Source organism: Nocardia sp. NPDC019219 (assembly GCF_040632645.1).
Lineage (GTDB): Bacteria > Actinomycetota > Actinomycetes > Mycobacteriales > Mycobacteriaceae > Nocardia > Nocardia sputorum.
The window spans coordinates 1-56625 of the sequence record NZ_JBEYCG010000021.1; the positions used below are offsets into that span (position 1 = coordinate 1).

At 69.6% G+C, this 56625-nt stretch carries 52 protein-coding genes, 1 rRNA gene and 1 riboswitch (1 of these 54 only partly in view); of the genes, 22 read left to right on the top strand and 31 right to left on the bottom strand.

Features of this window, described 5'->3' with window-relative positions; translation table 11 throughout:
• The first annotated feature begins 153 nt into the window (after window positions 1-153).
• Window positions 154-270, top strand: a 5S ribosomal RNA gene (gene rrf, locus ABZ552_RS30040).
• A 100-nt stretch (window positions 271-370) separates the two neighbouring features.
• Here rrf and ABZ552_RS30045 read toward each other — a convergent pair.
• Window positions 371-1252 (bottom strand): helix-turn-helix domain-containing protein, encoded by an 882-nt coding sequence (locus ABZ552_RS30045; RefSeq protein ID WP_357441353.1) that lies wholly within the window; start codon window positions 1250-1252, stop codon window positions 371-373.
• A 100-nt stretch (window positions 1253-1352) separates the two neighbouring features.
• On the opposite strand from ABZ552_RS30045, the gene ABZ552_RS30050 reads away from it, so the two are divergent.
• Together ABZ552_RS30050 and ABZ552_RS30055 are read left to right on the top strand one after the other, a co-directional pair.
• Window positions 1353-2144, top strand: a complete 792-nt coding sequence (locus tag ABZ552_RS30050) for an SDR family oxidoreductase (RefSeq protein ID WP_281873624.1) — start codon at window positions 1353-1355, stop codon at window positions 2142-2144.
• A gap of 1 nt (window position 2145) precedes the next feature.
• A complete protein-coding gene (locus tag ABZ552_RS30055) occupies window positions 2146-3219 on the top strand; it encodes a diacylglycerol kinase (protein ID WP_281918781.1) in 1074 nt (357 codons plus the stop codon).
• A 199-nt stretch (window positions 3220-3418) separates the two neighbouring features.
• On the opposite strand, the gene ABZ552_RS30060 is transcribed toward ABZ552_RS30055, so the two are convergent.
• On the bottom strand, window positions 3419-4471 hold the full coding sequence (locus ABZ552_RS30060; RefSeq protein WP_357441356.1) for an aminotransferase class V-fold PLP-dependent enzyme: 1053 nt from the start codon (window positions 4469-4471) through the stop codon (window positions 3419-3421).
• An 84-nt stretch (window positions 4472-4555) separates the two neighbouring features.
• Window positions 4556-5032, bottom strand: a complete 477-nt coding sequence (locus tag ABZ552_RS30065; protein WP_281873621.1) for a nuclear transport factor 2 family protein — start codon at window positions 5030-5032, stop codon at window positions 4556-4558.
• 216 nt (window positions 5033-5248) lie between these two features.
• Here ABZ552_RS30065 and ABZ552_RS30070 point away from each other — a divergent pair, with 216 nt between their 5' ends.
• The 3 genes from ABZ552_RS30070 (at window position 5249) to ABZ552_RS30080 (ending at window position 7351) form a co-directional block, all read left to right on the top strand.
• Window positions 5249-5509: a three-helix bundle dimerization domain-containing protein gene (locus ABZ552_RS30070; RefSeq protein WP_281873619.1), complete on the top strand. Its 261-nt coding sequence runs from the start codon at window positions 5249-5251 to the stop codon at window positions 5507-5509.
• Window positions 5510-5651: 142 nt separating this feature from the next.
• Complete coding sequence (locus ABZ552_RS30075; protein WP_350356332.1) at window positions 5652-6389, top strand: IclR family transcriptional regulator; 738 nt, start codon at window positions 5652-5654, stop codon at window positions 6387-6389.
• 158 nt (window positions 6390-6547) lie between these two features.
• A complete protein-coding gene (locus ABZ552_RS30080; protein WP_357441359.1) occupies window positions 6548-7351 on the top strand; it encodes an expansin EXLX1 family cellulose-binding protein in 804 nt (267 codons plus the stop codon).
• Between the two features lie 3 nt (window positions 7352-7354).
• Here ABZ552_RS30080 and ABZ552_RS30085 read toward each other — a convergent pair whose 3' ends face one another.
• Window positions 7355-9034, bottom strand: coding sequence for an FAD-binding dehydrogenase (locus ABZ552_RS30085; RefSeq protein ID WP_357441361.1), 1680 nt, complete (start codon window positions 9032-9034; stop codon window positions 7355-7357).
• The gene (locus ABZ552_RS30090; protein ID WP_281873614.1) at window positions 9031-9669 is read right to left on the bottom strand and encodes a TetR/AcrR family transcriptional regulator; all 639 of its coding nucleotides are present in this window, start codon (window positions 9667-9669) and stop codon (window positions 9031-9033) included. The genes ABZ552_RS30085 and ABZ552_RS30090 overlap by 4 nt, the downstream gene beginning before the upstream one ends.
• Window positions 9670-9878: 209 nt before the next feature.
• On the opposite strand from ABZ552_RS30090, the gene ABZ552_RS30095 reads away from it, so the two are divergent.
• Complete coding sequence (locus ABZ552_RS30095; protein WP_281881019.1) at window positions 9879-10883, top strand: zinc-binding alcohol dehydrogenase family protein; 1005 nt, start codon at window positions 9879-9881, stop codon at window positions 10881-10883.
• A 203-nt stretch (window positions 10884-11086) separates the two neighbouring features.
• Complete coding sequence (locus ABZ552_RS30100) at window positions 11087-11686, top strand: cutinase family protein (protein ID WP_281873612.1); 600 nt, start codon at window positions 11087-11089, stop codon at window positions 11684-11686.
• A gap of 63 nt (window positions 11687-11749) precedes the next feature.
• On the opposite strand, the gene ABZ552_RS30105 is transcribed toward ABZ552_RS30100, so the two are convergent.
• The 4 genes from ABZ552_RS30105 to ABZ552_RS30120 form a co-directional block, all read right to left on the bottom strand.
• Entirely contained in the window at window positions 11750-13777 is a 2028-nt protein-coding gene (locus tag ABZ552_RS30105; protein ID WP_281873610.1) for an SDR family oxidoreductase, read from the bottom strand.
• A 299-nt stretch (window positions 13778-14076) separates the two neighbouring features.
• Window positions 14077-15783, bottom strand: a complete 1707-nt coding sequence (locus ABZ552_RS30110; protein ID WP_281873608.1) for a bifunctional metallophosphatase/5'-nucleotidase — start codon at window positions 15781-15783, stop codon at window positions 14077-14079.
• 84 nt (window positions 15784-15867) lie between these two features.
• Window positions 15868-16524: a biliverdin-producing heme oxygenase gene (locus tag ABZ552_RS30115; protein ID WP_281873606.1), complete on the bottom strand. Its 657-nt coding sequence runs from the start codon at window positions 16522-16524 to the stop codon at window positions 15868-15870.
• A gap of 106 nt (window positions 16525-16630) precedes the next feature.
• A complete protein-coding gene (locus ABZ552_RS30120) occupies window positions 16631-18055 on the bottom strand; it encodes a threonine/serine exporter family protein (RefSeq protein ID WP_281881018.1) in 1425 nt (474 codons plus the stop codon).
• Between the two features lie 233 nt (window positions 18056-18288).
• Here ABZ552_RS30120 and ABZ552_RS30125 point away from each other — a divergent pair, with 233 nt between their 5' ends.
• A complete protein-coding gene (locus ABZ552_RS30125) occupies window positions 18289-19143 on the top strand; it encodes an LLM class F420-dependent oxidoreductase (protein ID WP_281881017.1) in 855 nt (284 codons plus the stop codon).
• 141 nt (window positions 19144-19284) lie between these two features.
• Here ABZ552_RS30125 and ABZ552_RS30130 read toward each other — a convergent pair whose 3' ends face one another.
• From ABZ552_RS30130 to ABZ552_RS30140, 3 genes are read right to left on the bottom strand one after another with little or no spacing between them, the layout of a single operon-like run.
• The gene (locus tag ABZ552_RS30130; RefSeq protein ID WP_281873604.1) at window positions 19285-20919 is read right to left on the bottom strand and encodes an ABC transporter permease; all 1635 of its coding nucleotides are present in this window, start codon (window positions 20917-20919) and stop codon (window positions 19285-19287) included.
• A complete protein-coding gene (locus ABZ552_RS30135; RefSeq protein ID WP_281873602.1) occupies window positions 20916-21848 on the bottom strand; it encodes an ABC transporter ATP-binding protein in 933 nt (310 codons plus the stop codon). The genes ABZ552_RS30130 and ABZ552_RS30135 overlap by 4 nt, the downstream gene beginning before the upstream one ends.
• Window positions 21848-22501, bottom strand: a complete 654-nt coding sequence (locus ABZ552_RS30140) for a TetR family transcriptional regulator (protein ID WP_357441365.1) — start codon at window positions 22499-22501, stop codon at window positions 21848-21850. Before ABZ552_RS30140 ends, ABZ552_RS30135 begins: the two co-directional genes overlap by 1 nt.
• 103 nt (window positions 22502-22604) lie before the next feature.
• On the opposite strand from ABZ552_RS30140, the gene ABZ552_RS30145 reads away from it, so the two are divergent.
• Window positions 22605-24557, top strand: a complete 1953-nt coding sequence (locus ABZ552_RS30145; RefSeq protein WP_281873600.1) for an acyl-CoA dehydrogenase — start codon at window positions 22605-22607, stop codon at window positions 24555-24557.
• Between the two features lie 31 nt (window positions 24558-24588).
• Here ABZ552_RS30145 and ABZ552_RS30150 read toward each other — a convergent pair whose 3' ends face one another.
• The 3 genes from ABZ552_RS30150 to ABZ552_RS30160 all read right to left on the bottom strand — a co-directional run bounded on the left by ABZ552_RS30150 (window position 24589) and on the right by ABZ552_RS30160 (window position 28741).
• A complete protein-coding gene (locus ABZ552_RS30150; RefSeq protein ID WP_281873598.1) occupies window positions 24589-25485 on the bottom strand; it encodes an NERD domain-containing protein in 897 nt (298 codons plus the stop codon).
• A 113-nt stretch (window positions 25486-25598) separates the two neighbouring features.
• Window positions 25599-26996, bottom strand: a complete 1398-nt coding sequence (locus tag ABZ552_RS30155) for a DUF2252 domain-containing protein (RefSeq protein ID WP_281873596.1) — start codon at window positions 26994-26996, stop codon at window positions 25599-25601.
• A 50-nt stretch (window positions 26997-27046) separates the two neighbouring features.
• On the bottom strand, window positions 27047-28741 hold the full coding sequence (locus ABZ552_RS30160) for a GMC family oxidoreductase (protein WP_281873594.1): 1695 nt from the start codon (window positions 28739-28741) through the stop codon (window positions 27047-27049).
• Between the two features lie 164 nt (window positions 28742-28905).
• Here ABZ552_RS30160 and ABZ552_RS30165 point away from each other — a divergent pair, with 164 nt between their 5' ends.
• The 8 genes from ABZ552_RS30165 to gcvP all read left to right on the top strand — a co-directional run bounded on the left by ABZ552_RS30165 (window position 28906) and on the right by gcvP (window position 37575).
• The gene (locus tag ABZ552_RS30165) at window positions 28906-29553 is read left to right on the top strand and encodes a CDP-alcohol phosphatidyltransferase family protein (RefSeq protein ID WP_281873592.1); all 648 of its coding nucleotides are present in this window, start codon (window positions 28906-28908) and stop codon (window positions 29551-29553) included.
• 42 nt (window positions 29554-29595) lie between these two features.
• Entirely contained in the window at window positions 29596-29994 is a 399-nt protein-coding gene (gene gcvH, locus ABZ552_RS30170) for a glycine cleavage system protein GcvH (RefSeq protein ID WP_281873591.1), read from the top strand.
• 168 nt (window positions 29995-30162) lie between these two features.
• On the top strand, window positions 30163-30648 hold the full coding sequence (locus tag ABZ552_RS30175) for an FHA domain-containing protein (RefSeq protein WP_043690204.1): 486 nt from the start codon (window positions 30163-30165) through the stop codon (window positions 30646-30648).
• Window positions 30649-30743: 95 nt separating this feature from the next.
• Window positions 30744-31547 (top strand): MerR family transcriptional regulator, encoded by an 804-nt coding sequence (locus ABZ552_RS30180; protein WP_281873589.1) that lies wholly within the window; start codon window positions 30744-30746, stop codon window positions 31545-31547.
• A 159-nt stretch (window positions 31548-31706) separates the two neighbouring features.
• Complete coding sequence (locus tag ABZ552_RS30185) at window positions 31707-32180, top strand: bifunctional nuclease family protein (RefSeq protein WP_040866482.1); 474 nt, start codon at window positions 31707-31709, stop codon at window positions 32178-32180.
• Between the two features lie 187 nt (window positions 32181-32367).
• Window positions 32368-32925, top strand: a complete 558-nt coding sequence (locus ABZ552_RS30190) for a MerR family transcriptional regulator (RefSeq protein WP_039797830.1) — start codon at window positions 32368-32370, stop codon at window positions 32923-32925.
• Window positions 32926-33061: 136 nt separating this feature from the next.
• The gene (locus ABZ552_RS30195; protein WP_281873585.1) at window positions 33062-34414 is read left to right on the top strand and encodes a M14 family zinc carboxypeptidase; all 1353 of its coding nucleotides are present in this window, start codon (window positions 33062-33064) and stop codon (window positions 34412-34414) included.
• 93 nt (window positions 34415-34507) lie between these two features.
• Window positions 34508-34607, top strand: a riboswitch (glycine riboswitch).
• Between the two features lie 157 nt (window positions 34608-34764).
• Complete coding sequence (gene gcvP / locus ABZ552_RS30200; RefSeq protein WP_357441369.1) at window positions 34765-37575, top strand: aminomethyl-transferring glycine dehydrogenase; 2811 nt, start codon at window positions 34765-34767, stop codon at window positions 37573-37575.
• A 27-nt stretch (window positions 37576-37602) separates the two neighbouring features.
• Here gcvP and ABZ552_RS30205 read toward each other — a convergent pair whose 3' ends face one another.
• The 8 genes from ABZ552_RS30205 to ABZ552_RS30240 all read right to left on the bottom strand — a co-directional run bounded on the left by ABZ552_RS30205 (window position 37603) and on the right by ABZ552_RS30240 (window position 43234).
• On the bottom strand, window positions 37603-38085 hold the full coding sequence (locus ABZ552_RS30205) for an SRPBCC family protein (protein WP_281873582.1): 483 nt from the start codon (window positions 38083-38085) through the stop codon (window positions 37603-37605).
• Window positions 38082-38423, bottom strand: coding sequence for a metalloregulator ArsR/SmtB family transcription factor (locus ABZ552_RS30210; protein WP_281873580.1), 342 nt, complete (start codon window positions 38421-38423; stop codon window positions 38082-38084). Before ABZ552_RS30210 ends, ABZ552_RS30205 begins: the two co-directional genes overlap by 4 nt.
• Window positions 38424-38517: 94 nt before the next feature.
• Complete coding sequence (locus ABZ552_RS30215) at window positions 38518-40122, bottom strand: VWA domain-containing protein (protein ID WP_281873579.1); 1605 nt, start codon at window positions 40120-40122, stop codon at window positions 38518-38520.
• 180 nt (window positions 40123-40302) lie between these two features.
• On the bottom strand, window positions 40303-40575 hold the full coding sequence (locus tag ABZ552_RS30220; protein ID WP_063019924.1) for a WhiB family transcriptional regulator: 273 nt from the start codon (window positions 40573-40575) through the stop codon (window positions 40303-40305).
• A 28-nt stretch (window positions 40576-40603) separates the two neighbouring features.
• On the bottom strand, window positions 40604-41149 hold the full coding sequence (locus tag ABZ552_RS30225; RefSeq protein WP_281873577.1) for an HNH endonuclease: 546 nt from the start codon (window positions 41147-41149) through the stop codon (window positions 40604-40606).
• Between the two features lie 53 nt (window positions 41150-41202).
• On the bottom strand, window positions 41203-41334 hold the full coding sequence (locus ABZ552_RS30230) for a hypothetical protein (RefSeq protein WP_281873576.1): 132 nt from the start codon (window positions 41332-41334) through the stop codon (window positions 41203-41205).
• Between the two features lie 126 nt (window positions 41335-41460).
• Window positions 41461-41997 (bottom strand): DM13 domain-containing protein, encoded by a 537-nt coding sequence (locus ABZ552_RS30235; protein WP_281873575.1) that lies wholly within the window; start codon window positions 41995-41997, stop codon window positions 41461-41463.
• 94 nt (window positions 41998-42091) lie between these two features.
• Window positions 42092-43234 carry an acyl-CoA dehydrogenase family protein gene (locus ABZ552_RS30240; RefSeq protein WP_357441373.1) on the bottom strand — a complete coding sequence of 381 codons (1143 nt, stop codon included), beginning with the start codon at window positions 43232-43234 and terminating at the stop codon, window positions 42092-42094.
• 89 nt (window positions 43235-43323) lie between these two features.
• Here ABZ552_RS30240 and ABZ552_RS30245 point away from each other — a divergent pair, with 89 nt between their 5' ends.
• The gene (locus ABZ552_RS30245) at window positions 43324-44022 is read left to right on the top strand and encodes a helix-turn-helix domain-containing protein (protein ID WP_357441375.1); all 699 of its coding nucleotides are present in this window, start codon (window positions 43324-43326) and stop codon (window positions 44020-44022) included.
• 15 nt (window positions 44023-44037) lie between these two features.
• Here ABZ552_RS30245 and ABZ552_RS30250 read toward each other — a convergent pair whose 3' ends face one another.
• From ABZ552_RS30250 to ABZ552_RS30265, 4 genes are read right to left on the bottom strand one after another with little or no spacing between them, the layout of a single operon-like run.
• A complete protein-coding gene (locus tag ABZ552_RS30250) occupies window positions 44038-45327 on the bottom strand; it encodes an acyl-CoA dehydrogenase family protein (protein WP_281873571.1) in 1290 nt (429 codons plus the stop codon).
• A gap of 2 nt (window positions 45328-45329) precedes the next feature.
• On the bottom strand, window positions 45330-45968 hold the full coding sequence (locus ABZ552_RS30255; protein WP_357441377.1) for a TetR/AcrR family transcriptional regulator: 639 nt from the start codon (window positions 45966-45968) through the stop codon (window positions 45330-45332).
• Window positions 45965-47014 carry an alcohol dehydrogenase catalytic domain-containing protein gene (locus tag ABZ552_RS30260; RefSeq protein ID WP_357441379.1) on the bottom strand — a complete coding sequence of 350 codons (1050 nt, stop codon included), beginning with the start codon at window positions 47012-47014 and terminating at the stop codon, window positions 45965-45967. Before ABZ552_RS30260 ends, ABZ552_RS30255 begins: the two co-directional genes overlap by 4 nt.
• Window positions 47011-47751, bottom strand: a complete 741-nt coding sequence (locus tag ABZ552_RS30265; RefSeq protein ID WP_357441381.1) for an SDR family oxidoreductase — start codon at window positions 47749-47751, stop codon at window positions 47011-47013. Before ABZ552_RS30265 ends, ABZ552_RS30260 begins: the two co-directional genes overlap by 4 nt.
• A 244-nt stretch (window positions 47752-47995) precedes the next feature.
• Between ABZ552_RS30265 and ABZ552_RS30270 the strand changes: the two genes are divergently transcribed.
• Together ABZ552_RS30270 and ABZ552_RS30275 are read left to right on the top strand one after the other, a co-directional pair.
• Window positions 47996-50176: a malate synthase G gene (locus tag ABZ552_RS30270; RefSeq protein WP_357441383.1), complete on the top strand. Its 2181-nt coding sequence runs from the start codon at window positions 47996-47998 to the stop codon at window positions 50174-50176.
• Window positions 50177-50837: 661 nt separating this feature from the next.
• Entirely contained in the window at window positions 50838-51344 is a 507-nt protein-coding gene (locus ABZ552_RS30275; RefSeq protein ID WP_357441384.1) for a hypothetical protein, read from the top strand.
• A 152-nt stretch (window positions 51345-51496) separates the two neighbouring features.
• Here ABZ552_RS30275 and ABZ552_RS30280 read toward each other — a convergent pair whose 3' ends face one another.
• Window positions 51497-52231 (bottom strand): hypothetical protein, encoded by a 735-nt coding sequence (locus tag ABZ552_RS30280; RefSeq protein ID WP_357441386.1) that lies wholly within the window; start codon window positions 52229-52231, stop codon window positions 51497-51499.
• 433 nt (window positions 52232-52664) lie between these two features.
• Here ABZ552_RS30280 and ABZ552_RS30285 point away from each other — a divergent pair, with 433 nt between their 5' ends.
• Window positions 52665-53480 (top strand): NAD(P)H-dependent oxidoreductase, encoded by an 816-nt coding sequence (locus ABZ552_RS30285; protein ID WP_350356331.1) that lies wholly within the window; start codon window positions 52665-52667, stop codon window positions 53478-53480.
• Between the two features lie 8 nt (window positions 53481-53488).
• Here ABZ552_RS30285 and ABZ552_RS30290 read toward each other — a convergent pair whose 3' ends face one another.
• The 3 genes from ABZ552_RS30290 to ABZ552_RS30300 form a co-directional block, all read right to left on the bottom strand.
• The gene (locus ABZ552_RS30290) at window positions 53489-54115 is read right to left on the bottom strand and encodes a DUF305 domain-containing protein (protein WP_357441388.1); all 627 of its coding nucleotides are present in this window, start codon (window positions 54113-54115) and stop codon (window positions 53489-53491) included.
• A gap of 14 nt (window positions 54116-54129) precedes the next feature.
• A complete protein-coding gene (locus ABZ552_RS30295) occupies window positions 54130-55704 on the bottom strand; it encodes a hypothetical protein (protein ID WP_357441390.1) in 1575 nt (524 codons plus the stop codon).
• Between the two features lie 142 nt (window positions 55705-55846).
• Window positions 55847-56625: the 3' portion of a 3-methyladenine DNA glycosylase gene (locus tag ABZ552_RS30300; RefSeq protein WP_281919383.1), read on the bottom strand. Its footprint extends 154 nt past the window's final position; only the last 779 of its 933 coding nucleotides appear in the window; its start codon lies beyond the right edge, outside the window; its stop codon occupies window positions 55847-55849.

The window sequence follows — 56625 nt, forward strand, 5'->3', positions numbered from 1 at the left end:
TACTAATCGGCCGAGGACTTACCAACAAAGGTTGCTACGCGTCCACTGTGCGGTATCTGAAACAACACACAGAGACTGCTGATGATCGACGGCATGATCCCGTGTTCGGGGTGGTGTGGTCGGGAGTTGGTGGTGTGGATAGTTTCATAGAGTTACGGCGGCCATAGCGGTGGGGAAACGCCCGGTCCCATTCCGAACCCGGAAGCTAAGCCTGCCAGCGCCGATGGTACTGCACTCGACAGGGTGTGGGAGAGTAGGACACCGCCGGAACATCCTTTCCGATAGGGGACCCAGTTACTGGGTCCCCTATCGGCATTTGAGCACCTGCTCGACAATTATCGTCGATGGCTGACGCCGTTCATTCGGACAATTACATGCCGTGCCGGCCCGCGGTGAGCGCGGTCGTCAATTCACGCGCCGCACTACGCGTCGCATCTACGAATTCCTCGCGTTCCACGCGCGTCGTCGCGGCGCGCAACGGTCCCAGCTGAATTTCGTAGGCCGCGGTGCCGCTCGCGTCGAAAACCGGTGCCGCCAGATAACTCAGCGGCAATATCTCGTCCGAATCCAGCTCCGCCCGGGTGAAAGGCCGGGACGTGAGCGCGGCGAGCTGGCGAAGCGCGCGCGTACGCAGATGCGGTCGCAGCAGTTCGGATCCGACCGCACCGAGCAGATCGGCGAGCAGATCGACCATGCCCGCGTCGTCGGCCCGTGGACGGAAAACCGCGACCCCCCGCTCCCGCACCAGCGCCAGCAGCGCACCGGCGATGCGCTGGTCCGCGTCGGTCGCGGTAGCCAGCCAAGTGTTCTGCTCCTGCGCGGACCGCCACGGCATCACGCTCGCACCGGCGGGGAACTGCAGCGGAATGCGATGCCCCACCGGGATTCCGGGCACGACCCGGTCGACGCCGTGCCGGACGTCGAGCACGGTGAGCCGGTCCGGCTCGATGCGGCTGAAGGTGGCGCCGTACCCGGTCCGCGCGGCCAGGCCGACGAGGAGCTCGCCCACCCCTTGGGGAAGCGCGGCGCCGTGCAGTCCGGCGAGCGCAGGCCCGATGCCGTAGCCACGAGCCGAATCACGGACGACCCACCCCGCCCCGTCCAGTTCGGCGAGGATGGCGGTCGCGGTCGCGCGGGCGATGCCGAGCCGCTCGGCGATGCCGGCGACGCTGATCGGCTCCCCTGACGTCGCCAGCAGCGACACGATGTCGACGACGCGCCGCGTGGGCGGCGACACGGATCGGTCCGGCATGGCGGCAACCCCTTGTCCCGGCTCGGGTGAGCGACTTACGATGACGAATATTACATCAGACACTGTCGAATATTCGACGGTCGACGGGTAGGGAGCCCGAATGATTCTGGATCGGTTCCGGATAGACGATCAGGTCGCGATAGTCACCGGCGCAGGGCGCGGCCTCGGCGCGGCCATCGCCGTCGCGTTCGCGGAGGCGGGCGCGGACGTCGTGATCGCCGCACGGACCAAGAGTCAGCTCGACGAGGTCGCCGAGCGCGTCGCCGCCGCCGGACGCCAGGCGCACGTGGTGCCTGCCGACCTGAGCGACGCCGAGGCGACGGCGGCGCTGGCCGCGGCGGCGGTCGACCGCTTCGGGCGACTCGACATCGTGGTCAACAACGTAGGCGGAGCGCTGCCGTGCCCGTTGCTGGACACGACGCCGCAGGCGCTGCGGGACGCGTTCGACTTCAATGTCACCAACGCGCACGCCCTCGTCCGGGCCGCGGTGCCGCGCATGCTCGAGACCGCCGGTGGCGGTTCGATTCTGAACATCACGTCCACGATGGGGCGGCTGCCGGGGCGCGCGTTCGCGGCATACGGCACCGCCAAGGCTGCGCTGGCCCACTACACCAAACTCGCCGCTCTCGACCTGAATCCGCGTATCCGGGTGAACGCGATCGCGCCCGGCTCCATCCTGACCTCCGCTCTGGAGATCGTCGCCGGAAATGACGCCATGCGTGCCGAATTGGAGTCGAAGACGCCGCTGCACCACATCGGAGAACCCGAGGACATCGCCGCGGCCGCGCTCTACCTGGTGTCGCCCGCGGGCAAATACCTCACCGGCAAGATTCTCGAGCCCGACGGCGGCTTGATCATCCCGAATCTCGACCTCCCGATCCCGGATCTGTGACATGACATATCGCGTAGTGCACTGGGGCACCGGCAATGTGGGCAGGCATGCCTTGGCCGGCGTCATCGCCCATCCCGAATTGGAGCTGACCGGCGTGTGGGTCTCGGGCCCAGCCAAAGACGGAAAGGACGCGGGAACCCTCGCAGGACTCGATCCGGTCGGGGTCACCGCGACGACCGACGCCGACGCGTTGCTCGCGGCGCGCCCGGACTGCGTCGTCTATTGCTCGATGACCGACAACCGGCTCTTCGAGGCCGTGCAGGACCTCCAGCGCATCCTGGCCGCCGGAATCAATGTCGTCGCCTGCGCGCCGGTGTTCTTCCAGTACCCCTACGGCGTGCTGCCCGACGACCTGCTGAAGCCGGTGCAGGAGGCGGCCGCGCAAGGGAATTCGTCGCTGTGGGTGAACGGCATCGACCCGGGTTTCGCCAACGACCTGCTGCCGCTCGCACTCGCGGGGACGTGTCTGCGCATCGACGAAGTGCGCTGCCTGGAGATCGTGGACTACGCCAGCTACGACAACCGGGAGGTCATGTTCGACATCATGGGCTTCGGCAAGCCCCTCGACGAGATCCCCATGTTGTTGCAGCCCGGGGTGCTCTCCCTCGCCTGGGGCGGCACGGTCCGCCAGCTCGCGGCGGGGATCGGGGTCACCCTGGATGCGGTCACCGAGACCTACGAGCGGGTCCCGGCGCCGGAGTCGTTCGACATCGCGACCGGGCACATCGCCGAGGGAACCGCGGCGGCATTGCGTTTCGAAGTGCGGGGCATGGTCGGCGATGTGCCCGTCACGGTGCTCGAGCACGTGACGCGGTTGCGCCAGGACCTGTGCCCGGAGTGGCCGCAGCCCGCGCACCCCGAGGGGTCCTACCGGGTCGAGATCACCGGCGAGCCCAGCTACGCGATGGACCTGGTGACGTCGAGCCGCAACGGAGACCACAACCACGCGACCCTGCTGGCGACCGGTATGCGCATCGTCAACGCGGTCCCCGCGGTGGTCGCCGCTCCCGCCGGAATTCTCACCGCGCTCGATCTGCCGCTGATCACCGCACCCGCGCAACGGCCCGGTCGGTGAACCGACCGCGCCCCGATGGCGTGGGTACCAGATCGGCGCTCATCAGCGACCGATTCGTGTGGGTACACGTTCCGAACGATCCGCGGCCCGTGCGGGGGGCCGGAGGGGAGTCGGCTCGGTGTGCTGACAGTGCGTGCTCGGCGTTCCGGTGGTCGTCACGCCCCCGCCCTGTTCTGGCCGGGCGTGCGGCCGCGACGGACTATCCGGACCGCAGCGCCGACAACGCCCGTTCGACGTCCTCGGCGCTGTTGTAGAGGTGGAAGGCGAAGCGCAGACCGCCGCCGCGCGCCGAGGCGATCACCTCGGCTTGCTCGAGGCGGGGCGCCAGGTCCGCCGCGCCCGGGACGGAGACGATCGGGGAGCGCGCCGAGACGGGTTCGAAACCCAATTCGCGCAGTCCGTCGCGGAATCGGTCGGCGAGTTCGAGGTCGTGCGCGCCGATCTTGTCGACCGTCAGTTCCTCGATCAGCGACAGTCCTCGCAGCGCCGCCACGACGCCGAGCCAATCGGGTGTGGTGTCGAAGCGGCGGGCTGTGGTGGGCAACGCGGTGGGGTGGTACAGCTCGGCCCAGCGGTCCTCGGCGGCGTACCAGCTGGACCCGATCGGACGCAGCAGTGGAACGAACTCGCGCGGCGTGGCGAGGAACGCGACACTGCGCGCGCCGATGAGCCATTTGAAGGTGGCGCAGACCCAATAGTCCGCGTCGGCGAAGCGCAGGGGCAGCCAGCCCGCGGCCTGGGTGGCGTCCACGAGCAGGCGCGCGCCGTTGGCCCGGGTGACCGCGCGTAGTTCGGCCAGATCGGTGACGCGGCCGTCCGCGGATTGGACCACGCTCACCGCTACCAGCGCCGTCTCCGGGCGCACCTGCGCGGCCAGTTCCGCCAACGGAACGAAGCGCACGACGAGGTCGTCCCGGTAGACGAAAGGCATGGAGACCGAGGCGAATTCGCCTTCCGGCAACAGGACCTCCGCGCCGGACGGCAATGCGTTGGCCACGGGGGCGATCAGGCCCGCCACGCCGCTTCCGAGCGCGATGTCGTCGGCGGTCGCGCCATCGAGCAGGCGGGCGAATCCGGCGCGGAGGGCCGGTGCCAGTCGATCCACCTCGGATGTCGGCGCGCCGCGGCCGGACGCCCAGCTCGCACTCGCGTCGCGCACCGCGGCCAGGGCCCGGGCGGACGGCAGGCCGAAGGAAGCGGTGTTCAGGTAGGTGGTCTCGGGCGTGAATTCGTCAGGCGCTAGGGAGGGCATGGTCGCAGCATCCGCCGGGCCGCGCCGGATCGTCCAGCGCCACCGGGCCGATAGTGGACCGATTTCGGGCCCGACGCCCCGCGATCACGTCTCCGGCGTCCACATGTTCGACAGCAATTTGAAGCTGGGGGTGTCCGCCAGCGACTGCATGGACTCGTAGATGCGGCGGTACCCGGTGGACGCGATACGCCAATCGCCGTCGGCGTCACGGCGGTAGGTGTCGGTGTAGTATCCGGCCCCACGAATCAGCACCCCGTATTCGGTCGCGAGCACGGTGTCCTCGAAGGCCCACGACCCCGTGGCCGTGTCGCCCTCGACGCGTATCTCCGGGTGGTTGGCGATGTGGACCGTGACGAGTGTGGGACCGAGATTCTCCCGCATGAACGCGGTGATGGCGTCGCGCCCGTCCAGGTGCAGCGGCTCGCCCATGGCGTGGGTGCCGTAGCGTCCCCGAGCGTCGACGGCGAGGGTGTCGGCGAACTCGTCCCACGCTTTGAGGTCGAGTGTCCGGAAGTACCGGTACTTGAGCTGGCGGACGGCTTCGATGGCGTCGAGATCCATTGATAGAGCCTGGCACGCCCGGCGGCGACATACAAGAACGTGTTCTACTTTCGGCCTGGCCCGGTGATCCGAGCGGGTGGCGGGCAGGCGCGGCTGTCCGACCGGAGCCCTCGGTGAGTGTCGAACCGGCTCGACCGGGTACCCGGAGGACGGGCGCCGACGTGCGGCCACGACGGCGCCCGGGTACCGATCTCGTCACGACCAGGGGAATCTGCGATGACCGACCGTCCCGCCACCCACGAGCCGAATCAGGAAACAGCACTCGACCAGGAACTCGCCTTGAAAGCGGCGGCCCAGCGCTTGGAGAACGAATTCGACGGCGTGGCAAGCGAAGCCGCGATCGAGGACCATCTGCAGTCGTCGTACGACCATGTCGCCGACAACGCCACCATCGCGAACTTCTTGCCGCTGCTGGCCGAGCGGTACACCCGCGAGTGGCTGGCCGGCCTCGCGGATTCCGCGCACGGGTCCGCGTAGCGACCTCTAAGCTCTACGCGAGCAAGCGTGGAGGTTGGAATTGACGGTCGAGGTGATGACCGATCCCGAGCCGGGGGAGTTATCCACCGGATCCGGACAGGCAACACGGCCGGGCCGGCCCCCGGCGTCGATGATCGAGCGGATGACGCTGATCCTGGAGGCGTTCGACGGCGCGACGCCTGCGCTCACCCTCATCGAACTGTCCGAGCGCACCGGGCTGCCGCGCTCCACCGTGCACCGCATCCTCGACCAGCTGATCCGGCTGCGCTGGCTGGCGCACGCCCCCGGCGGCTACCGGCTCGGCCTGCGCACGCTGGAGCTGGGTGGGCTCGCCGCCGACCACAACGAGATCCGGGACGCGGTGAGCCCGCTCCTGCACGACGTGTGCCAGCAGACCGGAATGGTCGGCCATCTCGGCGTGCTGGATGGGCGCGACGTGCTGTATCTGGACAAGGTGGGCGGCCGGGTCGCCGCGAGCGTGCCCACGCGGCTCGGCGGCCGGATGCCCGCGCACAGCACGGCGCTCGGCAAAGCGCTGCTGGCCACGTTGGACCCGAGCGTCGTGGAGGCGTCCTTCCGGGATCGCCTGCCGCAGCTGACCGCGCGCACGCTCGCCGACCGGGCCGAACTGCATCGCGAACTCGGCCGCATCCGTAACCGCCAAGGCGTCGCCGTCGACAACGAGGAGTCCGTGCCCGGTCTCGCGTGCGTGGCCGTGCCGATCCGCGGACGTGGCGTGGCGGTCGCCGCGGTGTCGCTGTCGGGCCGGGCCGGTGCCGATCGTGTGGTGCCGGACACCGCGCGGCTGGCCCGCGCGCTGGCCGAGGTCGCTCAGGAGGCGGGACGAAACCTCTTCCCTCGGCAGGCGCGCCGACGTTGACGTGAAGAATTTCCGTTCGCGCTGCGCGCGAGCGGCCGGGCTGCTTTCCTGATGAGGTCAGGATGGACAGTCGGCGAGCCGGAGTCGGGGAAGCGATGCACCGGGTACCGATCCGAGAGCGGCCATTCCGTTCCGAATGGCTATGGTTTGCGGCAGGCGTGCTGGCCACCGTCGCGGTGGTCGTCTGGCTGGTGCGGCCGTCCGCGCCTACCTGCGGTGCGGCCAACCCGCTTCCCCAGGCGCCCGCGCCGTCCCGATTACCGGTTTCCGTCGTGACTTTCGCGCCTCTCGGGCCGGACACGTCGGCCGAGGCACGTTATTTCGTGTTCGGCGCCCAGGTGTCGTGTTCCTTCCGCGAGCTGGCGGCGGATGGCTACTACGCGGGGCTGTCGACTCCCGACTACGGCCGCGCCGACCTCTGCGGCGCGTATCTGGACATCACGGGTCCGCGCGGGACGGTCCGGGCGCTGGTGGTCGAACACTGCCCGGCCTGCGCTCCGGGACAACTGGCTCTGAGCGCGGCGGCGTTCGAGCGGATCGCCGATCCGCACGACGGGGTGGCGCGGGTCGGTTACCGCCTGGTCCGCGATCCGCAGCCGGCGCAGGAGCTGACTTACGAGGTGCAGCCGGATTCGTCCGCGTCCTGGTTCGGCATCCTGTTCGGCGGCACGGGCAATCCGTTGCGCGAGGCGGCTGTCCGCCCCGCGGGGGGTGGGCCATGGCGACCGCTCGCCCGACGGGCCGACAACTACTGGACCCTCTCCGGCGTCGGGCGGGGCCCGTTCACCGCGCGGGTGACGGATGTCTTCGGCAACGAGGCCGAGATCACCGGGGTGCAGGTCGAGCCGGGCCGGTACGCGGCGGGTACCCGGCTCTACTCCGGCGCTCCGTCGTTCACGTCGTCGCCGTCGCTCGTCACCGCGACGGAGCCCGCCACCGTCGCGTCGGGGTGCAGGCGGTAGCGATCAGCTCCGTTTCGCGGCCAGCGCACGCCCGGCCGCCCGGCCGGAGAAGATACACCCGCCGAGGAAGGTGCCCTCCAGCGCGTTGTACCCGTGCACGCCGCCGCCACCGAATCCGGCGACCTCGCCCGCGGCGTACAGGCCGGGGAACGGCGTGCCGTCCGGCCGGATGACTTGGGAGTTCAGGTCGGTCTGCAAGCCGCCCAGCGTCTTGCGGGTGAGGATGTTGAGTCGCACGGCGATGAGCGGGCCCGCGTCCGGATCGAGGATCCGGTGCGGTTTGGCGACCCGGCCCGCCTTGTCGCCGAAATACCGGCGCGCGTTGTCGATCGCCATCAGCTGGCTGTCCTTGCTGTACTTGTTCGCGAGTTCCCGGTCGCGCGCGACGATCTGGCGTTCCAGGTCGTCGTAGTCCAGCTCCGGCCCGCGCGCGATCTTGTTCATGCCCGCGACGAGTTCCCGCAGCGTGTCCGCCACCACGAAATCGACGCCGTGCTGTTTGAACGCTTCGACCGGCCCCGGCGCGCCCTTGGCGACGCGGCTTTTCAGGGTGAGCTTGAGGTCCTTGCCGGTGATGTCCGGGTTCTGCTCGGAGCCCGACAGCGCGAATTCCTTCTCGATGATCGACTGCGTGAGCACGAACCAGGAGTAGTCGTAGCCGGTCTTCAGGATCTCCTTCATCGTCGTGTTGGTGTCGAATCCGGGGAAACACGGTGCGGGCAGGCGCTTTCCGTTCGCGTCGAACCACATCGAGGACGGCCCGGGGATGATCCGGATGGCATGGTCGGGCCAGATCGGATCCCAGTTGACGATGCCCTCGGTGTAGTGCCACATGCGGTCCCGGTTGACGATGGCGCCGCCCGCGGCCTCGGTGATGGCGAGCATCCGGCCGTCGACGTGCGCGGGCACGCCGGAGATCATGGTCTGCGGGCACGGACCGAGCCGTTCGGTGGGCCAGTTGCGGCGGATCAGCTCGTGGTTGTGGCCGATGCCGCCGGAGGCCACGATGACGGCCTGGGCACGGTATTCGAACTCGCCGACGACGGTCCGGGACGACGTGCGTCCACGGTCGAGGTCGGTGTCCTCGAGCACGACGCCGCGCACGCCGACCACCGCGTCGTCTTCCACGATCAGTTCGTCCACCCGGTGGCGGAACCCGAAATGGACCAGTCCGCGCCGTTCACCTTCCAGAACCGGCTCGGCGAAGACCCGGACCACTTCGGGTCCGGTGCCCCAGGTGAGGTGGAAACGCGGCACCGAGTTGCCGTGTCCGTCGGCGCGGTCGCCGCCGCGTTCGGCCCAACCGACCAGCGGCGTCACCCGCAAGCCGAGCTCGCGCAGGTACTCGCGCTTCTCGGTGGCCGCGAACCGCACATATGCCTGCGCCCACTGCCGGGCCCACTTGTCCTCGTCGTCGCGGTCGAACCCGGCCGAGCCGAGCCAGTCCTGCAGGGCCAGTTCGTAGGAGTCCTTGATGCCCAGGCGCCGCTGCTCCGGGCTGTCGACGAAGAAGAGGCCGCCCAGCGACCAGAACGCCTGGCCGCCCAGATTGTTGCGGTTCTCCTGGTCCAGTACGTGCACGGTGCGGCCGGCCTTGACCAGTTCGTGCGTGGCGACCAGGCCGGCCAGCCCGGCGCCGACGACGAGGACGTCCGCCTCGGGGCTGCTGTGGGACATGTTCATCCTTCGGTTGCGGTGCTGTAGGCCAGCACGACGTGGTGGAAGAGTTCGGTGCGGCGCTCGCGCACGGCGGGGCTGTCCGGCTCCATGAGGACCTGCACGCTGGTGCCGTCGTGGACGGCGATGAGCGCTTGGCCGAACGCCTCCGGGTCCGGCACGGTGCGGCCGCCGCGCGCGAGCGCCGCGACGATGGTGGGCATGAGCGCCGCGACGATGGCCTCCTCGCGGGCGGCCATCACCCGGCGCAGCGCGGGGGTGCGCAGCGCGTGGGCGGTGAATTCGGCGGTGATCCGGTACCAGCCCTCGTCGACCGGGACCGCCCGTTCCAGTCGCCGGACCGCGCTGCGGACGTCCTCGGCGCCGTCGGCCGCGATGTCGTCGAGGATGGCGCTCGCCTGGGTGAGCATCGCCGTCGAACGCTGCTCCCACATGGCCAGGAACAGCTCGTCCAGCGAGCTGAAGTTCGAGTAGAACGCCCCGCGGGTGAATCCGGCGCGCTCGCACACCCGCTCCACGGTGGCGCGCCCGAAGCCTTCTTCGGCGAACGCCTCGTAGGCGGCGGTCAGCAGCCGGTTCCTGGTCTCGGCACGACGGCGGGTGACCCGGGCGGGCGCGGCCTGCGCGGCATCGTGTGCCAAGGGGCGCCTCCTCGGTTCGCCTCGATCATTTCCGGATACAGAAATGTACTGGATACAGAAACGTATCAGAACGCGGTGCGCGGCGTGGCCGAAATGACCGAGTAGGGTGATCCCGGCACACACGACGCGATCGGGATGCCCGGTGCGTGTCGATCCGACCGGTGCGAGGTGATCCGACGATGAGCGAGATCCGCGGCGGTGGTAATTCGATGCGGTGCTGGCGGGTGCGCAGGCCGGGCCCGATCGACGGCGGGCCGCTGGACGCGGAGCGCGCACCGGTCCCGGAACCCGGCCCCGGCGAGTTGACCGTGCGTGTCCTCGCCTGCGGCGTGTGCCGGACCGACTTGCACGTGGCCGAAGGCGATCTTCCGGTGCATCGCGCCGGGGTGGTGCCGGGACACGAGGTCGTCGGTGCGGTCGTCGCGATCGGCCAGGGTGCGGAGGGGGCGGGTTTCGGGGTAGGGGACCGGGTGGGCATCGCCTGGCTCCGGCACACGTGCGGGCAGTGCAAGTTCTGCCTGCGCGGAGCGGAGAACCTCTGCCCGTACTCGGCCTACACCGGTTGGGACGCCGACGGCGGCTACGCCGAATTCGCCTGTGTGCCAGCGGCGTACGCGCTACGCCTGCCCACCGGTTACGCCGATGCCGACACCGCTCCGCTGCTGTGCGCGGGCATCATCGGGTACCGGGCGCTGCTGCGGGCTTCCGTGCCGCCGGGCGGGCGGCTGGGGATCTACGGCTTCGGCGGCAGCGCCCACATCGCCGCCCAGGTAGCCGCAGCCCGCGGAGCGGAAGTCCACGTGATGACCCGGGATCCGGCGGCGCGCGAACTCGCGACCGCGCTCGGTGCCGCCTCGGTGCAGGGCGCGGTGGATCCGCCTCCGGTACTGCTGGATTCGGCGATCCTGTTCGCACCGGTCGGTGACCTCGTGCCGCCCGCCCTGGCGGCCCTCGATCGCGGCGGAATCCTGGCCGTCGCCGGTATTCATCTCAGCGACATTCCCGCGCTGAACTACCAGCGGCACCTGTTCCAGGAGCGGGAGATTCGCTCGGTGACCGCCAATACCCGCGCGGACGCCCGCGAATTCCTGGCTTTCGCCGGGGAGCACCGAATACATCTGACCACGCACGGGTATTCCCTGGACATGGCCGATCGTGCGCTGGCCGATCTCGCGCACGGACGATTTGCCGGCGCGGCGGTTCTCCTGCCGTAGAACACGATTCGGCGCTGACTCCGTATCGGTCGGATGGAGTTCCTTGACGGCCCTCGGAGCCGTTCTTACCTTCGCGGATATAGCCGAGAATTGTCACTGACAAGTGTCGCTCGGCTGTCTCACAACGGCGTGAGTAGGTGAGTACGATGGCCAACCGGAAGGTAATTCACTTCGAAAAGTGGCGTGTAGTAAGGGCATTCGCCGTGCTACTGCTCGTCGCGGGATTCGGGGCGGCGACGGGGTTGAACGCATGGGCGACGTCCTGTGCGGCAGTCGACGTCGTCGTCGCCAGAGGCACCCATGAACCCGGGTACCTGGGTTCGGTGGTGGGCGATCCGCTGTACGACGCGCTGTGGCAGGCGCTTCCGGTCGATTCGCAGGCCTACCGGGTGGACTATCCGGCCGATCTGCTCGATCCGTCCTCGATCAGCCGCGGCACCCAGGACATGACCGCTCATGTGCTGTGGCAAGCGGCGAGGTGCCCGGACCAGCGGTTCATCCTGGTCGGCTTTTCGCAGGGAGCCATCGTGACGCACGGGGTGCTCGGCACCGGCATCGTCACCGCGCTCGGTGGCATGTACACCTTGCCCGCCGATCTGTCCTCCCGGGTGGCCGCGGTGCTGTTGTTCGGTGACCCGATCCGGCTGATCGGCTGGAATGTGCCGGACCATTACGCCTGGCGAACCGGAAACTACTGCGCGAGCGGCGATCCCGTCTGCGAAGGCGGCATCCGACCGGCCGCGCACACGGACTACCGGTGGGCCATGTGGCCCGCGGTGGAGTTCACGGTGAACCGGGTGTGAGGTCGCGAGACCGGGAAACCCAGGGGTGGGCCGACAGTTCGGCCCACCCCTGGTCGTGCGCAGCTACCACTGCAAGCCCGGGACGACGCGGGCGATGCGCGCTGCGGGCGTGGGCAGCGCCATGAGCGGCATGATCACCGGGGCCAGAACGGACAACGGGCCGCCCGGCGCCGGAGCCGGGGCGGGCGACGAATCGGCCGGACGACGCTCCGAATCGGCGCGCGCCGCGTGCGACTCCCCGAACAGCCGGAAGCCCTGGTGCATGATCTGACGCTTCACCGACGGCATCAGCAGTTCCACCGCCTGGGCGAAGGTGCCGACCGGCGTGTCGATGCGATGCGGCCGGTCTTCGAGCGCGCGCACCACGATCGCGGCGGCCTGCTCCGGATCGGGCACCGGAAGCGAGCGGTACAGGTCGGTCGGGGCGATCATCGGGGTCCGCACCAGCGGCATCCGCACCGAGGTGAAGGTGATTCCGGCATCCCGGTTCTCCACCGCCGCGATCTCGCTGAAGTTGTCCAGCGCCGACTTGCTGGCCACATACGCCGCGAACCGGGGCACCTTCGTCTGCACCGCGATCGAGGAGATGTTGACCACGTGGCCGAATCGGTTCGCCCGCATCGACGGCAGCAATCCGAGGATGAGCCGCACGGCGCCGAAGTAGTTGACCGCCATGGTGCGCTCGAAATCGTGCATGCGGTCGGTCGAGTTGAGCACGGAGCGACGGATCGAACGGCCGGCGTTGTTCACCAGGTAGTCGACGCGACCGTGGTCGTCGAGGACGCACTGCACGAGCTTCTCGACCGCTTCGGAGTCGGTGATGTCGCACGGATAGGTATGCGCGACACCGCCTTCCGCGCGCACGGCCTCGGCGGCGGCCGCCAGGTCGTCGTGACCGCGGGCCACCATCAGAACGGTGGCGCCGCGCCGGGCGACGGCGTGCGCGGTGGCCAGCCCGATGCCGGAGGACGCTCCGGTGATCAGCACGACCCGGCCGGCGAGCGGGTCGCCGGTGACGGACACTCGTCCGCGCTGCGGGTCGAGGTGGTCGCGCCAGTACTGCCACAGCCGCTCGGCGTAGCTGTCGAACGACGGCACGGTCAGCCCGGTGCCGCGCAGCTGGGCGCGGGTGGAGTCGCTGATGAACTCTGCGGAGAACGAGGTGTGCGGAGCGACCTCGGCCGGGATGCCCACCTGTTCGAGCAGGAAATCGCGCACGGAGGTCACCCCAGGCAGGTGCGCGAGGCCGCTGAGCGCGAGCCCGCTGCCGGGCACCGTGCCCACGCCGGTCGGCGCGCCCGCCGCGGCGGCGAGCGCGCGGTACACCTCGCCGAACGGCTGTGGCTCCGGGTTGACCAGGTGGAAAGTGCGTCCGTTCAGGCCGGGTCGGCGGATGAGTTCCACCATGGCGGCCGAAACATAGTCGACGGGAACGATATTCGTGGCGCCGAGATCGGGCAGCGGCAAGGGCAGATCCGACGGCAGCGCGGCGAGCTTCGCGATCGCACCGAAGAAGTAGTACGGCCCGTCGACCTTGTCCATCTCGCCGGTGCGGGAATCGCCCACGATGATCGCGGGCCGGTACACCCGCCAGCGCACGCCGCGCGACTCGCGGACGAGCTTCTCGGCGGCGAACTTGGTGCGGTGATACGGCGAGGTCAGCCGCTGCCCGAGGTCGAAGTCCTCCTCGAAGAACTTGCCTTTGTGGTCGCCCGCCACCGCCACGGAGGAGACGTGGTGCAGCACCGCGCCGACCTCGCGGGCCAGGGCCAGCACCGAGCGGGTGCCGCTGACGTTCGCCGCGTGCGCGGTGTCCTCGTCGGCCGTCATGTCGTAGACGGCGCCCAGATGGACGATGTGGTCGGCCTGCGGCGGCTCGCACGCCAGCCCGAGGCCCTCGGCGGTGAGATCGCCGATCAGCGCGAAGACCCGTTCGGCGCCGCGCCAGCCCGCCGCGATGTCGGTGAATTTCGCCAGCGACGTCTCGCGCACCAGCACATGGACGATCGCGTCCGCGTCGCGATCCAGCAGGTCCTGCACGACCCGCCTGCCCAAGAATCCGGTTCCGCCCGTCACGATGTAAGTGGCCATCGCATACTCCTGCTGTTCACTCGAACCTGTTGTCGCACAAGTCATCCGGCATGCGGCAATGGATGCGGACAGCGTGATTCGGCCCCCAGCGACAGACGTCGGGCCGAAAGTAGGAACACCTTCGTCCTGACTTATTACTGAACAGTAACCGACCGTGCGTGGGCCCGGCAAGCGATCATGACCCGTTCGGGCTGTGGGGCTGGTCACCGTCTGTGCAGGTCAAACGGTATGTGTTACAAAGATTTCCAGTTACCCGCGTTCTGGTCGGGTGTCCAGCAACTTGGCAGCGTCCGGTCTCGCTACTTCTTCTCGACCCGGGCGGGCGGCGCCTGCAGCGGGGGCTTGTCGCGCAAGAACGCCTCGAAGGCGTCCAGGTCGGTCGGGCCCACCGCAGTATCGGCGCCCTCGGTGAACACGGTGAATCCGTCGCCGCCCGAAGCCAGGAAGTTGTTGGTCGTCACGCGATACGTGGCGACCGGATTCAGCGGCTGACCTGCGATGCGGACGCTGTCGGCGATCACCTTCGCGCCCGTGGGGGCGGTGTCGGAGTAGGCGTAGCTGATGCCCGCGAGAGACAGGATCGTCGGTTTGCCCGCGGCGATGGTCCACTGCTGTTCCAGCAGGCGCAGGATCTGGCTGCCGGTCAGGGTGAGCGTGACGACCTGGTTGCCGAACGGTTGAACGGTGAACAGGTCGCCGTAGGTGATCGGCCCCTGTTTCAGATCGGCGCGCACGCCGCCGGGGTTCATGAAGGCGGCGACGGCGGCGGCCGGGCCCGCGGTGACCGACAGCATGGAATCGGCGATCACGTCTCCCAGCGGTGAGGTGCCCGCCGGGCCGGGATCGTGCGGCAGGGCGTTCGCGGTCGCGCCGACGACGCGGCCCGCGCGCGGCCGCGATTGCTCGGTGTAGAAGTCGATCAGCGCGGTCGTCGGGGCGTCCGGCGTCACCTCGCGGGTCACGACGCGATTGACCGCCGACGCCTGCACGCCGTCGCCACCGAAACGCAGCGTGACGTCGGTGATGAGCCGTCCATACGAGGATGCCTGGGTGATCACCTTGCCCGCGACGGTGCACACATAGGGCTGATGGCTGTGCGCGGTGAACACCGCCCGGACGGCGGGGTCGATCCGCTCGGCCAGCCCCGTCACGTTCGGCGTGACGTTCGCGCATCCGTTGTAGTCCACCGGCGCGCCCCGCTCGGGCCGCTGGGAGCCGCCGTCGTGCACCAGTGCCACGATCGCTTCCGCGCCGGCCGCCTTCAATTCCGGCACATGGCGATTGATCGCGGCGGCTTGGTCACCGAAGAGATAGCCCCGGATGCCTTCGGGCAGCACGATATTCGCGGTGTCGGGCGTGACCGTGCCGACCACGCCGATCCGGTGCCCGCCCACTTCCAGCATCGTCCACGGGCGCAGCGCGGGCGGCAAGTTGCCCTGCGCGTCGGTGACGTTGGCCGCCAGATAGGGGAATTTCGCGCCGGCGAACGGGGCGCCGGGCGAACATCCGTCGACCGCGCATCCGCCTTGTTGCAGGCGTGCCAATTCCACTACGCCGTCGTCGAATTCGTGATTGCCGACCGCGGATGCGGCGACTCCGACATTATCGAGAAAGGTGATCGTCGGCTCGTCGTGGAACAGGCTGGAGATCAACGGGCTGGCCCCGATGTTGTCCCCCGCCGCGAGCACGGCGCTGGCGGGATAGGCGGCCTTCAGTCGTGCCAGATGAGTGGCGAGATACGCGGCTCCGCCCGCGTCGTAATTGGCGATCTTGCCGTTGGACCCGCTCGGCGGCTGCAGGTTTCCGTGCAGATCGTTGAAGCCGAACAGGTGCACTTCGTCCGGTTGCGCCGGACGCAGGTCGTTCGTCGAGATCAAGGGCACGATCCGGGCCGCGGTCGATGAGCCGGGTCCGGTGCCGGGATCGGACGTCGTGCCGCAACCTCCCACCAGCCCGGCACCGACGAGACCGGCAAGAACCACGGCGATGCGACGGCGCGCTCTCATACCATGACTGTCCCATGTCCGCGGCGCTCGCGCACGACGGCCGAAATGCCGCGTGCGGCAGGCGATGCGTGGTGTTCGATCCGGCTATTGCGCGGCGGGGAATTCCTCGGCCAGTTCCTCGAAGACCGCGGTGTTCATCGTGAAGGCGCGCTTGCCTTCGTCGAGCACGCGGCGGCGCTCCAGATCGTCGAGCGGCAGCCGATCGAGCAGGCCGCGGTATTCCCGCTTGAAAGCCGCGGGGTTGCCGACGCCGTCGAAGACGTAGAAGCGGACGCCGTCGCCGCGATGCGGCAGGTTCCACAGCTTCTCGGCGGTGCCGCGGATGACCTGCCCGCCGGAGAGGTCTCCGAGGTAGCGGGTGTAGTGGTGGGCGATGTACCCGGCCGGCCAGTCGCGCGCGCACTCGTCGATGCGGTCGGCGTAGGCCGCGGTGGCTGGCAGCGGTTCCAGTCCGGCGCGCCAGTCCGGACCGAGCAGATGCGCGAGATCGCGCTCGAGTTCGGCGGTGCGGGCGAGTTCGGGCCGGATGAACGGCCCGGCGACCGGGTCGTCGGACAACGTTTCCCAGCGCTGTTCGAGAGCGCGGTAGATGAACCACAGCTGACCGGTGTAGCGGTGATACGAGTCGACGCCGAGGGACCCGCCGAGCATCTCACTCATGAAGCGGGAGTTCTCCGCCTCCGCATGCTGTTGCGCGGTGGCGCTGCGGATCTGCGTCGAGAACGGCACTGCTTCCGACATGTCCGAACCACCTCACCTCACACCGGGGCCGCCACCGAGCGCGGCGCCCTGACCAGTCCGATAAGAGGTTACCGGGCGGCCGTGCGGCGCGCATGCGCCTCGCGGCTCAGTGGGCGGGCGACGATCGGCGGCGACGCCGGACGATCGGGCGGCGCAGGGATCCGAACCGGCGCAGGATCCGCGGCCTGCGCACGGTGCGGTCGCACCACTCGCCGAGGGTCACTCCGGCCGCCAGCGCGCAGCCGATGCCGAACGCCGACAGCAACTGGTTGCCTCCGATCAGCAGTTCGTCGTTGAGCAAGGCGTACAGCCCGCGATAGACCTTGAGCCCCGGCAGCAGCGGGGTGATGCCCGCGACGGCGACGACCAGCGGGGGAGTCAGCGCGCGGCGAGCCATGAGGCCACCGGCCAGGCCGACCAGCGTCGCGGCGGCGCCGGAGGAGATCACCGGGCCGAAACCCGCCTCCTGGACCAGGAGGAAGCAGATGATGCCCGCGGCGCCGCTGCCCGCGGCGGCGGCCAGCGCCCGGCGTTCGGCGTAGCAGGCGAGCGCGAACGCCAGGGCCGCCACCGCACCGGCCAGGATCTGCACCGGCAGGTCGGTGATGTCGCGGGCGGAGGTCAGATAGACCGGCGGCACCGTGGCGTCGAGGAGGTCGGCGATGCGCAGGGTGAGCGCGATGCCCGCGATGATGCCGCCGGTCATCATCATCACCTCGAGCATGCGGGCCGTGGCGGTGATGGGGGCGCCGGTGATCGCGTCCTGCACCGAGCCGACCAGTTGCAAGCCGCTGAGCAGGACGGTGATTCCGGCCGCGATGATCAGCGTGGGGTCGGCGTCGATCCCCAGGCGCGCGGCCAGGCTCGCCAGCACGATGGCCGGGATCGCCGCGATGGCGCCGCCCACCATGTGCTGGAAGAAGAACGGCAGCCCGTAGCGATTGAGGATGCGATTGGTGCGGTCGATCGCCGCGGTGGTCGCGAAACTGACCGCGGCCACCAGAGCGCCCGCGCCGAGCAGCGCGGCGATCGCCGCCGCCATCAGTGACCACGCGGCGGTGGCGGTCCACCGGTGATACGGGTGCGGCGCCGAGGTGATCGCGTCCAGTGCGGCGCGGGCCTGGTCCGGCGGGACCACCTCGTTGCGGATCCGGCGGGTCAGCCGGTCCACGGCGGCGAGCCGGGTGAAGTCCAGGGCGCGGTAGTGCACGATCCGCATGGTGCTGGCGGGCGGCAGCGCGGGTCCGCGGTCGGCCCAGATGCGAATGGCGTCGTAGGTGACGTCGATGCTGCAGCGGGACAGTCCGTAGGTGGCGGCGATGAAGCGCACCGTCGTGGTGGTGTCCACCACGCCGGTGCCGGAGGCGAGCACCACCTCGCCGACGCGCACCGCGAGCTCGAGGACTTCGGCGACCCTGGCGTCGTCGGTGAGGTCGATCGGCTGCAACGGCGTCGGCGCGGTGACGATGGTGTCCGCGGTCGCCTGCCGGTCGGCCACCAGCAGGCCGACGGCCTGGGTGACGACGGGAATGGGCCGGGCGCGCCGCAGGCGAAGCCCGCGACGCCAGCCGAGGTGGTCCACCCGTGCGGTGGTGACATCTCGAACGGAAGTTGCGTCAGGACTCATGGACGCGAACCTAGTCATCCGATGACTGCTCGGCATCCGCGCGGGTCGCGACGGGCGTGCCGGCTGCGCCGCGCCCTTGGTGGCGCGAAGGAATCGTGATAGAACTTGTTCTAATTTTGGCGATGGGAGCGCGTGCGGTGCGGTACGGAATCGTGTTGTTCACCAGCGATCGGGGCATCACCCCCGCGGATGCGGCGCTGGCCGCCGAACGTGCCGGATTCGACACGTTCTACGTGCCAGAGCACACTCACATCCCGGTGGTGCGGGCCGCGGCGCACCCGCGCACCGGCGATGCGAGCCTGCCCGACGACCGGTACCTGCGGACGCTCGACCCGTGGGTCGCGCTCGGGACCGCGGCGTCCGTGACCGAGCGCATCGGGTTGTCCACCGCGGTGGCACTGCCCGCCGAACACCATCCGATCACCTTGGCCAAGACCATCGCCTCGCTGGACCACCTGTCCGGCGGCCGGGTGAGTCTCGGTGTCGGATTCGGCTGGAACACCGACGAACTGGCCCACCACGGCGTGCCCGCGGGAAAGCGCAGGACGGTGCTGCGCGAGCATCTGGAGGCCATGCGGGTGCTGTGGACCGAAGAGGAAGCCGGTTTCGACGGCGAGTTCGTCACCTTCGGCGCCAGCTGGTCGTGGCCGAAGCCGGTGCAGAAACGCATTCCGGTGCTGCTCGGCGCGGCGGGCACCGAGAAGAATTTCATCTGGCTGGCGAAGCACGCCGACGGATGGATCACCACGCCGACCGAGGACGGCCTCGACGAGAAGCTCGCGCTGCTGCGCCGGATCTGGCGCGAGCACGGGCGCGCGGACAGTCCCGAGGTCGTCGCCCTCGCCGGTCGGCACGACGCGGCACAGCTGGCGCGCTGGGCCGAAGCCGGTGTCACCGAGGCGGTCTTCGGATTGCCCGATCGTCCCACCGAGGACGTGCGGGCCTACCTCGCGCGATTGGCCGGGAAGCTCGGGATCGAGCACAGCGGCTGACCCGTTCGGCGCGCCATCGGGTGCGGCGACGAATCGGGTGACCAGCGGACGCGCGAGCATGCCTGCTACGACCGGGCCGAGCTGCCCTCCGAACGAGAAGCGGCCCGCGCGAAGCGGATTCGCGCGGGCCGGAGGGCGGTGTCAGCGCAGGTCGCGTCTGCGGAAGGCGGTGACGCCGATGGCGAGCAGCAGTGCGGCGATCGCGAGCAGCCACAGCAGGGGCTGTGCCTGGAATTCGGCGCCGGGCACCTTCGGCGGGTGCACGAACGGCACCAGATCGACCACCCCCTGCGGCAGCCCGTCCAGGGAACCTACGAAGAAGATCACCACCATGGCGCTGAGCACGCCCCACGCGACCGGGGCGAACCGCGGTGCGACACCGTAGAGGGCGACCGCGATGCCCGTGACGACCCAGATCGCGGGCACCTGGACGGCGGCGGCGCCGATCGACTGGCCGAGTCTCGTGCCGACGTCGCCGCCGGTGGCGCCGTACACGATGCCGATCGCCACACCGGAGATCAGCAGTGCCGCGGCGGGGCCGAGCAGCGCGAAGCCGATGTGGCTGAGCGCGTAGCGGACGCGGCCGACAGCGCCGGACAGCGTGGCCTCGACCCGGGCGCTGGTCTCCTCGTCGTGCAGCCGCAGGGCGGCGGAGATCGAGTAGGCGGACGCGGCCGCGGCCAGCATCGTGATCGCGTAGGTGATGAACGACTGCTGCAACTGCTCGGAGCCGCCCATCCGGGTGACCATGTCCCGGATGGACGCGCTGCCGTCGAGCATGTCGCCGACGCTGTTCACCGCGCCGCCGATCAGCAGGCCGTACAGGGCGAAGCCGACCGTCCACGCCAGCAGGGTGCCGCGCTGCAATCGCCAGGCCAACCCGACCGGGCCGGACAGGAAGCCCGCCGCCGTGGGCGGCCCGGGACGCTCCGCGATGAGTCCGGAACCGACGTCGCGGTTACCGAGCAACGCGTACGCCAGCACGGTGCCTCCCACCGCGAGCGCGGCGAAGGGCAGCAGCACCCACCAGCGTTCCTCGGCGTACGGGCGGATCTGTAGCGACCATCCGATCGGCGAGAACCAGGACAGCACGCTGTTTCCGGCGTCGCCGACCGCACGCAGGGCGAAGGCCGCCCCGAGGGCGCCGAACGCCACGCCGCGCGCCACCCGCGCACCGGCGCTGACTTGCGCGGCGACCGCCGCGACGGCCGCCCAGACGAGGCCCGACGCGGCGAGCGCGGAGCCGAAGGCGATCGATCCCGCGAGAGGAAGATCGGTGCCATAGAGCGACAAGGCGCACACGACGCCGGCGAGCAACGCCCCCGCATAGGTCATGATCAGGGTGGCGGTGAGACCGGCGAAACGCCCGATGCTGGTGGCGCCCACCAGTTCCGCGCGCCCGGTCTCCTCCTCGACCCGGGTGTGCCGGATCACCGTGAGCACCGTGGCGATGGCGATCATGGTGTACATGGCGCCGGCTTTCCAGGTGCCGATCGAACCCAGAGCCGAACTGAACACGGGGCCGTACATGGCGATGAGCGCGGGGCTGTCGGCCGTCGTGCGCGCGAAGCTGTCCAGGGACGCTTGGTTGTCGTAGAGATCTTTGATGCTGACGACTTGGAACGCGGGCATGAGGCCGATGAGCAGCGTCCACAGCGGCAGCACGATCCGGTCGCGCCGCAGGTACAGCCGGAGCAATTGCCCGGTGCCCGCGAAGTCGCCGGATACGGCGAACGCCGGCGCCGCCGCGGCGCGGCCGGCGATGGCGGTGGTCATGCTCGCACCTTCTCCCCGGTGTCCGCGGCGGACTCGGCGCCGTGACCGTCGACGTGGTAGTGCCGCAGGAACAGTTCCTCGAGCGTCGGCGGCGTGCTGGTCAGGCTGCGCACGCCGGCGTCGCCGAGCACCCGGATCAGCTCGCCCAAGTGTTCGTTGTCGACCTGGCAGCGCAGCGTGTGGTCGTCGAGCTCGATGTCCTCCACGCCCGGGATGCGGCTCAGATCGCCCGCGTCGCCGGTCAATTCGGCCGTGATCGAGGTGCGCGACAGGTGGCGCAGGTCGGCCAGCGACCCGCTCTCCACCGTCCGCCCGGCGCGGATGATGGTCACCCGATCGCAGAGCACCTCGACCTCCGACAGGATGTGGCTCGACAGCAGGACGGTCGCGCCGCGCTCTTGCGCCTCTTGCACGCACTCCCGGAAGACCTGCTCCATCAACGGATCCAGGCCCGAGGTCGGCTCGTCGAGCAGCAGCAGCCGGGCGTCGGAGGCCAGCGCCGCGACCAGCGCGACCTTCTGGCGGTTGCCCTTGGAATAGGTGCGCGCCTTCTTGCGCGGGTCGAGGTCGAAGCGCTCGATCAGCTCGTCGCGCCGTTGCTCGTCGAGACCACCTCGCATCCGGGACAGCAGATCGATGGTCTCGCCACCCGACAGCGACGGCCACAGCGTGACATCGCCTGGCACATAGGCCAATTCGCGGTGCAGGGCGACCGCGTCCGCCCACGGGTCACGGCCGAACAGCCGGGCCTGCCCGCCGGTGGCGCGCAGAATCCCCAGCAGGACCCGGATGGTGGTGGACTTGCCCGCTCCGTTGGGGCCGAGGAAGCCGTGGATCTCGCCCTCGGCGACGGTGAGGTCGAGGCCGTCCAGAGCGTTGACGTGACCGAAAGTCTTGCGAAGATCGCGGACTTCGATGATGTCGGACATCACTTCTCCTTGGTGAATGTGTCCAAGATCGTGGGATCGGTGAACAGCCCTTGGGTGTAGAACTCCAGGGCCGGTGGGGTGAGTTCTTCGGTGAGCTCGCGGATCGCCTTGCGATAGTCGATCGTCTCGTCGCGGTGCTGGCGCATCTGTATGTACAGCATGGTCGCGCCGACGTTCAGCATCATCAGATAGCGGGCGCGTGCCGCCGGATCGCGGCTCGGCTTGATTCTGCCCGCCTCGACCGCCTTCTCGAGATAACCCTCGGCATCGGCGACCAGGTGCTCGAACAATGATTCCGCCATCGGTCCGCCCGCCTGCAGGCTGCGCACCATATAGGCGACCAGTGGCCCGTACGCCTCCACTTCGGCCAGGGCGTCGAGCATGCCCGCCTTCACCGACGACGCGGTGATCGCCTTGACCTTCTCGTCGCGGATCAACTGCAACACTCGGTCGTCGCAGGCGGCGCGCAGGCCGTCCTTGGAACCGAAGTGATGGTTGACCAGCCCGGGGGAGACGCCGGCGGCGGCGGCGATCTTGCGGACTCCGACCTGGAATCCGTGTTCGCCGAACACCTCGATCGCGGTATCGCGAATGCGCGCCGCGGTGGTCAGATCCTCGGCGGATCCTTGCGGAACGGGCTGTTGGTTAAACACATGTTCAGTATATTAAACACTCGTTCAGCGGTCGAGCAAGACCCGCACGCCGACTTGTCCTGCGTCACGGTTTGCCGCGCGTGTACGGGGCTATCGTCGAGACATGACTAGCGGCACGGCAACGACGGCGGACCATCTGCGCGCAGCACTCGACGGACCCTGGGCGGCCGTCCGGGAGGAAGCCCGGACGCTGCTGGCCGGGGACGAGTTCACCGCCGATCCCTATCAGGACTACAAGGCCGCTCGGGCGCGGGTGCTCGAGCAGATGAAGGCGATCTCCACGATGGGGTTCGCCGAGCGTGGCTTCCGCCGGGAGAACGGCGGTACCAGTGAGCCTGGCGCCGCGGTGGTCGGTTTGGAGATGCTGGCGTACGCCGACCTGTCGCTGTGGGTGAAATCCGGGGTGCAGTGGGGGCTGTTCGGTGGCGCCGTGGAGAACCTCGGCACCGAACGGCACCGGGAGTACATCGAGCGCTTGATCTCGCTGGATCTGCTCGGCTGCTTCGCCATGACCGAGTCGGGCCACGGCAGCGACGTCGCGAACCTGGAGACCACGGCGACCTACGACCCGGACACCCAGGAGTTCGTGGTGCACTCGCCGACGCCGTCGGCGCGCAAGGACTACATCGGTGGCGCGGCCGAGCACGCCCGGATGGCCGCGGTGTTCGCGCAGCTGATCACGCGCGGCGAGAACAAGGGCGTGCACTGCCTGCTGGTGCCGATCCGCGACGAGAACGGCGCCGACCTGCCCGGCGTCACCACCTATGACGACGGCCTCAAGGGCGGCCTGCCCGGAGTGGACAACGGGCGCATCGTGTTCGATCACGTGCGGGTGCCGCGGGAGAACCTGCTCAACCGCTACGCCGACGTCGCACCGGACGGCACCTACAGCTCCGAGATCGAGAACCCCAGCCGCCGGTTCTTCACCACGCTGGGCACCCTGGTGCGCGGGCGGGTCAGCGTCGGCGGCGCCGCGGCCGCGGGGGCGCGAGTCGCCCTGAGCATCGCGGTGCGCTACGCGCTGCAGCGCCGCCAGTTCTCCGACCCGGACACCGGTGTGGAGACCGTGCTGCTGGATTACCGCAGCCATCAGCGCCGTCTGCTGCCGCTGGTCGCGAAGTCCTACGCGCTCGCGTTCGCGCAGAACGACCTGGTGCGCCGGATGCATCTGGTGCAGACCGGTCAGAACCTCGAGGCGGGCGCGCAACGCGCGCTGGAGAAGCGCGCCGCGGGTCTGAAGGTCGCGCAGACCGCCCACGCCACCCGCGCGATACAGGAATGCCGCGAGGCGTGCGGCGGCGCGGGTTATCTGACCGAGAACCGGCTGGTTACGTTGAAGGCGGACACCGACGTGTTCACCACCTTCGAGGGCGACAACGTCGTGCTCACCCAGTTGGTCGCCAAGGAACTGCTCACGTCCTACGCCGACGAGGTGCGTGACCTGGACGCACTGGGCTGGGTGCGTTTCGCCGCGACCATGGCCGGAGACGTCGTGCGCAAGCGGTCCGGCGTGCGCCAGCTGATCCAGACCCTGCGCGACCGCGGCGACGACTCCATCGACGAGGGCGACCTGTCGCGCCGGGCGGTCCAGCTGCAGTTGTTCGCCGACCGCGAGGACTACCTGGTCCGCACCGCGGCGCACCGGCTGCGCGCCAGGGCGGAGGAGACCGGTCCGTTCGAGGCCTTCAACAACGCCCAGGACCACATCCTGGCCGCCGGCTCCGCGCACATCGACCGGCTGGTGCTCGAGGCGTTCATCGAGGGCATCGCCGACATCGAGGATCCGGACGCGCGCGAACTCGCCGACTGGATGTGCGACTTGTTCGTCTACACCACCATCGAGGAGAACCAGGCCTGGTACATCATGCACCGGTTCATGTCGGTGGATCGGGCGAAGGCAGTGCGCCGCGGCGTGAACGAGCTGGTCGACCGGCTGCGCCCGCACGCGCTGACGCTGGTCGAGGCCATGGGCGTGCCGGAGCCGATGCTGCGCGCGGCCATGCTCGATGACGCGAGCGTCTTCCAGCGGGCCCAGCCCATCCCGGCCTCGTCGTAGCGGCCGGGCCGTCGCACGCGTTCGCGGCCGATCAGCCCGGTCCGTACGCCCCGAGCGCGGTGACCAGGAACCACAGCACCCACACGAAGGCGATAACCATGCCGATGGCCAGGACGGTGCGCATCACCGCGCGGCCCAAGTCGAGGTCGCCGGACTCCCGCGGATACAGCTTCCACGGGCTGTACCACGGCGCGCGGACGACGAAGCGGGACGCCTGCGCCTCGCGCTCGGCCTGCGCGAGTTCCTCCGCGTAGGCCTCCGCTTGGGCCTGGTTGGGGCCGCCGTGCCAGAGCGTGATGTCGATCGGGCCGAGGAAGCCCTCGTTGAGCAGTTCCTGCGGCGCGGGCAGATAGGGCAGGATACCCAGGCCGCGGAACGCGACGGCGACGTCGTTGGCCGTCCAGAGAAACTTCTCCTCGGTGGCGAGCGCGTCGAAGTAGTGCCGCAGCCGACCCGGGTCGTCGCCGATGATGACGTCGAAACTCGGATCGGCCCACCGCTGCTCGAGCTGCAGCTGGGCGCCCGGCAACGGGACGAGCAGCGCGACGCCGTGCACGACGCGCTGCCCCAGACCACGGGCGGCCAGCCATTCCTGCAACGCGAAGGTGTGCTCGCGCGACTTGTCCAGCGGTGTGCGGCGATCACGGCTCTCGGTCGCGACCGGCTCGCCGTTGATGGTCCACTCGCCGTTCAAGGGGACCTCGAGGACCCCGTCCTGGCGGGCGACCAGCGCGTCGGCTTCGATCACCACGCAGCTGGTCGGCGTCCAGATCACCGCGTCGAACTGGTGCAGCCGATCCTTGTGGAACAGGCCGCAGGTGATCGTCGCGACACCGTGCGGACTCGAGGAGTCCTTCCAGGTGCGCAGCCAATCGATCAGCGTGCGCTCGGCATTCGTTCCCGCGGCGTTCTGGACTCGCACGAGCATTGGCGGCCACCCTTCACGTCGACACTCGACAGTGGACAGGATACGAGGTGCCGCAACGGATTCGCCGCGCCCGTGCCGAGCGGCGGCGTGTCGGACGCGGCCCGGCGGACGCGCTACTCCGAGTCCGCGGCTTCGATCCGGCCCGCCCGCACCGCCTCGACCAGTTCGGCATGGTCGGCCTCGGTGCGGTCGGCGTAGCGCACCGCGAACGCGGCCACCGCGGCGTCGAAGCGCTCGTCGCCGCCCAGGTATCCCGAGAGCAGCCGCGGATCCAGCGAACGGGAGTGGGCCCGGGCCAGCAGTGCGCCGGCCAGCCGTCCGTAGTCGTCGAGATCGTCGGCGGGTAGTTCGGCGGGATCGATGCTGCCCTTCATATTGCGGAATTGCCGGACGATGAACGGCAGTTCGGTGCCGTCGCCGGTCGGATCGAGGGAGGTCCAGCCCAGCAGGATGTCCGACTCGGCCTGGACCAGCCTGGCGCCCTGCACGATTCGCTCACCCTCGTGCCGCACGGTGGGCGCGGGCAGGAACGGGGCGAGCGCCGCCGGGGCGGCCTGCTTCACCTGCAGGACCAGTGCCTCGCCGTCGTTGCCGTGCAGCAGCGCGAGGTAGCTGTGCAGGCCGACGCTGCCGGTCCCGACGATCCGGAAGGCGACGTCGGACACCGCGAATCGAGTCAGCAGGGTGCGCCGCGACTCGGGCAGGGTGCCCGCGTAGCGCTCGAGCCCGCCGATCACCGCTTCCGCGACGTGCTCGTCCACCGCGGTGAGAATCGGGGGATCGCTGACGAAGCGGTGCTTGCGGATTCCGGTCTGGTGATCCTCGAGGTGCTCGGTCCACTTGGCGACCACTTTGGCGCTGGTGTTCTTGCGCGCCTTCTTGGCGGCCTTCTTGAAGTCGTCGAGCAGGGCGTCGGCCTTGGCGCGGGCGATCACCGACTCGTCGGGCAGCGCGCACCAGGACGCCATGAACGGCATCGCGGCCAGTTCGTCCACGGCGAGGCGGTAGGAGCGGGCGGCGTCGCGCGCCGCGGTGCGGCATTCGTCCTCGTCGGCGCCCGCCTCGCGCCCGGCCAGCACCAGGCCGGCCGCGAGGCGCTCCAGATCCCACTCCCACGGGCCGGGCACGGTCTCGTCGAAATCGTTGATGTCCATGATGATCTCGCCGCGTGCGGTGCCGTACAGGCCGAAGTTCGCCGCGTGCGCGTCACCACACAGCTGGGCGGTGAGCCCACTGTCCGGGCCACCGGCCAGATCGGCCGCCATGAGACCCGCCGCGCCCCGGTAGAAGGTGAACGGCGAGGCGATCATCCGCCCGATCCGCAGCGGGATCAGGTGCGGTAGCCGGCCTGCGTTGCTCGCCGCGACGAAGTCGAGCACCCCGGGGCGCCGCACGCTCGTGGCCTCCCGGTCCCTGACGATGACCGGAACCCGCTGACGCAAGGCCCGTCCGCGGGCCAGGATCTCCTCCGCCGGCACGTAGGAGCGCAGGTCGATACCACTGTCTGACACAACGGCTCAGGCTAGCCGGTGCGGTCCCGTCTCGCGGTGTGGTCTCGCACTCACTGCGCGGGAATGCGGGGCGGCGCCGGCTCGATCGGCAGGCGCAGCGCGCCCGGCGCCGCCGCGGGCACCGTGGGATGCGCCGGGGCCACCGGAGCGATGCGCCGGTAGGGCGACCCCGGTTCCGGCCTGGGATCGGGTTCGCCGCGGTTGGGCCAGAACGCCATCGCGCGCTCGGCCTGCGCGGTGATCGTCAGCGACGGGTTCACGCCGAGATTGGCGGTCACCGCCGAGCCGTCCGCCACATGCAGGCCGGGATGGCCGTAGACCCGCTGGTACGGGTCGACCACGCCGGTCTGCGGGCTGTCGCCGATCACGCAGCCGCCGATGTAGTGGGCGGTGGCTGGAATGTCGAACACGTCCATGATCAGCCCGTGGGTGTCGCCGTCGACCTTCGCGCCGAAGCGCCGGCCGATGTCGTGGGCCAGCGGGATCCAGGTCGGGTTCGGCTCGCCGGTGCCCTGCCTGGTGCGCAGCCGCCCGCGCCGGCGGTACGAAGTCAGCGAGTTGTCCAGCGACTGCATGATCAGCAGGATGACCGACTTCTCCGAGGCGTGCCGCGCGTCGAGACTGCGCAGGAACACCAGGGGGTGCAGCACGATCGCCAGCAGGAACCGCAGGAAGCGGAACGCGCCGCCGTCCACGATGGGCACCGACATCGGGAACAGGGCGTTCTGGCCCTTGCCGTAGTGACACACCTCGACGTGGGTGTCCGGCTCCGGGTGGATCGAGGAGGTGATCGCGATGCCCTCGGCGAAATCACGGCGGGCGCGGCTGACCACGTTCAAGATGGCCTCGGAGTTGCTCCGGGTCAGTTCGCCGAGCCGGGGCGACAAGTGCGGCAGCGCACCGTCGTCCCGCATCTTGTGCAGCAGCTTCTGGGTGCCCAGCGCGGCCCCGGCGAACACCACCTGCTCGGCGGTGAAGGTTCTGCTCTGCTTGCGGATCCAGCGATCCGGCCGCTGGGTGTCCACGGCGTACCCGCCGCCGGGCAGCGGCCGCACGGCGGTGGCGGTGGTCAGCGGGTGCACCTGCGCACCCGCCTGCTCGGCCAGGTGGAGATAGTTCGTGGTGGTGGTGTTCTTGGCGTTGTGCGGGCAGCCGGTGAAGCAGCGCGCGCAGTGCACGCAGCCGGTGCGGCGCGGGCCCGCGCCGCCGAAGTACGGGTCGTCGACTTCCGTGCCGGGATCACTCTCGTTGAAGAACACGCCGACCTCGGTCGGGTGGTAGGTGTCGGCCACGCCCAGGTCCTCGGCGATCTCCCGGATCACCTCGTCGGCCGGGGTCGTGCGCGGATTCGGCGCGACACCGAGCATCCGCTTGGCCTGGTCGTAGTACGGCGCCAGCTCCGCGCGCCAGTCGGTGATGTGGGCCCACTGCCGATCGGTGTAGAAGTTCGGCAGCGGTTCGTAGAGCGTGTTCCCGTAGATCAGCGAGCCGCCGCCGACGCCGGCGCCGGAGAACACGGCGCACTTGCCGAGCAGGCTGATCCGCTGCGGCCCGGTCAGGCCGAGGCGTGGAGCCCAGATCGATTTGCGCACATTCCAATTGGTGCGCGGGATGTCCTCGGGGCGCCATCGGCGGCCTGCCTCGAGCACGCCGACCCGGTAACCCTTCTCGGTGAGCCGCAGGGCGCTGACGCTGCCGCCGAAGCCGGAACCGATCACCACCACGTCGTAGTCGAATGCGGACATGACTTCCTCTCGCTCACCGGCCACACGGTGAGAAATTCTTCATATCATTCTGTCACCGCCGCGCTGTGGCGGAAACCATCCTCGCATGGGCGCGCCGCGCCGCTGTGCGGAAAATCGGCGCGTGGAGATGGCGGGAACCGGGGTCGGTGGGGTATGCACGGGTCGTGACAACCGACTCGGGCACAGCGCAACCGGAGGAGAGCGCCGCCGACGGCGCGGGGCGAGGCGTGTTCGCCGACCGCGTCCTGACCGTGCCGAACGTGCTCAGCGTGCTGCGGCTGCTCGGCGTTCCGCTGTTCCTGTGGTTGCTGCTGATCCAGCGGGCCGATGGCTGGGCGTTCGCCCTACTGGTCGCCAGCGGCGTCACCGACTTCCTGGACGGCAAGCTCGCCCGGCTGCTCGACCAGTCCTCGCGGCTGGGGGCGCTGCTGGATCCGTTCGTGGACCGGCTGTATCTGGTCACCACGCTGGCGGCCTTCGTGATCCGTGGCCTGATGCCGTGGTGGGTGGCGGCGCTGCTGGTCGTCCGCGACCTCGTGCTCACCGCCACGCTCTCGGTGTACAAACGCCGCGAACTGCCCCCGCCGGAGGTGATCTATCTGGGCAAGGCGGCCACTTTCGCGCTGATGTCCGCGCTGCCCTGGCTGCTGGCCGGGCAGATGGATTGGGCGGCCGCCGGTTTCGGGCGGGCTTTCGGCGGGGCACTGCTGATCTGGGGCACCGCGGTCTATCTCTGGACCGGCGTGCTCTATACCGGCAGAGCCATCGCGATCGCAAGAGCGATACCGGCTGTGGGGCACCGGACGGCGTAGCCGATAGAGTTTGCGTGCAACGTTCAAACGAAAGGACGGCCTGTGACCCAGACCCCCGACGATCTGCGCTACACCGAGGAGCACGAGTGGGTACGCCGGATCGCACCGACCCGGGTGCGGGTGGGCATCACCGACTACGCCCAGTCTCAACTCGGTGACGTTGTGTTCGTGCAGCTGCCCGAGGCGGACGCGGACGTGGCCGCCGCGGACAGTATCGCGGAGGTCGAGTCGACCAAGAGCGTGTCCGACATCTACGCCCCGCTGAGCGCGAAAGTCGTTGCGGTGAACGACTTGCTGAACTCGGAGCCGGAGACGTTGAACACCGATCCCTACGGTGACGGGTGGCTGTTCGAGTTGGAGGTGGCTGACGCGGCGAGTCTCGACGTGACACTCGGTGAACTGCTGGATGCCGCAGGTTATCAAGGAGTTATCGGGGGCTGAAGCAGCCTTCCCAGTTCTACCTGCACGGGTGCGGCCCGGCAGGGTACGGTCAATGCCAACAGATGCACCCGGCGGTCGTGCCGGGAATCTAGAGACTCGACGGCAGGTCGTGGTACCAGAGGTATCACCTGCTTGCAGGGATAATCAGGTTCGAGGAGGAGAGAAACGGTGAGCGAGAACAAAGACCCGGGTTACGGGGAGACCGCGGCCGAGACGACGTCGGTCTTCCGCGCGGATTTCCTGAACGAGGTCGACGCGTCGCGCTCCGGAGAGCCGACCGGCGAGCAGCCGGTCCAAGGGGTCGAGGGTCTGCCCGTTGGCGCGGCCCTCCTGGTCGTCAAGCGCGGCCCGAACGCGGGCTCGCGGTTCCTGCTGGATCAGCCGACCACGTCGGCGGGGCGCCACCCCGACAGTGACATCTTTCTCGACGACGTCACCGTCAGCCGTCGGCACGCCGAGTTCCGTCAGGACGACGATTCGTTCCAGGTCGTCGATGTGGGCAGCCTGAACGGCACGTATGTGAACCGGGAGCCGGTGGACTCCTCGGAACTGCAGAACGGTGACGAGGTCCAGATCGGCAAGTTCCGGCTGGTGTTCCTCACCGGGCCGCGCGCCCAGGTGACCGACTCGTCGGCGGGCGCGGGGAGTCTATGACAGCGTCGGCGCCGGGTCGCGCCCACTCATGAAAGGCTCGGAGTCATGAAGGACCCAGCGCTGTGACCGGTGCGGCGCAGTGGGCACGCGGAGGAATGTCGATCGGCTCCGTGCTCGACCTGCTGCGCCCCGACTTTCCCGACGTCACCATCTCCAAGATCCGCTTCCTGGAAGCGGAGGGCCTGATCCGGCCGGAGCGGACGCCTTCGGGCTACCGCAGGTTCTCCGTGGCCGATGTGGAACGGCTGCGCTTCGTACTGACCGCGCAACGCGATCAGTACCTGCCGTTGAAGGTGATCAAGGAACAGCTCGAGGCAATCGACAGCGGTGCGGCGACGCTCGGCGTGCGGGAAGCCCGCGCCCGAGCGCATTCCGTCCGGTCCGGGGCGCCGGATTCCGGGCGCGGCACGCCGGAGGCCGGACCGGCCGCACCGGATTCCGATCGTGGCGTGCGCCCGGTGGCCGCGCCTCGCCGGCTCGGCGTCGTGCCGAGCGAGATCTCCCCGGATGATCTGCGGTTCGATCACGAAATCCGGATCACCCGGGCCGATCTGCTCGATCAGGCCGGGATCGAGGAGAAGTTCCTCAACGACCTCATCCGGGCCGGCCTGATCACGCCCGGTCCGGCGGGGTACTTCGACGCGGACGCGGTCACGCTGGCCAAGACCGCCCGGGCGATGGCCGAATTCGGTTTGGAGGCACGGCATCTGCGTGCGTTCAAGCTGGCCGCCGACCGGGAGGCCGCGCTCGTGGCGCAGATCGTCGCTCCGATCGCGAAGAGCCGGGACGCGGATGCGCGCGCCCGTGCCGAGGAGACGGTGCGCGAACTGGCCGCGCTGTCGCTGACCTTGCACACCTGTCTGGTGAAGTCCTCGGTCCGGGGCTCGCTCGGGGGCTGACTCCCGGCGGGCCTCCGGTCCGGAGGTTTCGGCGACCCAACACGGTGATTTCGGCTGTGCAGACGGATCGCTGGACCGGTGCGGGTTCGCCTAGACTCGTGGTACGGCGAGCTCTGCAGCGGTCATGCCGGGCCGGCGGCGAGTATGGGAGGCAGTGCGATGAGCGAAATGCGCGTGATCGGCATCCGTGTCGAGCAGCCACAGAACCAGCCCGTGCTGTTGCTCCGGGAAGTGGCGGGTGACCGGTATCTGCCGATCTGGATCGGGCAGGCCGAGGCGACGGCGATCGTGCTGGAACAGGAGGGGGTGACCCCGATCCGCCCGCTGACGCACGACTTGATCAAGATCCTGATCACCGAGCTGGGGCACACCCTCAAGGAGGTGCGGATCGTGGATCTGCAGGAGGGCACCTTCTACGCCGATCTCGTCTTCGAGAACGATCTGCGGATTTCGGCGCGGCCGTCGGATTCGGTTGCGATTGCCTTGCGGGTGGGTTGCCCGATCCATGCCGAGGAGTCGGTGCTCGAGGAAGCCGGCCTCGTGATGCCGGATGAGCGCGAGGACGAGGTGGAGAAGTTCAAGGAGTTTCTCGAGTCGGTGTCCCCCGACGACTTCAAGGCGACCGATAGCTGAAGTAGAGGTCGAGACTTTCCCCGCGCGTCGCGTTTGGCTCGATGACGCCGCTCCCTGGACAATCGTGGGGAGTAATCTCGACAGTTGGGCCACGACCGTTTCGGCCGAATCCGCACCGATTCGGTCGGTGACGGAGCCGGGTCATCGATGAGGCTGGGAATGCGTCGGCGAAGCAAGGGAGTGGTCAGTGGCAGAGCAATCGCAGGATGTGGTACAGCCAGGCCTGTTCCCCGACGATTCGGTACCTGACGATCTGGTCGGCTATCGCGTTCCCAGTGCGTGCCAGGTGGCCGGAATCACCTACCGGCAGCTCGATTACTGGGCGCGCACCGGTCTGGTGGTGCCCTCCATCCGGAGCGCCGCGGGTTCGGGGAGTCAGCGGCTGTACTCGTTCAAGGACATCCTGGTCCTGAAGATCGTCAAGCGGTTGCTCGACGCGGGCATCTCGCTGCAGAACATCCGGATCGCGGTCGATCATCTGCGCAGCCGCGGCGTCCAGGATCTCGCGGGCATCACCCTGTTCTCCGACGGCACCTCGGTCTACGAGTGCACCTCGGCCGAGGAGGTCGTCGATTTACTGCAGGGCGGGCAGGGAGTCTTCGGAATCGCGGTCAGCGGCGCCATGCGCGAACTGACGGGCGCCATCGCCAATTTCCCCGCGGAGCGCGCGTCGGCGATCACCGAACGCCCGGAGGACGAGCTGTCGTTCCGTCGGAAGGCGCGGATGAACCGCAAGACGGGCTAGAATTCGCCCAGTCCAGCGGGAAACACCGGGAACGAACGCTTCCACGGCCGGGTGAGGCGGGCAGCCGCCCCGGCCGTGGTGTGCGACAGCGCCGTTGGCGGCGGGACGAGGGGCGGGCAGCGAGAAGGGGGGCGCCGTGCAGGCAGGCGACATCACCGGATTGGTCGGGCCGATCGGCCGGATCGACGCGTTTCCGACCGTCGACGAACTCGACGCGTTCGCTGACGCGCTCGCCGCGGGTCATCCCGACCGGGTCTCGATCACCGAACTCGGCCGGTCTCGTGGCGGCGGTCCGATCCGCGAGGTGACCGTCGGATCGGGCGACCGCCACATCCTGGTCTTCGGCAATCCGCACCCGAACGAGCCCATCGGCATGGCCACCATTCGCCACCTGCTGGGCCGGATGGCCGCCGACGAATCGGTGACCGTGGGCGCCACGTGGCATTTCCTGCTGTGCGTCGACCCGGACGGAACGCGGTTGAACGAGGGCTGGTTTCCCGGGCCGCACACCAGGACCCGCGTCGCGCGCGGCTTCTACCGGCCGCCCGCCGTCGAACAGCCCGAATGGTGCTTCCCGACCGAGTGGCACGGCCGGCGCGTCGGGGTGCCGCTTCCCGAGACCGAGGCGATGATGTCGCTGATCGATCGGACCCGGCCGGCGTTGATCGCCTCGCTGCACAACGCGGAATTCGGCGGTGGTTTCTTCTATACCTCCGGCGGCGACCCCGGGTACTGGTCCGCGCTGACGGCCCGCCTCTCCGCCGCCGATGTGCCGATCTACCAGGGCGAACCCGATGCGCCGGGCGCCAGGACACTGGCCCCCGGCGTCTTCGAACTGCCGCGCTTCGAGGCGATGGCCGATCTGCTCGCGGCCCAGGGCCTGGACGCGGTCACCGCGCTGGGCGGGGGCGGCTGCCGGGACTACGCGGCGCGCTACGGCACGGCGATCCTGGTGTGCGAACTGCCGCTGTGGGTCGACGCGCGGATCGGCGACGGTTCGGCGGGCGACCGCGTGCTGGGCGACCTGCTCGACGCCACGGCCGCCGATTATCGAGCCATGGCCGAGGTCGCCTCGGAGGTGCTCGCCCGCGTCGAGGGCGAGTTGAGCGGCCGCAGCCCGTTCGAGCGGTCGGTGCGCGCGCTGGTCGCCGGGCTGCCGGGTCTCGCGGTGAGCAGACAGACTGTGCCGGAACGGGATCGGATCGCGACCAGGGGCGAGATCTTCGTCGGGCAGTACGACTGGACCGCGATGCTGCGTCTGCGGCTGGGCGGCATGCTGCTGCGCCTGCTGGAGGACGAATACGCGCGCGGCGCGGCGCCGGTGCTGGCAGCCGAACGGGACCGGTTCGCCGCGATCTTCGAGCAATGGTGCGCGGACGTGGAGCAGAACGCACCAGGTGTCGCGGTGCCGCTGGCTCGTCTGGTGGGCATTCAAGCGGAGTCGATCATGCTGGCCGCGACGAGGCTGCGGGCGGGGTTGGCGATCTGACGGCGCTGGTCGCTCGAGTGACCAGAACAACACGGCGCGGGCGGGGTCCCGTGGCGCGCTGCGGCGTGGCGTCGGCATAAACTGACGGTGCGTCGCCGCCGTGCGGGAGAGTCTCGGTCTCGAAAAGAGCCCGAGCGCCGAAGGAGCAGCACCTCCCCGTCAATCTCTCAGGCAAAAGGACCGTGCGGGCTTCGGCGCCTCTGGAAAGCGGTGGCTTCGAGCTGCCCGCCCATGGGGAAAGGGTCTCGGCCACCGGTCGCGGCACCCGAATCTCTCAGGCGCCACGACAGAGGGGGAGGGCCGGTACCCGTCGACCGCCTGGCCGACCCCGCCCGACCTTGGGAGCTGTTGTGACTCGCTCATTCGCCGACCGCCATATCGGACCCGACCGGGAGGAACTGGCCCGGATCCTGGACGTCGTCGGCGTGGCGTCGCTGGACGACCTGGCCGCGGCGGCGCTGCCCGCGAGCATCTTGGACGGTACGGGCCTGGCCGGGCTGCCCGCGGCGGGTTCGGAGCACGAGGTGCTCGCCGAACTCGCGGAACTGGCGCACTCCAACACCGTGGCCACCTCGATGATCGGGCTCGGCTACTACGACACGCTGACCCCGCCGGTGCTGGTGCGCAACCTGCTGGAGAATCCCGCCTGGTACACCGCATACACGCCGTATCAGCCCGAGATCAGCCAGGGCAGGCTCGAGGCGCTGCTGAACTTCCAGACGATGGTGTCGGAGCTGACCGGCATGGACGTCGCCAACGCGTCCATGCTGGACGAGGCCACCGCCGCCGCCGAGGCGATGACGCTGCTGCGTCGGGCGAGCAAGGCGAAGTCCCGGCGACTGCTGATCGACACGGATCTGTTCCCGCAGACCAGAACGGTGCTCTACACCCGGGCCGAGCCGCTCGACCTGGAGATCGTGGAGGCGGACCTGTCCACCGGCGAGTTGCCCGACGGCGAGTTCTTCGGTGTCCTGGCGCAGACGCCGGGAGCCTCCGGTCGCGTCCTGGACCGGACCGGTCTGATCGCGGCGGCGCACGAGCGCGGCGCGCTGGTGGCGATCGGCGCGGATCTGCTGGCCATGACCCTGATCACGCCGCCCGGTGAGCAGGGCGCCGACGTGTGCTTCGGCACCACCCAGCGCTTCGGCGTCCCGCTCGGCTTCGGCGGCCCGCACGCCGGATACCTCGCGGTGCGGCAGGCGCAGGCCCGCCAGCTGCCCGGCCGCTTGGTCGGCGTCTCGGTGGACGCGGACGGCGCGGTCGCCTACCGGCTGGCGCTGCAGACCCGCGAGCAGCACATCCGCCGGGAGAAGGCGACCTCCAACATCTGCACCGCGCAGGTGCTGCTGGCCATCGTGGCCGCGATGTACGCCTCCTACCACGGCGCCGGCGGATTGCGGGCGATCGCCCGCCGGGTGCATGGGCACGCCGCGGCGATCGCGGCCGGGCTGGACGGCGCGGTCGTGCACGACAGCTTCTTCGACACCGTGCTCGCGCATGTGCCAGGAGGCGCGGAAGCCGTTGTGGCCAAAGCCAAGTCGCGCGGCATCAATCTACGCCTGGTAGACGCCGACCACGTCGGCATCGCCTGCGACGAGGCGACCACCGAGGCGCATGTGGCGGCCGTGCTCGAGTCTTTCGGCACCGCGGTGTCGACCGAGTCCGGTGCGTCCGCGCCGGTCGCGGCGATCGAGAACCGCACCTCGGAGTTCCTGAACCACCCCGCGTTCACGAAGTACCGGACCGAGACGGCGATGCTGCGGTATCTGCGCGCGCTGTCGGACAAGGACATCGCGCTGGATCGCAGCATGATCCCGCTCGGCTCGTGCACCATGAAGCTCAACGCCGCCGCGGAGATGGAGTCCATCACCTGGCCGGGCTTCGCGCGCGTGCATCCCTACGCGCCGGTCGAGGACGCGCCCGGCCTGCTGAAGGTGATCGCCGACCTGGAACGCTGGCTGTCGGACATCACCGGGTACGACTCGGTGAGCCTGCAACCGAACGCGGGCAGCCAGGGCGAGTACGCCGGGCTGCTGGCCATCCGCCGCTATCACCTCGACCGCGGTGACACCCATCGCGACACCTGCCTGATCCCGTCCAGCGCGCACGGCACCAACGCGGCGTCGGCGGCCATGGCCGGGCTGCGCGTGGAGGTGGTCAAGTGCCGCGCCAACGGCGACGTCGATCTCGACGACCTGCGGGCCAAGATCGCCGATCACGCCGATCGGCTGGCCTGCATCATGATCACCTACCCGTCCACGCACGGCGTCTACGAGCACGAGGTGGCCGAGTTGTGCGCGCTGGTGCACGACGCGGGTGGCCAGGTCTACGTGGACGGCGCCAATCTGAACGCCTTGGTCGGCCTGGCCCGGCCGGGCCGGTTCGGCGGCGACGTGAGCCACTTGAACCTGCACAAGACCTTCTGCATCCCGCACGGCGGCGGCGGTCCCGGCGTCGGGCCGGTCGCGGTGCGTGCGCACCTGGCACGCTACCTGCCCGGCGATCCGCTGGAAGCGGGATCGCACGCGGTGTCGGCGGCGAAGTACGGCTCGGCCTCGATTCTGCCGATCACCTGGGCCTACATTCGCATGATGGGCGCCGACGGGTTGCGCCGCGCCACGCTGTCGGCGATCGCCTCGGCGAACTACATCGCGCGGCGGCTCGACGAGTACTTCCCGGTGCTCTACACCGGCGAGCACGGCATGGTGGCCCACGAGTGCATCCTGGACCTGCGCGAGATCACCAAGCAGACCGGCGTCACCGTCGACGATGTGGCGAAACGCCTCGCGGACTACGGATTCCACGCGCCGACCATGAGCTTCCCGGTCGCCGGAACCCTGATGGTCGAGCCCACCGAGAGCGAGAACCTCGCCGAGCTGGACGACTTCATCGAGGCGATGATCGCCATCCGCGCCGAGATCGACCAGGTCGCCGCGGGCGTGTGGCCGGTGACCGACAATCCGTTGCGCGGCGCGCCGCACACGGCGGCGTCGCTGGTGGGGGAGTGGGAGCACCCCTACAGCCGGGAAGTCGCCGTGTATCCGCGCGGGCTCGCGCATGCCCGGGCGAAGGTGTGGCCGCCGGTGCGCCGGATCGACGGCGCCTACGGCGACCGGAACCTCGTGTGCGCCTGCCCGCCGCTGGAGGCTTACGCGGGCTGAACCGCCGGCTCGGGGCGTACCCCGCGGTCATCCCGCGGCAGCCGCCTTCGCGTAGGTGTTCACCAGGTCCGGCCAACCGCCCGCGCTGCCGACCGCGTCGTGCATGGATTCCCAGCCGGGGCCGTGCTTGTCGAAACCTGAGTGCACCAGCGTGACGGCGGTTCGCTCGGGAGCGAGGGCCGAGAAAGTGACATCGACGCGGCTGGCGCGCTCCGGATCGGGCTCGTGCTTCCAGTCCAACCCGATCTCCCAGGAGAACGCGAAATGGGTGGGCGGCTGCCACACGAGCACGGTTCCCCACGGGCATTCGGTGCCGTCCTCCTCACGGCCGAGGCAGCGGCCGCCCACACGCGGCTCGATCACCTCCTCGGTGAGCCGGCCGGTGCCGATGTGGTGCTCGCGCGGCCACCAGCTGTCGATGCCGGCGGTGAACACCTCGTACGCGGTCTCGATGGGTGCGTCGATGACGAGTTCGACGCGCACGTCCTTCTCGCTGGCCTGCTGTGTCATGACTGCTCCTCGCTGGTGGCTCGTTTTTCGGTGGCCCGCCGGTTCGCTTCGTCCTGAAAAGCCGACATGGCGGCCGTCCAGAAGTGCGTGAAATACGCGCGCAGCGCGTCGATGCCGGTGGGATTCAAGCGATAGACCCGGCGCGTGCCGACCGCCTCGTGGGTCACCAATCCGGCCTGTTCCAGCACCTTGAGGTGCTGGGAGACGGCGGGCCTGCTCACCGGCAGGCTCTCGGCCAGCTGTCCTACCGCGCACGGCCCCTTGCCGAGGCGTTCGAAGATCGCCCGCCTCGTCGGATCGCCCAGTGCGTCCAGTGCCGCATCTCGGTAAGTCCCCACGAACCGTAAGTCTAAACTTACCAATGCGGAATGTCTACGACGCCGGGCGAGTGACGTATGTGAATTCCGGCGGTAGCGGTCGAAAGGGCCGGGACTACGGTGTGGTGAGCGCTTGAACCACGGCGTTGCCGAAGCCGATGTCATCGGAGGTGGCCAGCCGGGTGTAGTGGCCACCGGTCTGCTGCGCCAGGGCCTGGAGTGTCTGGGTGCCGCTGCCGCCGAGCACGATCACGTCGACGCGGACGGGGCGGGCGCTGTCGGTCGCGGCGGTGATGTCCGCGGCGAGTTGGGTGCCGGTGACCGTGGAATCGTCGTCGGGTCCATCGGTGATCAGCAGCACCGAATTGGTGCGGCCCCGCGTGTACCCGGCCACCGCGCTCTTGTACGCCGCGATCAGGGAAGGATACGCCTGGTCGGCCTTGGTTTCGCTCGGGCGCACCGAGGTCAGCGCGGTACTGATCTTCGTCCGCTGGTCGGCACCGAGCGGGGCGGTGGCGGCCGCCACCCGGTACGGGGTGTTGCCGTCGAGGTTCTTGCCGAAGGTCCACACGCCGAGGCCGAAGTCGGGCGGCATCACCGTCATCGTGGAGTTCAGGGCGGCGAGGACGTTCGCCAAGCGCGTCGTCGTTCCCTCGGCGGTTCCCATCGACGCGGACACGTCGACGAGGACGGTCGATTGCACACCGAGCACGGGATTCGCCAGCGTGGCGCGCACTTTGTCGAGTGCGCCACGCGCCGGGGCGGCCGCGGCGGCCGGCGGCGCACTGCCGAAGCCCGCCGCGAGGAAGGCCTGCGCCTGCTCGGGCTTGCGCAGGTAGTCGGTGAACCGTCCGGCGATGAGGTTCTGCGTCTTGTCCACCCAGGCGCCGGACATCAGCGCGGCCGGGTAGTCGGCCACGGGTGCGGACCCGGCGGGGTGGAAGGCGGCGACGCCGGCGACACCATTCAGTTGCTGTTCGGTTGCCGCAATCGCGTGCACTGGCGCGTCCTGTGTCGTGATCTCCGCCAGCGCGGCCGCGGTGTCGGCGGACTCGGGGGCGTCGGCGGCGAGTCCGGAGATCGCGGCGACCACCTGACCGGACTGTGCGGCCTGCTCGCTCAGCGGCTCGGCGCCCGAGACCGCGGATCCGACCGCCGCGGCCGCGGCCAGCGTGGCGTCACCCGAGGGAAGAGCCATCCGCAGTCCGCCCCACCCGCTGAGCCCGATCTCGCCGAGTGAGCCCTGCTGCAATTGCGGCAGATCCGCCCACGACACGTCGGCCTGCTCCAGCGCGCGCCGCAGGTCTTCCGGCACCGCGAGCACGATCGGGCTGGCGGCGATGGACACCGGCGTGCCCTCGATCAGGCCGGGGACGCGCATGGACTCGATCGAGCGGGTCGAATCGGCGATCCACAGCGCCGGCTGCGGGCCGAGCGCCTGGTCCCACGGCTTGCCGCTGGTGAACGCCGCGACGACCGCCGCGGAGGGCCGCGCGGTCACCTCGACCTTGGCGCAGTGGTCGCGCACTTTCGGCTGGGTGGCGTTGTAGCCGTCCGCGGCGGCCCGCACCTGCGCCGCGATGCTGGGATCGGCCGTCACGTAGAGCGTCGCGGGACCCTCCACGCATTCGGCTGCCGCCGCGCTGTCCTGATCCGCCGCGCGATCACGCAGCTGGAACCAGCCGACGACGATCGCGGCCAGTAACGCAATGGCAACCACCGCGATAACCGGACCTTTGCTGACGCCCCGGGACCTGGTTCCGCTGCGATGAGTGCCCACGCGCTCAGTGTATGGTCACCCGCTCGGCGCGAATTCCGCGAGGCTTCCCCCGACCGGCACGCGCGGGAACCGCATCCGGGAGTGCCGCCGTCGCACCCGGAACGGCGCGACGGCGGGACTTCAGTGGCGGATCACTCGTCCGCGGTCGAACTCGTGCCCTCCCCAGACACCCGACTGCCCGGTGCGCGCGGCGAAGTCACCGCACGCGTCCCGGATCGGACAGCGTGCGCACACTTCGCGGGCGTAATCGAAGTCTTGTGACGGGTACGGGAACCAGGCTTCGTGGTTGGGGTCGCCGCGGCAGGCCGCCCGGTGCCACCCTCGGGAATCCGAGAGCGGGAGCAGGTCGGCCAGGGTCAGCTCCGCGACGGCGGTGGTCTCGGTGCGCGTCATCGCGATCGTCTCCTTTCTCGGGTCGTGGTCAGGTCGCGGCGAGTTGCTTCCAGATCCGGCGCTGCTGCCTGACCTGATGGGTGGGGGCCTTCGGTTCCCAGAGCAGGCGCATGCCCGCCTCTTCCGGGGTGCGGTCGGCCTTGGCCGCGTTGCACGGCGCGCAGCAGGCCACGAGATTGCTCCAGGTGTTCGGGCCGCCCCGCGACCGGGGCCGGATGTGGTCCACGGTGCGTGCCCACCCGGCGCAGTAGCCGCACCGGTTCCGGTCGCGGCGCAGCACACCCGCCAGCGTGGCCCTGCTCTCGTCGTGTACCAGCACGGTGTGCTCCAGGTAGACGTAGCGCAGCAGCCGAATCGTCTGCGGCAGCGCGATTTCCATGTGTCGCGACCGGATGGGGAAGTGCGGCTCCCGGTCGGCCACCGACTCCGCGGCTCCGGCGACCAGCAGCACCACGGCCCGGTCGGCCTTGACCTCGTCGAGCGCCTCGTAGGAGGCATTGAGGACGAGGACCCCGGTGTGTATCCAGTTGTCGGCGGTTATCGCCGCCTGGTCGGCGGCACGGAGGAACGTCATGGGAATCACCATGTTTCATGCGGAATCGAGCGAAGGAGAACGGGATACGGCGATCAGCCGATGGCCTGGAGGCGGCTGTGATCCGATTCGCCGTGCCGTGCGCGCATCGGCCTGCCGAACGTGCCGCCCGTGGCCGACGCTTGCGCCGCCCAGCTCGCCGTTCGCTTGGTCGTCTTCGAATTCACTGCCGCCCTCCTCTCACTGCTCGGGGGCCACCTCGAGGCGGTGGCCGGTGCCGAAACACATGGTGGCACAGCGCACCCGCCGTTGTCGGGTCATTTTTCGGCAGTGCGCGGCAGGGGTACGCGGGGTCAGGCCGGTCGCAGCTCGGCGGCGCCGAAGGAGACGTTGAACCGGTCGCACCAGATCGCGACGCTGGTCAGCCGGGCCAGGTCGGCGTCGGCGGGGATGGCGTAGTTCTGGCTTCCCCGGTTGCCTTTGAGCTTGCCCAGGTCGGTGTGGAGGCCGTCGTCGAAGACGAACCAGCCGTCGCGGCCCTCGCGCACCGGCGCGTCGGTGAGCCACACGTGCAGGTCGGGTCCGTCGGAGGTGTCGAGGTTCTCCACGCGCAGCACTCTGCTGCCGTCGGGCAGCCGCAGGATCACCACGCCGCCGGAGGTCGCGTGCTCGTGCGAGACGAACGTGCCCTGGGCGAGCGTGCGGGGCTGTGCGTCAGCGCCGCCCGGCGCGGGCGTCGCGGCGACCGACGGCGCGGCCTCCTCGACGGTGGTGTCGGTGAACAGCCGCCAGGGCTGGAACACGGCCAGTCCGACGCCCAGCGCCGCCACCAGCAGCACCGCGAAGACCCACGTGATCGGCGATCGAGCGATTCCGCGTGCGGACGCCATGGCTTCTCCTCGGAGCGTCGTCGAAAGGGCCGGTGCTCGCCCCCGTCCGATTATGGGGGCGAAGCGGTGGCGGCGTCGACGGAACGGATCGGCGTCATCCGAGCGGGGACCGGCCGAGCAGGACGCGGCCGGTGAAGTGGGTCTGCTTGGCACGGGGCAACGGGTGGAACAGACAGCCGTGCACGTCGCGGTAGCGCATCTCGAGTTCGCAGGTGCGGGAATAACCCAGGCCGCCGACGGTTTCGATGGCCGAGCGCACGGTGCGCACGAGCGCGTCCGCCGCGGCGGTCTTCCGGCTGAGCGTCCGGCTCGCGTGCTGATCGGTATCGGCGAAACGCAGGTTCTCCGACGCGGCGAACATCGCGTCGACGAGGTCGCCCGCGGCGGTGTGCGCGGTGGCCATCTCACCCGCCAGCTGGACGGTCGGCGCGTCGGCCCGCCCCGCCGCCAGCGTGGTCGCGAGGTCGACCGCGCCATCGGCGATGCCGAGATAGGCCGCCATCACCAGCGGCATGGCGGCGCCGAGCACGACGTTCAGCAGTGGCGGCCAGACGGTGGCGGGACGGGCCAGTGACACCGCCGCGTCGGGCACGAACACGTCCTCCAGCACGACGGTATGCGAACCGGACGCACGCAGGCCGAGGGTGTCCCAGGTGCGCTCGATCCGCACGCCGTCGGCGGCGAACGGTACGGCGCAGTGCAGCACCTGCGGGCCTTCCGGTGCGTCGTCCCAGCGCACGCTGGTCACCAAGACGGTGCCCGCCTCGCATCCGCTGGCCGGGGCTTTGCGCGCGTGCACCCGGTAGCCGCCGTCGACGCGCTCGGCGCGGCCGTTGGAGCCGACCCAGTCGGAGGCGCCGGTGCTGACCAGGATCGCGCCCGCGAGCACCTTGGCGAACAGCGGTGCGGCGTCGATGCCGTGGTTGTGCCGCCACACCTGGGCGGCGACCAAGTGGGTGTGCATCGCGAAGGCGACCGCGGTGGAGGGGTCGTGACGACCCAGTTCGCGTAGGATCTCGCCCATCTCGCGGTGGGTGACGCCGCCACCGCCGAACTCGGCGGGCACGAGGGCCGCGGACAGTCCGCTCTCGCGCAGCAGGTCGAACGCGGCGAGCGAGATCTCCCCGGAGCGGTCGCGTTCGGCGACTCCAGGACGAAGGGTCTCGCCGACGCGGCGTGCGCGGGCGATCCAGTCGATGGCGGTGGTGTCGGTGCTGGCAGGAGCTGTAGTGGTCATGTTTCGAAACTAAGAACGGCCGCGATAACCGGATAGTGCAGAAAGTGGACCTCGCCGGTCCAGAAACGAGACCCCGTCCGCGAGGTGCCATGACGACTCCGCCGCCGAGTTACGGCCAGTACTGCCCGATTTCGCGCGCGCTCGACCTGGTGGGCGAGCGCTGGTCGCTGCTGATCCTGCGCGACCTGCTGCTGGGCACCACCCGGTTCAACGACCTCGCGCGCGGCCTGCCCGGTCTGTCGCGCAGCCTGCTCGCCAAACGCCTGCGGCAGTTCGAACGGGCCGGGCTGGTGGAAAGGCCGGCGGGGGAATACCTGCTCACCGACGCGGGGCGGGAGCTCGAGCCGATCCTGTTCGGCCTCGGCGAATGGGGCGCGCGCTGGAGTTTCGGCGCGCCGCGCGCGGACGAGCGCGACCCCGCCCTGCTGGTGTGGTGGATGCACACACGAGTGGACACCTCGTCGTTCCCCGGGCGTCGGCACGTCCTGCTGGTGCGCTTCACCGACGACTCGCGGCGCTTCTGGATCGTGGTCGAGGCGGGCGTGCCCTCGGTGTGCGAGTCCGACCCCGGCTATCCCGTGGACGTCGCGATCGGTGCCGACGTCGCCTCGCTCTACCAGGTGTGGCTGGGGCGGCTGCCGCTGGCGCACGCGCTGCGGACGGGCCGGGTGACGTTCACCGGCCCGCCCGCGCTCACCCGCCGGATGCCGTCGGTGCTGCGGCTCAGCCCGGTGGCCGGGTACGTGGACACCTCGCACAAGGACGCGACGGCCCGACGCGCGTCCTGAACCCGCGCGCCGACTTCAGAGGTTCCCGACGACGTGCTCGAGGCGCCGGGCGACCAGCTCGCGCGCCTTCTCCCGCAGCGCAGGCCGGTATCCGCTCGGATACACCGGGTCGGCCGGGGCGTAGTCCTTCAGCACCTCTTTCGCGAGCGTGATCTTGTGCACCTCGGTGGGGCCGTCCGCGATGGCCATCACCTCGGCGTAGGTGAGCATGTCGACGAACGGCAGATCCTGGCTGACGCCCAGTGCGCCGTGCAGGTGCAGCGCGCGCTGGGCGATGTCGTGCATCACCTTGGGCATGGCGACCTTGATGGCGGCGATGTCCTTGCGCACCTTCTTGTAGTCCTGCTCCTTGTCGATGCGCCACGCCGTACGCAGCACCAGCAGCCGGAACTGCTCCATCTCGATCCAGCTGTCGGCGATGCGTTCCTGGGTCATCTGCAACCCGGCCAGTGGCCCGCCGCGCATCGGACGAGAGACCGCTCGCTCGGCCATCATGTCGAACGCCTTGCGGACCATGGCGACCGTGCGCATCGCGTGATGCACGCGGCCGCCGCCCAGCCGCGTCTGCGCGACGACGAAGCCGTCGCCTTCCGCGCCGAGCAGGTGATCGGCGGGGACGCGGACGTCGGTGAACCGCAGATGGCCCTCGTGCTCGCTGAATCCGGCGACGTGATAGTTCTTCACGATCTCCAGGCCGGGAGCGTCGGCGGGCACGATGAACATCGACATGCCCCGATACGGACTCACCTCGGGGTCGGTCACCACCATGACGATGTGGAAGGCGGCGAACTGCGCGTTGGAGTTGAACCACTTCTCCCCGTTGATCACCCAGTGGTCGCCGTCGCGCACCGCGCGGGTCCGGAACAGCGTCGGGTCCGAACCGCCGGTCGGCTCGGTCATCACGTAGCAGGAACCGATCTCACCGGCCAGCAGCGGCTCGAGGTAGGTCTTCTTCTGCTCCGGCGTGCCGTAGTGCGCGAGGATCTCGGCGTTGCCGGAATCCGGTGCCTGGCAACCGAATACCGACGGCGCCCACACCGACGTGCCGAGCACCTCGTTGAGCAGGGCCAGCTTCATCTGACCGTAGCCGGGACCACCCAGTTCGGGTCCGAGGTGGCAGGCCCACAGGCCCTGGTCCTTGACCTGCTCCTGCAGCGGCCGCAGCAGCGCCGTGGCCTCGCGGTCGGTGCGGTCGTACGGATTGGGGTAGAGCAGGTCCAGCGGCTCCACCTCGGTGCGGACGAACTCCGCCGCCCAGTCCAGTTTCCGCTGGTACTCCGGATCGGTCTCGAAATCCCAAGCCATGGTCAGCCTTTCGTATACCGCGCGGTGCCGGTCACCACGCCGTCGAGCAAAGTGGTCGCGAGGATGTCGGCGATCTCGCCGGGAGAGCGGTCGCCGTGCGGGCGATACCAGAACGAGACCATGTTCACCATGCCGAGCATGCTGTTGGTCACCACGTGGTCGTCGGTGCGCAACAGCCCCTCGGCGTGACCGGCGTCGACGACGCGTTGCCAGCAGTGCTGCACCCGGTCGCGCAGCTCCTGCAACTGCGCGGCGCGCTCGCCGGTGAGCGCGCCGACGTCGCGCAGCTGGATGGCCACCTCGCGCTGATGACGGATGATCAGCCGGACGTGACTGTGAATCATCTTGCGCAGCTTGGTGACCGGATCGTCGGAGCCGTCGGCGATCGCTTCGGCCTCGGCCAGCATCGGCTGGATGTAGTCGCGCAGGATCTGCCAGAGCAGTTCCTCTTTCGAACCGATGTGGTAGTACAGGGCGCCGCGCTGCACATCGGCGCGCTCGCCGATCTCGGCCACGCCGGTGCCGTGGAAGCCCTGTTCGGCGAACAGGTCGATCGCCGCCCGCACGATGCGCGCCCTGGTGTCGCTCGCCGTCGACTCGGCGGCGGGCGGGCGGCCGCGCCTGCGGGACGGCGCGCTCATCGCGACGGGTCCAGGACGATTTTGCCCACCCCGTCGGCTCGCTCGGCGAACATCCGGTAGGCGTCGGGCCCTTCGGACATCGGCAGGTGATGGGTGACCACCGCCTCGGGCCGCAGCCTGCCGCCCGCGGTGAGTTTCAGCAGGGCCGGCAGCTCGTACTGGATCGAGCACAGCCCGATGTGGAATTCGAGGTCCTTGACCTGCGCCGCCATCAAATGGAACGGATAGGCGCGGTTGTGGCTCACGCCGATCACGCTGACCCGGCCGCCGTGCCCGACGGCGCTGATCGCCAGCTTGATGGTGGCGTCGGCCCCGACCGCCTCGATCGCGACATCCGCTCCGCCGTGCAGCATGTCGCGGATCGCCTGCTTGGGATCGTCCGCGTCGACCGGCTCCGCGCCCAGCTCGGCGGCGCGTTCGCGGCGTTCGGCGAGCAGGTCCACGCCGAGCACGCGTGCCGCTCCCATCGCGAAGGCGGACTGCACCGCCATGAGACCGACCGGGCCGAGTCCGATCACCACCACGGTGTCGCCCGGCGCGATCCGAGCGCGCCGGGCGCCGTACCACCCGGTGGGCGCGTTGTCGGTGAGCACGACGGCGGCGGTGTCGCTCACCTCGTCGGGCAACTTCGCCAGGTTGCCCGCGGCGTGCGGGACGGCGAGCAACTGGGCCTGGCATCCCGCCAGCGAGCCCCCGAGCCCATAGCAGGCGTCGACGGGCAGCGGATGGCGCGCGCACGCGGTGACGATCCCGGCGCGGCACTGCGCACAGCTGTCGCAGCCCGCTGAGGCGGCGACCAGCACGCGGTCACCGACGGCGAATCCGCGTGCCTGCGGGCCCAGCTCCACGATCTCGCCGACCGCTTCGTGCCCGACGCCGTAGCCGGCGCCCGGGACGAATCCGTGCCCGGCGTAGATGTGCAGATCGCTGCCGCAGATGCCGGCCGCGGTGACCCGGACGATCGCGCCGTCCGGTCCGGGCAGGGCCGGGTCCGGCCGATCCTGGTACGAGATCTGCCGCGGGCCTTCGTAAGTCAGCGCCTTCATCGCCAGCCTCCGTCGACCGCGAGGGTGGCGCCGGTGCAGAACGCCGAGGCGTCGGTGGCGAAGAACAGCGCCGCACCGACGATCTCCGCCGGCTTGCCGACCCGGCGCAGGGCGTTGTGTTCGGTGAGTGCCGCGCGCAACTCGTCGGGCCACGCGGTGGCGATGTCGGTGTCGAAGGGGCCGCACTGGATGGTGTTGACGCGGACGTTCGGCGCGAACGTCTGGGCCAGCCCGCCGGTCAGGGCGTTGAGTCCCGCCTTGGCCGCCGAGTACGGGACCGCGAAGGGCTCCGGCCTGCTCGCCTCGATCGAGGAGACGTTGATGATCGAGCCGCCGCCGTCGGCCGCCATGCGGCTGCCGATCAGGGCGGACAGCCGGAACGGTCCCTTGAGGTTCACTCCGATGACCTTGTCGAACAACGCCTCGGTGACCTGGTCCAAGCTCGGGTACAGCGGCGACAGGCCCGCGTTGTTGACCAGCACGTCCACCCGGCCGAACGCGTCGTAGACGGTCTCCACCAGAGCGTCGCACTGCGACCAGTCGCTGACGTTGCAGGCCACCGGCAAGGCGCGGCGGCCGAACCGCTCGGTCACCTCCTCGGCCAGGGCGGCGCAGCCGTCCAGTTTGCGGCTGGCGATCACCACGTCCGCGCCGGCCCCGGCGAACGCGAGCACCATCTGCTTGCCCAGCCCTCGGCTTCCCCCGGTGACGACGGCGACCTTGTCGGTGAGTGGCACCTGAACTCCTGCATGTCAAGAAATGTTCCGATCAGTACATTAAATCGGCCGCGGGTTAGGATCAAGGGGCTGTCCGGCCGACCGTCGACGGCGCGAAGGCCCGCCGGGTGAAAGACCAGCGCACACCGGCGTGGCGGACGGATTCGGGCACAGGCCCTGGACGACCCGGCGCGCGGCAACCCCACTACCCGCGGGTAACATGGCACTGTTTTCCCACTCGGCTTTCTCGGAAGTGAGGCAGTAGATGACAGAGCGGATTCAGGTCGGCGGGCTCCAGGTGGCACGCGTTCTCCACGAGTTCGTCGAGAACGAGGCGCTCCCCGGTTCCGGCGTGGACTCCGCCGCGTTCTGGGCCGGCGCCGAGCGGGTCATCAACGATCTCGCTCCGCGCAACCGCGCGCTGCTCGCCGAACGCGACGAGATCCAGGGCAAGGTCGACGCCTGGCACGCGGAGCACCCCGGCGCGAACTACGACAAGGCCGCCTACAAGAACTTCCTGACCGAGATCGGCTACCTGCGGCCCGAGCCCGCCGATTTCCAGATCACCACCCAGAACGTGGACGAGGAGATCGCCGCCACCGCGGGCCCGCAGCTGGTGGTGCCGGTGATGAACGCCCGCTTCGCGATCAACGCCGCCAACGCGCGCTGGGGCTCGCTGTACGACGCGCTCTACGGCACCGACGCCATCTCCGAGGCGGGCGGCGCGGAGAAGGGCACCGGCTACAACAAGGTGCGCGGCGACAAGGTCATCGAGTGGGCGCGCAACTTCCTCGACGACTCGGTCACCCTGATCACCGGTTCGCACATCGGCTCGACGTCCTACAAGATCGTCGACGGCGAGCTCGAGGTCGGCCTGGAGGACGGCACCAGCATCGGCCTGGCCGACGCCTCGCAACTGGTCGGCTACCTGGGTGACCCGGAGGCGCCGAGCTCGGTGCTGCTGAAGCACAACGGCCTGCACATCGAGATCCAGATCGACCCGCAGTCCCCGATCGGCAGCACCGACACCGCGGGCGTCAAGGACGTCGTGCTGGAGTCCGCGGTCACCACGATCATGGACTTCGAGGACTCGGTCGCTGCGGTCGACGCCGAGGACAAGGTGCTCTGCTACCACAACTGGCTCGGCCTGATGAAGGGCGACCTCGCGGAGAAGGTCAGCAAGGGCGAGAAGACCTTCACCCGCACCATGAACCCCGACCGCGTGTACACCGCGCTGGACGGCGGCGAACTGGTGCTGCACGGCCGTTCGCTGCTGTTCGTGCGCAACGTCGGCCACCTGATGACCTCCGACGCGATCCTCGACGCCGAGGGCAACGAGGTGCCTGAGGGCATCATGGACGGGCTGATCACCTCGCTGATCGCCAAGCACAGCCTGGCCGACGACGCGAAGCTGAAGAACAGCCGCACCGGCTCCGTCTACATCGTGAAGCCGAAGATGCACGGCCCCGACGAAGTCGCCTTCACCAACGAGCTGTTCGGCCGGATCGAGGACGTGCTCGGGCTGGAGCGCAACACGCTCAAGGTCGGCATCATGGACGAGGAGCGCCGGACCACGGTGAACCTCAAGGCCTGCATCCAGGCCGCCGCCGAGCGGGTGGTGTTCATCAACACCGGCTTCCTGGACCGCACCGGCGACGAGATCCACACCTCCATGGAGGCCGGGCCGATGGTCCGCAAGGCGGATATGAAGTCCCAGCAGTGGATCCTGTCCTACGAGGACTGGAACGTCGACACCGGCCTCGCGGCGGGCCTGCCCGGCAAGGCGCAGATCGGTAAGGGCATGTGGGCCATGCCGGACCTGATGGCCGACATGCTCGCCCAGAAGATCGGCCATCCGCGCGCGGGCGCCAACACCGCGTGGGTGCCCTCGCCGACCGCCGCCACCTTGCACGCGACGCACTACCACCTCGTCGACGTGTTCAAGCGGCAGCAGGAGATCGCCAAGGGCGGCCGTCGCGCCACCGTCGACGAGATCCTGGAGATCCCGCTGGCCGCCGCGCCGAACTGGACCGACGAGGAGAAGCGCCAGGAGCTGGACAACAACTCGCAGTCCATCCTCGGCTACGTGGTGCGCTGGATCGACCAGGGCGTCGGCTGCTCCAAGGTGCCGGACATCAAGGACGTCGCGCTGATGGAAGACCGGGCGACTCTGCGCATCTCCAGCCAGCTGATGGCCAACTGGCTGCGCCACGGCATCGTCACCGCCGACGAGGTGGTGGCCAGCCTGGAGCGGATGGCCCCGGTCGTGGACCGGCAGAACGCGGGCGACCCGAACTACCGGGCGATGGCGCCGGACTTCGCGGGCAGCATCGCGTTCCAGGCGGCCAAGGAGCTGATCCTCGAGGGCACCAAGCAGCCCAACGGGTACACCGAGCCGATCCTGCACCGCCGTCGCCGCGAGGCGAAGGCGCTGGCCTGCGTCTAGCCTGCGCGTGTCGCGAATCCCCCGGTCCCGTCGGCCGGGGGATTCGCGCTTTCTGGGCAACGCGAGTTTCGACTCCCGTTTATCGGTCCGTTACCCTGGGTGCCGCACGGAATCGGTCGATTTGTGAGGAAGATTCATGGGAAGCGTTGTGCTCGACATCGTGGCATTGCTCGCCAATCGCGCGGCGATGTTCTGGAATTGGATGGCCACCGGATCGGCGGGCTTCCCGCCGCTGTGAGCGTGCGGTGCACGAGCTGTTTCGAGTAGCGAATCCCCTGGTCAGTCCTACTGGCCGGGGGATTTTGCGGTTCGGCGCGGAATCGAGAAACGTTCCGAAATGTTTGTTTTCACACCGGCGGCCCGCGCTCCGGGGCGCGTACGCGCGCCTGGTGCGCCGGAATTCGGAGGACCTTGCCGGATTCGGCGTATGGGAACTTCGGGGCGCGGCTTGCGAAATTAGCCCGTACACCGGTTACGCGGACGTCCAGTCGCGGTTCGCAGTGCTATAGCGCGTCGTCGTGATCGCCAGGGAGCAGGGCGTTTTCGCTGTCGATCCCGAGCGCGAAGCTCCTGCGCCTCGTATCTTGAACACGTGAACTCCGCAGGGTCCTCGCGCACACGGTCTCGTGTTCCTCGTTGGTTCGTACTGTGGATGGGGCTGGTGACCGCGCTGGTCGCGATCTGCTGCGCGGCGCTGTTCTGGCAACTCGCCGCCGAGGGCTCGTTCCCGACCCTCGTCGTGCTCTGGGCCGTCCTCGGCGTGCTGGGCGGCATCGCCGTCCTGTTCGGACTGCTCGGCCTGCTGCGCTACCGCGCCTTCTTCCACAGTCTCGCCTCGCCCGTGCTCATCGGTGCCCTGGTGGCGCTGACGCTCTACGACGTCCCGCAGGACACCGGCTGGCGGCTCTCCCGAGGCATCCTCGAAGACCAGGCCGCCGAGTGCGCCCACCCCGGCCAGCGCCACCGGCTCGGCGTCTACACCATCACCTTCGTCACGCCCCGGGATGGCGGCTGCCTGTTCTATACGCAGAAGGGCGACTCGAATACCGAAGGCTTCGCCTTCTTCCGCGACCCGGCCACCCCACCCCACCTCGGCCCACCCGCCACCAACGGCATCGAATACTCCGCCTTCGACGGGCAGTGGTACCGCTTCGTCGACACGCACTGACCGCGGTCGCGAACGGCTTCGGTCACTGTGCCCTGGTACCGAGGACCTCGTCGAGTGCGGTCGCCGTCGCGGCCGCGGGTTATCCATTCCGTGCGGCGCGCATGATCGGTGCAGGCCTACCTATAGCCACCGACAGGTCCGGGTGAGGCTGATCACCACTCGAACGGCAGTGGTTGGCGGGGCTCGATCCAGAGGGCTTCGGCGAGGGCGCAGAGCGTTCCGTCGGGGCGGGCCAAGGCGACGCCGACCGTGTGTTTGCGGCCCTGCGCGGAGACCGGCCAGCCGTAGGAGAGGTAGGAGTCGCCGGCGCGGACCGGTTCGAACTGCGTGGCGGTGAGGGCGGCGGTGACTGCTCCGGGCCGCAGATCGCGTAGGGCCATCGCGGCCCAGCCGCCGGGGCAATCCAGGGCGGCCCAGACATTTTCGGTGGTGAGGAAGCCGTCGGGTCCGGCGAGGAGCGGATCCGGTGTCCATGCGGCGACGACCATGTCGTAGGCGGACATCGCCCAGGGCGACAAGCGCAACCCGCGACCGGGCGCGCACGCCGCGCCGCAGCCGTAGCAGTGGCTCATCTTGCGCAGCACGTCGGCGGTCGCACTCGCCGCTCGTGCCGCTGCCCACGTGGGCGCGGGCCGCGGCGTCACCGTGAGCGCCGACGCGGATGCTTCGGCGAGCACCGTGCCGTCGAGGTCGGTGAGCGACGCGCCGCCGGAGCCGTTGGCGGCGAGCACCACCGGCGTGTCCACGGAAACCGCGCGCCGGAAGTCGACGCGGACCTGCGCGGCACCACTGGCGGCGGCGAGCAGCCCCGCCACGTACCCGCCGAAGGCCACACCCGGATAACCACGCACGTGCCCCGGCACCGTGCACGAATCGGTCCGAATCATCTGTCGCTGAACCTCTCCCGGCCGACGCTGATGACCGGCTCAGCCGACCATACCCGCCGCCCCGTCGCCGGACCGTCGCCGGGCCGCCGGTCATCCGCCTGCCGCTGCCGTGGCCGATCGCCCCGGACAACGGCAGCGCCCCGTCTCGGTGGTCACCTCGGCGCGCACGCTTGCCGCGACCAGGCGCCGGTCGGGTGACCTCGCCCGGCGACGCGCAGGCGGCGACACAACGCTCGCCGCCCCGGCTCGGCGACCGCGAGCGCGGATTGCGGCCCATCGGGTACCTCGGCCGGTGATGACTTCACGCGCTGGTCCTCCACTGTGTGACGCCCTGCACCGCCGGATCGGTGGCCTCGTGGGCGACGTGGCGTACCCCGGGCATCGCACGCCCGCGAGGCAGCCGTGTGCCGCGAGCTCCGCGCAGGTCGAGGCGATGGCGGAATATCTCTTCCTGCGAACGCTGTTGCGCCGAGACGTGACGAAAGCAGGAATGAACGTACTGGTCGTGTACGCCCACCCGAAGCCGGACTCACTCACCGGCGCTTTGAAAGACGTGGCCGTGCGGCAGTTGCGGGCGGACGGGCACGAGGTGCGGATCACCGACCTCTACGCGATGGGTTGGAAGGCCGCTGCCGACACCGACGATTTCGGCCCGGTCGCCGAACCCAATTTCATGCTGGCCTCGGGCGTGGCCTACCGCGCCGGGACGCTGAGTCCCGACATCCGCGCCGAGCAGGAGAAATTGCTGTGGGCCGACGCCGTGGTCCTGCATTTCCCGCTCTGGTGGTTCGGCATGCCCGCGATCATGAAGGGCTGGGTGGACCGGGTTCTCACCTGCGATTTCGCCTACGGAGCCGGGGGCAAGGCGCTGCCCAGGTACGGGGCGGGCGTCCTGGCCGGGCGGCGGGCGATGCTCGTGGTCTCCGTCGGGGGCAAGCAGCCGTCGTATTCCGATCGCGGGATCAACGGCCCCGTCGACGACCTGCTGTTCCCGATACACCACGGCATCCTGTACTACACCGGCATGGACGTGCTGCCGCCGTTCGTGGTGCACGACACGATCCGGCTCGGCGCCGAGCGCTTCGACGACGTCGCACACGAGTTGCGGCGGCGGATGTCCGAACTGCCGGAACTGGAGCCCATTCGATACCGGCCGCAGGGCGGCGGCGACTACGACCGCAGCCTGCGTCTGGTGCCGGGTCGCGAGGAGCGGGGAGCGAGCGGATTCGCGCTGCATGTGGCGTCGTGACCGAGTGGTCACGGCAAGGGCGCGGCTCCGCGCTGGGTGAGCAGCATGCCCATCACCCCAGCTTCCTGACTCTGCCCGTGGATCATGGCACGGGCGATCTCCTTGACCGGTCCGGAGCGCAGCAGGCCGTCGGCCGCCTCGGCCATCGCGATTCCGCCCTGGTGGTGGCGGAACATCAACTGCAGGAACAGGATTTCCGCAGGCCGGCCGCGCGCCGCCGCCAGATCGTCCAGCTCCGCCGTGCTCGCCATCCCTGGCATCGGGGGCGGGGCCTGCGCGACCGCTGTCGCATGGCGATGCGACGCGTCCCGTCTGTGCATCCACGCCATCGGGTGTGCGGCACCGGGCGGCGCGTCCGCCAGGCGCAGCCAGCCGAGCATGGTGCCGATCTCCAGCCGCTGGGTCCGGTCGAGTTGCTCGGCCAGCCGGGCGATCGCCGGATCGATCGAGCGATCGAGTCGCTGCACCATGAACAGTGCTTGCTGGTGATGGGTGGTCATGTCCTGGGCGAAAGCGATTTCCACCTCGGTGAGAACGGGATCGGGGGAACGGCTTTCGGGAAAAACCAGCGGCCGCAGCGCGGCGCCGAGCACGAGCAGCGCGAAGGCCGCCGACGCCAGGGCTGCGACGCGCATCCAGTGCGGCATCGCTACGACCCGACGATCGATCGCTGGTCCGCCGGCGGCGAGTACACCTCGTCGTCCAATCGCAGCACCATGAATCCGTTGTCCGAGCACGCGACGTAGAGTTGCGACCCGCGCCATTCCGGCGGCGAGAGACACCAATCGGTGGACACGTCGCCGAAGGCGAGCCTGCCGGTGCGCGGGGTGGTGGCATCCAACGGGTCGAACTGCCCCTCCAGCACGGCGCGCACCGCGGAGGGCGCGCTCATCAGCGGAACACCGATGAGGGAGGCGAGCGCGTGCGGCGAGTTCCACAGGCTCAGGTTCTGACCGGTGCGGGCGGGCGGGTTGTAGTAGGCGATCTCGCGGATGGCGTAGGGATCGCGGATGTCGAACACCCGGATGCCGGAGGAGATCCACCCGCAGGCCAGGGCGGTCGGGTTCACCCGGCGGTCGGCGGCGCAGTAGTGCGATTCGTAGGCGAAGGCGGAACCGCCCATGGAGGAGCCGATATTGCTGTCGATGTGCTGAGGCAGGTTGATCTCGAGCTTGATCTTGTTGGCGACCTTGGGCGCCGTCTCGTCGGAGATGTCGATGAGTTTGACGCCGCCGGAGCCGCCCTCGTCGACGGTGTAGAGGTAGGGCTTGCCGTCGTAACTGACCGGGACACTGTGCTGGGTGGCCCAGCCGTCCGTCCAGAACACCCGGCCGAGGTGGTGCACCTGCGGGTTCGGGTCGCGGCGCTGCACCGCGCTGATGTCGAGGACGGTGAATCCGCCGAGTGCGGAGAGGTACATCCGGTTGCCGTCGGGGCTGATCCCGAAGCCGTGCGCCTCGATGCCGGTCAGTCCCTGCCAGATCACGTGCGGGTTCGCCGGATCGGTCAAATCGACGGCGCTCACGAAACCGGGTGCGATCCCCGAGGCCCAATATGTGTTGCCGTCCGGGGAGAAGCCGCCCTCGTGGGTGGTGATCGGCAGCGGCATCAGCAGATTCGACCCCGGGCCGGGATTGAGCAGTCGCGGATGCGCGCAATCGGAGACGTCGTAGACCGACAGGTAGCCCACGCCTTCACCGACCGGAACGCCGGTGCCGACCAGCAGCTTGCGCTCGGTGTTGACCTTCAGGCTCTCCCAGGTGCCCGCGAGCATGGCGGGCTCGGTCAAGGTCACCGTGGGGCGCGGATGCGCCGGATCGGACACGTCGAGCACTTGGACGCCGCGCCCCTCGCCGAGCAGGTCGCCGGGGAAGAACGACCCGAGGTAGGCGCAGTGCTCGAAGCTGGTGGAGGTGATGCCCGCCCCGCGCCCCGCGTAGCCGCCGACGAAGGAGATGTTGCACCGGTAGCCCAGGGTGCTGCGCCCGCTGTCGCGGTCGGCGGCGGTGACATCGCCTTGCAGGCCGTTCTCGGGTGCGGCGCCGGGCCCGCAGTCGGCGCGCGGGACCGAGGTGCGCCCGACGTCGAGGAACTCCCGCACGGCGCTCGGCAGATCCGATTGCTGATCGGCCGACGCGCTCGCGGGCAGCAGCATGGCCGTGACCACGCCGATGGTGAGCAGAGCCAGCGGTTTGGTGCGGCACAGTCCGGCCAGTGGGCGCATCGTCGCGACCCCCAACTTCGTCGTCGAGCGTGGCTGTCCAGGGTGACTGGGACAGTCACTGCATGGTAGTGATTTCCCGGCGTCGCGAGGGGGAGTTTCGTCGAATCGCAGCCGGATTCGCGAAGTTTTCCAGCCGAAGGCGTCAGCGTGGATGGGTCGGTTCGGTGCGTCGAGCCGCGTCCCCACCGGTATGTGAGGCCAGCAGATCGTCGCAGACGCCGAGGAACGTTCGTCGCAGTTCGGCGGCGCGCTGGGCGAGCGCGGACTGGGCGCGAACGTATTCCGCGCGTCCGGCGGGCGTCTCGATGCGCACCGGCTCGTAGCCCAGCGCGGACAGATCGTAGGGGCTGGCGCGCATGTCGAGTTCGCGGGCGGCGCAAGCCAGCTCGAAACAATCCAGCAGCAACTGCGAGGAGATCAACGGCACGAGCTTGAAGCCCCACTTGTACAAATCCATGTTCGCGTGCAGGCAGCCCGGCTGCTCGCGGTGCAGTTGATCGGCGCGGGTGAGTGGTTCGGCATTGCGTCCGACGGCATCCGGGGTGAAGAAGCGGTAGGCGTCGAAATGCGTGCAGCGCAGCGACATCGAGTCGACCACGGCGTCCGTGCCCGCTCGCCCGAGCCGCAGCGGCACCTTCTGGTGGCGGACGTCGTCGGTGCGATACACCATTGCCCATTCGTGCAGGCCGAAGCAGGAGAGCTGGGCCGGCCGGGCAGCGGTGGCACGCAACAGGTCCGCGACGAAAACGAGGGTATCGCGGCGTTTTTCCAGGTAGGCGGGATCGGCGGTGTAGACGTCCGCCGCCCGTTGTCCGGTATTCGACTGGTCGGCGCGGACGCGGTGATACCCACGGGCGCCCTGGTACTCGGCGGCGTCCGCCAGCGCGAGGCCGTACCCCGGATGCCAGCGCCGCAACTGGG

Bases quoted from the DNA above. Each gene is read 5' to 3' on its own strand.
- ABZ552_RS30290 (WP_357441388.1), bottom strand. From the start codon at position 54,115: ATGCGCGTCGCAGCCCTGGCGTCGGCGGCCTTCGCGCTGCTCGTGCTC.
- ABZ552_RS30220 (WP_063019924.1), bottom strand. From the start codon at position 40,575: ATGACGCGCACCGAGACCACCGCCGTCGCGGAGCTGACCCTGGCCGAC.
- ABZ552_RS30250 (WP_281873571.1), bottom strand. From the start codon at position 45,327: ATGGCTTGGGATTTCGAGACCGATCCGGAGTACCAGCGGAAACTGGAC.
- ABZ552_RS30150 (WP_281873598.1), bottom strand. From the start codon at position 25,485: ATGCTCGTGCGAGTCCAGAACGCCGCGGGAACGAATGCCGAGCGCACG.
- ABZ552_RS30180 (WP_281873589.1), top strand. From the start codon at position 30,744: ATGTCGATCGGCTCCGTGCTCGACCTGCTGCGCCCCGACTTTCCCGAC.
- ABZ552_RS30070 (WP_281873619.1), top strand. From the start codon at position 5,249: ATGACCGACCGTCCCGCCACCCACGAGCCGAATCAGGAAACAGCACTC.
- ABZ552_RS30260 (WP_357441379.1), bottom strand. From the start codon at position 47,014: ATGAAGGCGCTGACTTACGAAGGCCCGCGGCAGATCTCGTACCAGGAT.
- ABZ552_RS30225 (WP_281873577.1), bottom strand. From the start codon at position 41,149: ATGACGTTCCTCCGTGCCGCCGACCAGGCGGCGATAACCGCCGACAAC.
- ABZ552_RS30205 (WP_281873582.1), bottom strand. From the start codon at position 38,085: ATGACACAGCAGGCCAGCGAGAAGGACGTGCGCGTCGAACTCGTCATC.
- ABZ552_RS30255 (WP_357441377.1), bottom strand. From the start codon at position 45,968: ATGAGCGCGCCGTCCCGCAGGCGCGGCCGCCCGCCCGCCGCCGAGTCG.
- ABZ552_RS30240 (WP_357441373.1), bottom strand. From the start codon at position 43,234: ATGACCACTACAGCTCCTGCCAGCACCGACACCACCGCCATCGACTGG.
- ABZ552_RS30085 (WP_357441361.1), bottom strand. From the start codon at position 9,034: ATGAACATGTCCCACAGCAGCCCCGAGGCGGACGTCCTCGTCGTCGGC.
- ABZ552_RS30245 (WP_357441375.1), top strand. From the start codon at position 43,324: ATGACGACTCCGCCGCCGAGTTACGGCCAGTACTGCCCGATTTCGCGC.
- ABZ552_RS30065 (WP_281873621.1), bottom strand. From the start codon at position 5,032: ATGGATCTCGACGCCATCGAAGCCGTCCGCCAGCTCAAGTACCGGTAC.
- ABZ552_RS30295 (WP_357441390.1), bottom strand. From the start codon at position 55,704: ATGCGCCCACTGGCCGGACTGTGCCGCACCAAACCGCTGGCTCTGCTC.
- ABZ552_RS30110 (WP_281873608.1), bottom strand. From the start codon at position 15,783: ATGAGAGCGCGCCGTCGCATCGCCGTGGTTCTTGCCGGTCTCGTCGGT.
- ABZ552_RS30280 (WP_357441386.1), bottom strand. From the start codon at position 52,231: ATGATTCGGACCGATTCGTGCACGGTGCCGGGGCACGTGCGTGGTTAT.
- ABZ552_RS30045 (WP_357441353.1), bottom strand. From the start codon at position 1,252: ATGCCGGACCGATCCGTGTCGCCGCCCACGCGGCGCGTCGTCGACATC.
- ABZ552_RS30135 (WP_281873602.1), bottom strand. From the start codon at position 21,848: ATGTCCGACATCATCGAAGTCCGCGATCTTCGCAAGACTTTCGGTCAC.
- ABZ552_RS30055 (WP_281918781.1), top strand. From the start codon at position 2,146: ATGACATATCGCGTAGTGCACTGGGGCACCGGCAATGTGGGCAGGCAT.
- ABZ552_RS30235 (WP_281873575.1), bottom strand. From the start codon at position 41,997: ATGGCGTCCGCACGCGGAATCGCTCGATCGCCGATCACGTGGGTCTTC.
- ABZ552_RS30105 (WP_281873610.1), bottom strand. From the start codon at position 13,777: ATGGCCACTTACATCGTGACGGGCGGAACCGGATTCTTGGGCAGGCGG.
- ABZ552_RS30130 (WP_281873604.1), bottom strand. From the start codon at position 20,919: ATGACCACCGCCATCGCCGGCCGCGCCGCGGCGGCGCCGGCGTTCGCC.
- ABZ552_RS30185 (WP_040866482.1), top strand. From the start codon at position 31,707: ATGAGCGAAATGCGCGTGATCGGCATCCGTGTCGAGCAGCCACAGAAC.
- ABZ552_RS30270 (WP_357441383.1), top strand. From the start codon at position 47,996: ATGACAGAGCGGATTCAGGTCGGCGGGCTCCAGGTGGCACGCGTTCTC.
- ABZ552_RS30050 (WP_281873624.1), top strand. From the start codon at position 1,353: ATGATTCTGGATCGGTTCCGGATAGACGATCAGGTCGCGATAGTCACC.
- ABZ552_RS30075 (WP_350356332.1), top strand. From the start codon at position 5,652: ATGACGCTGATCCTGGAGGCGTTCGACGGCGCGACGCCTGCGCTCACC.
- ABZ552_RS30145 (WP_281873600.1), top strand. From the start codon at position 22,605: ATGACTAGCGGCACGGCAACGACGGCGGACCATCTGCGCGCAGCACTC.
- ABZ552_RS30115 (WP_281873606.1), bottom strand. From the start codon at position 16,524: ATGTCGGAAGCAGTGCCGTTCTCGACGCAGATCCGCAGCGCCACCGCG.
- ABZ552_RS30095 (WP_281881019.1), top strand. From the start codon at position 9,879: ATGCGGTGCTGGCGGGTGCGCAGGCCGGGCCCGATCGACGGCGGGCCG.
- ABZ552_RS30060 (WP_357441356.1), bottom strand. From the start codon at position 4,471: ATGCCCTCCCTAGCGCCTGACGAATTCACGCCCGAGACCACCTACCTG.
- ABZ552_RS30285 (WP_350356331.1), top strand. From the start codon at position 52,665: ATGGCGGAATATCTCTTCCTGCGAACGCTGTTGCGCCGAGACGTGACG.
- ABZ552_RS30160 (WP_281873594.1), bottom strand. From the start codon at position 28,741: ATGTCCGCATTCGACTACGACGTGGTGGTGATCGGTTCCGGCTTCGGC.